Consider the following 55779-nt stretch of genomic DNA (forward strand, 5'->3'; position numbering starts at 1 on the left):
CAGCGCTGATGGAACTGGGCCTGATCCTGTTTGTTATTACCTTTATTGTGCTGGCTATCTCCAAGCTGATGATTATGCGTCTGGCTAAAAACGAGGGGGCACGCTAATGGCGACTCTCGACATGCAAAACACCGCTCAGCTTGCGGAATCTCGTCGCAAAATGCAGTCAAAGCGCCGGATTAAAAACCGCATTGCGCTGACGCTTTCCATGGCCACGATGGCGTTCGGCCTGTTCTGGCTGATCTGGATCCTGATGTCCACCATCACCCGTGGTATTGATGGAATGTCCCTGGCGCTGTTCACCGAGATGACGCCGCCGCCAAACACGGCGGGTGGTGGTCTGGCAAACGCCCTGGCGGGCAGCGGCCTGCTGATCCTGTGGGCGACCGTTTTCGGTACGCCGTTGGGCATCATGGCGGGTATCTATCTGGCGGAGTATGGCCGCAAGTCCTGGATCGCTGAAGTCATCCGCTTTATTAACGACATTCTGCTTTCTGCCCCGTCGATTGTGGTAGGTCTGTTTGTTTACACCATCGTGGTGGCGCAAATGGAACACTTCTCCGGCTGGGCGGGTGTGATTGCGCTGGCGCTGTTGCAGGTGCCTATCGTTATTCGTACCACTGAAAACATGCTGAAACTGGTGCCGGACAGCCTGCGTGAAGCGGCTTACGCGCTGGGCACGCCGAAATGGAAAATGATTTCGGCGATCACCCTGAAAGCGTCCGTCTCGGGGATCATGACCGGTATCCTGCTGGCTATCGCCCGTATCGCTGGTGAAACCGCACCGCTGCTGTTTACCGCCCTCTCCAACCAGTTCTGGAGTACGGACATGATGCAGCCGATCGCCAACCTGCCGGTGACGATCTTTAAATTTGCGATGAGCCCATTCGCGGAATGGCAGCAGCTGGCCTGGGCCGGGGTGCTGATCATCACCCTTTGCGTACTGTTGCTGAACATTCTGGCGCGCGTCATTTTCGCGAAGCAGAAACACGGTTAAATTTTTACGGCGCGGCACATCGCGGCGCCGAATGAGGAAATGAGTCAATGAGTATGGTTGATACTGCCCCGGGTAAGATTCAGGTTCGTGATTTGAACTTCTACTACGGCAAATTCCATGCCCTGAAGAATATCAACCTGGATATCGCGAAGAACCAGGTCACGGCATTTATCGGTCCGTCTGGCTGTGGTAAATCCACGCTGCTGCGCACCTTTAACAAAATGTATTCGCTCTATCCGGAGCAGCGCGCAGAAGGTGAAATTCTGCTGGACGGTGACAACATCCTGACCAATACCCAGGATATCGCCTTGCTGCGTGCGAAAGTGGGGATGGTGTTCCAGAAACCCACGCCGTTCCCGATGTCGATCTATGACAACATCGCCTTTGGTGTGCGTCTGTTTGAGAAGCTCTCCCGTGCGGATATGGACGAGCGTGTGCAGTGGGCATTGACCAAGGCCGCATTATGGAACGAAACCAAAGATAAACTTCACCAGAGCGGGTACTCTCTCTCCGGTGGTCAGCAGCAGCGTCTGTGCATTGCGCGCGGTATCGCCATTCGCCCGGAAGTCTTGCTGCTGGATGAGCCGTGCTCAGCCCTGGACCCGATCTCAACCGGGCGTATCGAAGAGCTGATCACCGAGCTGAAGCAGGATTACACCGTGGTGATCGTCACTCACAACATGCAGCAGGCTGCCCGTTGTTCTGACCACACGGCGTTTATGTACCTGGGCGAGTTGATTGAGTTCAGCGATACGGACGCGCTGTTCACCCGTCCTGCGAAGAAACAAACCGAAGATTATATTACTGGCCGCTACGGTTGATTTGCCTTAGTGCATGTGGAGAAACCATGGACAACCTCAATCTTAATAAACACATTTCCGGCCAGTTTAACGCAGAGCTGGAAAGCATTCGCACCCAGGTGATGACCATGGGCGGCATGGTCGAGCAGCAGCTTTCTGATGCGATTACGGCAATGCACAACCAGGACAGCGAGCTGGCGAAGCGCGTTATCGAAGGCGATCACAACGTCAATATGATGGAAGTCGCCATCGACGAAGCGTGCGTGCGCATCATTGCCAAGCGTCAGCCAACCGCGAGCGACCTGCGTCTGGTAATGGCGATCATCAAAACTATCGCCGAGCTGGAGCGTATTGGTGACGTGGCGGATAAAATCTGCCGCACCGCGCTGGAGAAATTCTCCCAGCAGCACCAGCCGCTGCTGGTGAGCCTGGAGTCTCTCGGTCGCCACACCGTGCAGATGCTGCACGATGTGCTGGACGCTTTCGCGCGCATGGATCTGGACGAAGCGGTCCGTATCTACCGTGAAGATAAGAAAGTTGACCAGGAATACGAAGGCATAGTGCGTCAGCTAATGACCTACATGATGGAAGATTCCCGTACCATTCCAAGCGTGCTGACCGCGCTGTTCTGCGCGCGCTCAATTGAGCGTATTGGCGACCGCTGCCAGAACATTTGCGAATACATCTTCTACTTCGTGAAGGGACAGGATTTCCGTCACGTGGGCGGCGACGAGCTGGACAAGCTGCTGGCGGGTAAAGATCCGAAAGAGTGATGTGTGTGGCGGGTGGCGCTATCGCTTACCCGCCCTACGATCCTTGTAGGCCGGATAAGCGTTAGCGCCATCCGGCTTTGTTTTTTCAGCGAGTAATATCCCACCCGCGCGCCTTCCACAGTTTCGGCAGCTGCGCCAGGTCTGTAAAGGTCGTCACTTTTGGATGATCGATCGGCTTGTTGTGCGGATCGGCGCAGAAGTAAAACACCTCCATCCCCGCATCAATCCCCGACTGCGCGCCCGCAGACGAGTCATCCACCAGGATGCAGTTCTCCACGTTGACGTTCATCGCCTTCGCCGCGTGGAACATCAATGCCGGATCCGGCTTCCAGCGCTGGATATCGTAGCCGCTGAACAGTTTTTCCGGGAAGTGGTGCAACATGTCCAGCTTGCCGAGTGAGTGCTGCATTTTGCTGACCGGGCCGTTAGAGACCACGCAGATCGGCACCGTCATCGCATCCAGCAGCGCGTTAGCGCCGGCGATAACTTCCAGCTCGGCGTCGAAGAGGCGTGCGACCTCGGCGCGGTACACCGGTTCCAGATCCGCTTTCGCCAGATCCACCCCGTGCTCTTCGTTAATGATGTCGATGATCTCGTACAGCTTCACGCCCTTAAAGCGTTTAAACACCTCTTCGAGATCGAGCGTAATGCCAAATTCCTGGAACATGGCGACATACGCGCGGGAACAAATGACCTCACTGTCGACCAGCGTACCGTCACAGTCGAAAAATACCGCTTCAATTCCGGACATGCCTTTCCCTTTTAACAAGTTTAACGTTTACGTACGACAGTTTAACGAGACGCAATCGTTGCCGTATAAGCAAAATCAATGAAAAAAGTATCCCGTAACCGCCACTATTGTCGCATTTTGGTATAGGATAGCGACGAATTTTCCCTCCTTGTTCGGAAATTGATGATGAGTCAACAACACACTACCCAGACATCTGGTCAGGGGCTGCTTGAGCGCGTGTTCAAACTGCGCGAGCACGGCACAACGGCACGCACCGAAGTGATCGCCGGTTTTACTACCTTCCTGACGATGGTCTATATCGTTTTCGTTAACCCGCAAATTCTGGGCGTGGCTGGCATGGACACCAGCGCCGTCTTTGTTACCACCTGTCTGATCGCGGCCCTTGGCAGCATCCTGATGGGCGTTTTCGCTAATCTGCCCGTGGCGCTGGCCCCGGCAATGGGTCTGAATGCGTTCTTTGCGTTCGTGGTGGTTCAGGCGATGGGCCTGCCGTGGCAGGTCGGGATGGGCGCTATTTTCTGGGGCGCGGTCGGCCTGCTGCTGCTGACCATCTTCCGTGTGCGCTACTGGATGATTGCGAACATTCCCGTGAGCCTGCGCGTGGGCATCACCAGCGGTATCGGTCTGTTTATCGGCATGATGGGGCTGAAAAACGCTGGCGTAATCGTGGCGAACCCGGAAACGCTGGTGAGCATTGGTAACCTGACCTCTCACAGCGTGCTGCTGGGCGTGCTGGGCTTCTTTATTATCGCGATCCTGGCGTCGCGTAACATTCACGCTGCGGTGCTGGTCTCTATCATCGTGACCACGCTGCTGGGCTGGATGCTGGGTGACGTGCATTACAGCGGTATTGTCTCTGCGCCACCGAGCGTTTCTACCGTGATTGGTCACGTTGATCTGGCGGGCTCGCTGAACCTGGGTCTGGCCGGAGTGATTTTCTCCTTCATGCTGGTCAATCTGTTTGACTCCTCCGGTACGCTGATTGGCGTGACGGACAAAGCGGGTCTGGCGGACGAGAAAGGCAAATTCCCGCGCATGAAGCAGGCGCTGTATGTGGATAGCATCTCGTCCGTTGCGGGTTCTTTCATCGGCACCTCGTCTGTTACCGCTTACATTGAATCCTCTTCCGGCGTGTCCGTGGGCGGCCGTACTGGCCTGACGGCGGTAGTCGTGGGTCTGCTGTTCCTGCTGGTGATCTTCCTCTCTCCGCTGGCGGGGATGGTGCCACCGTACGCGGCAGCTGGCGCGCTGATCTACGTCGGCGTGCTGATGACCTCGAGCCTGGCGCGCGTGAAGTGGGAAGATCTGACGGAAGCCGTTCCGGCGTTTATTACCGCGGTGATGATGCCGTTCAGCTTCTCGATCACCGAAGGTATCGCGCTGGGCTTTATCTCGTACTGTGTGATGAAGATCGGTACCGGCCGTTTCCGCGAACTCAGCCCGTGCGTGATGATTGTGGCGCTGCTGTTTGTGCTCAAGATTGTGTTTATTGACGCGCACTAAGTTGCGGTTTGTGGTGTCAGGTGGCGCTTCGCTTACCTGACCTACTGACGAGTGTAGGCCCGGTAAGCGCTAGCGCCACCGGGCTTTTTTATCAGCTTTTAACCCGCTTAATATAATCCCCAAACGCAGTCAACTGACCAGAGAGATGATCACGCGTACTCTGATCCACCACTTCACCCGTCTGCGGGTCGACTTTGTTCTGAATCACGCCGCCCATAAATTCCGGCTTGTTCATCACCATCGCATCCAGGAACACCAGGATCTGTCGCAGGTGATACTGGCAGCGCGCACCGCCGATGGCGCCCATTGAGCTGGTCTGGATCAGCACCGGTTTGCCTGACAGCGGCTGCTCCGGTAAACGGGATAACCAGTCAATCGCGTTCTTCAGACCCCCCGGAACCGAGTAGTTATATTCTGGCGTTACAATCACTACACCATCAGCCTGACGGATCTGCTCGGCTATCGCCTCCACGCTGTGCGGGAACCCTTCTTCCTGCTGAACGTCAGCATCATAAAGCGGGATGTCGCCAATAGACGGCAGGGCGCTGATCTCCATTCCCGCAGGCGCCAGCTGTGGCAGCGTGCGCGCTACCATCCCGTTAAACGAACCTTTGCGCAGGCTTCCCAGTAACGTAACAACTTTCAACGTATCAGACATGATTACTCCTGTTTCATCATGATGACCCTGGACGGATCAGCTATGGGTGTATGCTTTTTCTGCCGGTAAACTGGTTAATCGCATCAGGCGCGCGGCGGGCTCGTTGGCGCGCTCAGGTACATCCGGAAGACTACGCCAACCGCGAATACTGTCAAACTCCCAGATTTTCAGCCGTTCGATGGCGGGGCTCACCGCAACGGACCAGATCAGTACGTCCTCAGCGTCGCTGAGCGCCTCTACCAGCGAGGCTTTCGCGGCACGCAGGCGTCCGGAGCCGGGAAGCAGCTGCAACAGGCTGGCGTCGTCTGATGCCGCGCCGCTCAGTTTACGGATGCTCTGGCGAAGGGTGATGAGCTGCGCTCTGGCTTCAACGGGATCGTTCTGGTTACGTATCCACAGCTTTTCATTGCTGGAGAGCGGGTATTCATCGAGCGCGTTAGCACCATGGAAGCTGCGCGTGACGCGTTGCAGCTCCATATCCAGGCCGCAATCACCTTCAGTCGTCAGCGCGACGCCAACAATGTTGCCGGTATACGCAATGGAAAAATGGGGGAGTGCCGGGTCCGCAAAAACCGGGCGACCTTCTGGCTGGGTGAGTATGTCCGGTAATTCGCTGGTGCCGTACAGCATAAAAAGCAGTTCTGCGAGGAGCGCTCTGGAAGCTAAAAACCGCGTCCTGCGGTGTTCAGGTAGTTTGAGCGCCTCACTGTGACAGGCTGAAGAAATTCTGGCCGATACGAGATGCCCTTCCGTTAATGTTCCTCGTGCAAAGTGCGTAGCCATTTTTCGCTCCCTGATAATGGTCGTAGTCGGTTAAACGGTTACATGATTATCGCTTAACTCAGCTTCTGTTTTAATCAGTAAATAGAAATAAGAGAAGCCTGAGGACCGAACTTTACATTATCTTAGGCAAAAACCTGACCTGGCGCGGTATACAGGGCTTTTATAGTTTCGCGCAGCCAGATAATTTTCGGATTATGGCTGTTCCGCTTATGCCAGATTAGCGTGAAGGGTACGGTCAGCTTTTCTGCCTGCGCCTCATCGATGGGAATGGGAAGGCAGACCAGATTACGCTGGTGGAGTTGATTGTAGTGATGGCAGTAGTAGGGCGCAGTGGCAATGTAGTTGTGGTCCGGCTGAGCCGCCATAAACATCGACTGTTCAAAGCCGGGCAGGCTCATGGCGACGTTGCGCTCGCGGCCCATCTCTTTTAGCACTTCATCAAGCGCCCAGGTATCGCTGCGCTCCCAGAAGATGCTGATATGCGGGTAGCGCAGAAACGTCTCAAGGTTCCACGCTTCGTGAAGTGCCGGATGATCTTCTCGCAGATAGACGCACGGACGGTCGCTGAACAGGATTTCGTAGTCAATAAACCACGGCATCAGCTTTAGCAGCTCGCGGGAGCGCGGGTGCGTTTCGCGGCCGGTAAAACCGAGATCGACCTCCCCGCGCGTAATGGCGTCCAGCGAATCATAATCCCACTGGCGCAACTTCACCGTCGCCTGTGGGTAGCGCTCATTCACCTGCTCCAGCAGGGTGTTAAAGCGAATCAGCATCAGCGGCGTTTCGGCGGCGAGCACAAACTTGAGCCCGCCTGGAGAGCTATGGTGGAATTTATCGACGATCTGATTGCCAATCTGCATCCAGTCGGCCAGATCCTGTTCCAGACTCACCGTTAGCGGCGTGGGCAGTAGCCCTAAAGGCGTTTTCACAAACAGCGGATCGTCGAACCAGTCGCGCAGCTTCGCCAGCGATTTACTCACCGCGGACGGCGTCACGTTCATTCGCTTCGCGGCTTTGGTGACGCTGCGCTCCTGCAACAACAACTGCAGGCAAAGTAAAAGATTAAGATCGAGACTGCTGATGGGCTTCTTCATAGTGCGCCGCGGGCTGGATGACCATAAGTAAGGTAATGCAGAGTATGCTACAGCCAATCAGAACCCCGATCAGCATATTCAGCGCGTTAAGGCCGATCACCGCCGCCAGCCAAATCCACAGCGACGAACCGCAGACCTGCGCAATGCCCAGCACCGAGCTTGCCACGCCTGCCCGCAGTGAGAACGGGCCAAGCGCCTGACTCATCGCCACGCCGAAGCCGCCGGAGAATCCGGCGCAGATCAGGGTCATACCCACCAGCATCAGCGCATGTGAGGTGGCGGTCGCCAGAATCACGCCTGCGGCGAGAAACAGCGTCTGTGAAGCGAGCATCAGCGTGCGCTGGCGGAAGATATTGAGCGCAAAGGGCATCGAGAATGAAACCGCCATGCTGACCATCGCATTGAGCGCCATCACCGTCGAATACTCACCGCGATCGAAGCCTATCGTCTCCATCAGTAACACCGGGGAAACGTTTACATAGGTGAGGATCACCGCCACGCTGAGCGTGATGATGGCCAGGCGGCTCAGGATAAAGCGCCCTGACAGGAACATTGTGCTTTCCTGAGCCATTGAACACAGTACCGATGCCAGCGTAAAGATAACCGCCCCCGTAATGGCGACGGGTTGACGGCCGGCTCTGTCCGCGATTTTCCCGGCAAATACCATTGATGACGCCATACCCGCGAGGTAGGCCGAAAACGCGATGTGCAGTTGCGCCTCGCTGGCACCCAGATCGCGGGCAATATGCGGTAGCCCCACCAGATACATATCAATACCGGACGGATACAGCAGAACTAATGCGAAACTACAAAACAGAAAACGAGCCATAAATCCCCCATAGATGCAGGCAAGCAGGATAGGGGGCATGGGGGGATTAAGCGAGTTGCCATTGGGACAATGGTGATTTCCCTGGAGGAAATCACCATGTTCTATCGGGAATTACTTACCAATACAGAAGCTTGAGAAAATTCGTCCAAGCAGATCGTCCGACGTAAACTCCCCGGTGATCTCGCTCAGGTTCTGCTGCGCCAGACGCAGTTCCTCCGCCAGCAGCTCGCCGGCCCAAGCGCCGATCAGCTGGGCTTTGCCCTGCTCAAGGTGGCGAGCCGCCTCTTCCAGCGCCTGCAAGTGACGACGACGCGCCAGGAAGCCGCCCTCCATACTGGTGTCGAAGCCCATGCTCTGTTTGAGATGGTTACGCAGGGCTTCCACGCCTTCCCCGGTACGGGCCGACAGACGAATAAGTGAGTGGCCATTCACATCGCTGATGCCCAGCGTTTCGCCGGTAACGTCGGCCTTATTGCGCACCACGGTGATCGGCAGTTTGGCCGGGAGACGGGCGATAAAGTCTGGCCAGATTTCAGCCGGGTCAACGGCGTCGGTCGTGGTGCCGTCCACCATAAACAGCACGCGGTCGGCCTGCTCGATCTCCTGCCAGGCGCGTTCGATACCGATACGCTCGACTTCATCGCTCGCATCGCGCAGGCCAGCGGTATCGATGATGTGCAGCGGCATGCCGTCGATATGGATATGCTCGCGCAGGACGTCGCGGGTGGTGCCGGCTATGTCGGTCACGATCGCCGCTTCACGGCCGGCCAGAGCGTTCAGCAGGCTTGATTTCCCGGCGTTGGGGCGACCAGCAATCACCACCTTCATGCCCTCACGCAGCAGGCTGCCCTGGCGCGCTTCGGCGCGAACGGCATCCAGATCGTTCATCACCTGGTTGAGCTGGGCTTCGATTTTGCCGTCAGAAAGGAAGTCAATCTCCTCGTCCGGGAAGTCGATAGCCGCTTCAACATAGATTCGCAGGTGAGTAAGTGCTTCCACAAGGTGATTCACGCGTGCGGAAAATGCCCCCTGCAACGAGTTCAGCGCGGAGCGGGCTGCCTGTTCGGAACTGGCGTCGATCAGGTCGGCAATCGCTTCGGCCTGAGCCAGGTCGAGCTTATCGTTCAGGAAGGCACGCTCGGAGAACTCACCCGGCTTCGCAATGCGCAGGCCAGGCAGGGTCAGAATACGTTTCAACAGCAGGTCGAGGATCACCGGGCCGCCGTGACCCTGAAGCTCCAGCACGTCTTCGCCGGTAAAGGAGTTTGGGCCGGGGAACCACAGCGCAATGCCCTGGTCCAGCGAGGTGCCGTCGGCATCTTTAAATGGCAGATAATCAGCGTAGCGCGGCTTTGGCAGTTTACCCAGCACCGCTTCGGCCACCTCACGCGCCTTCAGGCCGGAGATGCGCAGAATGCCTACACCACCGCGTCCCGGTGGGGTTGCCTGGGCGACGATAGTGTCGTTATGGCTCATGGTTGCTCTCGTTCAATACAAATAAAAAAGGCGGTCAATCGACCGCCCTTATTTTAGCGTTAAGTTACCGAATCAGGACTTTTTCTTTTCGCGGCTATGCAGGCCACGTTTTTCCAGACCACGGTAAATCAGCTGCTGCTGGATGATGGTCACCAGGTTGCTGACGATATAGTACAGCACCAGACCTGACGGGAACCACAGGAAGAACACGGTGAAGATGACCGGCATAAAGGTCATGATCTTCTGCTGCATCGGGTCAGTCACGGTGGTCGGAGACATCTTCTGGATGAAGAACATCGTCACGCCCATCAGGATCGGCAGGATGTAGTACGGGTCCTGTGCGGACAGGTCATGGATCCACAGGGCGAACGGCGCGTGGCGCAGCTCAACGGAACCCATCAGCATGTAGTACAGCGCAAGGAAGATTGGCATCTGAATCAGCAGCGGGAAGCAACCACCCAGTGGGTTCACTTTCTCTGCTTTATACAGGGCCATCATCTCCTGGCTCTGACGCTGTTTGTCATCGCCCAGACGCTCACGCATAGCCTGAATCTTCGGCTGTAGCATACGCATCTTCGCCATGGAGGTGTACTGCGCTTTAGTCAGCGGGTACATGATGCCACGAACGATAAAGGTGATAACGATGATGGAGAAGCCCCAGTTACCCAGGAAGCTGTGGATGAACTTCAGCAGCTTAAACAGCGGCTGAGAGATGAACCACAACCAACCGTAATCAACGGTCAGATCCAGGTGCGGCGCAACGGCAGCCATTTTGTCCTGGATTTCCGGGCCGACCCACAGGGTGCTTGCCAGCTTACCGGTTTGACCCGGCTGCACCAGAACCGGCTGAGATTTGTAGCCGATGGCTGCAATACCGTTGCCGAGGTTCGCGGTGTAGAAGTTGTTCGTACCGTCGTTATTCGGTACCCACGCCGTCGCGAAATACTGTTGCAGCATTGCGACCCAACCGCCTTTAGAGCTGACGTTCAGGTTTTCGTTATCGGCAATGGTGTCGAATTTGTATTTCTCGTACTTGGTATCTGGCGTGGAGTAAGCCGCGCCACGGAAGGTATGCAGCGCAAAGTTGCTGCTTCCGGTGTCACGGTGAGACGGCAGATTGATGGACTGCTTCAGCTGACCAAAGGTAGAGATTTCCAGCGGTTTCGCACCGGTGTTCTGTACGCTGTAGCCCACGTTCACCGCATATTCACCGCGTTTCAGGGTGAAGGTTTTGGTGAAGGTGTTGCCTGCCGCGTCGGTGTAGGTCATCGGAATAACCAGTTCGTTCTGGCCATCAGCCAGCACAAAGGTGTCATTCTCGACGTTATACAGTGGACGCGCACCGTTCGCCGGGTTATCCGGGCCATCACGACCGGTCAGGCCGCTCTGTGCCTGGTAGATAAACTCAGGCGTGGTTTCCAGTAACTGGAACGGTTCGGTAGACTTCAGCTCTTTCGGGTAGGTCAACAGCAGCGCCTGCTCAACATCACCACCACGGGTGTTGATAGTCAGCTCAAGCACATCGGTCTTAACCGTAATCTGTTTCCCCTGGCCACTGGCCGGTACGCCCTGGTCGGCGGCGCTACCCGCTGCGGTGGTCGTGGTCTGCGTGGTCTGCTGCTGGGGTTGAGGATTTTTATCCTGCTCCCATGCCTGCCAGATCATGAAAGACACGAACAACAAAGCGATGATAAGAAGATTGCGTTGCGAATCCATCGTTAGTGTTCTCTGGTATCAAAAGGTCCTGGAGGGACGGGGTCGTCTCCACCTGGGTGTAAAGGGTGGCATTTTAATACGCGTTTCACCGTCAACCAACTGCCTTTTATCACTCCAAACCTGCGCAATGCCTCAATTCCGTAGCTTGAGCATGTTGGCGTGAAACGGCAATGTGGCCCGAGTAGCGGACTAATCAGGCGTTGATAGACCCGAATGAGGGCTATCAGGACCCGCGAGCCAGGCGACAGTGGCGGCGCCATAATTTTTCCAACGCTTCCGAGAGAGCACGGTTATCGAGGTCGGCAACCCCTTTTTTAGCCACCACCACGAAATCCATTGAAGGCAGTTCGTGCTGACGTAAACGGAAGCTTTCACGCGTCAGACGTTTAATCCGGTTGCGTTCATGCGCACGCTTAACGTTTTTCTTGGCGACTGTGAGACCGATGCGGGGATGCCCCAGCGAATTTTGGCGGCCGAGGATGGTGATTTGCGGCGTGCCAGCCCGTAGTGGCTGCTGGAAGACGAAAGTGAAATGAGTGGGAGTTAACAAACGTAACTCCCTGGGAAATGCGAGCTTAACCACTCAGGGGTTAGCTTTATTACTTGGAAACGGTCAGACGAGCGCGGCCTTTAGCACGACGACGTGCCAGAACCTGACGACCATTTTTAGTAGCCATACGAGCACGGAAGCCGTGAGAACGGTTGCGCTTCAGTACAGACGGTTGAAAAGTGCGTTTCATGGCGATTTCTACCTAAACTTGAATAAATTCACTGACTTTTGCGTATACCCGAACGAGATTCGAACGACTAACGCCTCAGCGTGGGTGATTAAAGAGGCCGGATTGTAATAATTGTACACTCCGGAGTCAATTCTCTTTCCTTAAATCCCTGCGTATTTCCGCACGATTTCGCGTGGAAAATGAGCAACGAACGACGCAGGAAGATGAGCATCACGCGCCGGGTCGAGGATTATACGGGCTCGCCAACAAAGCGCAAGGATCCTCCTGGATCTTCGTTAGATCATTTAAGCCCAAAATTGTCTGTGCTCATTAAATTTTCCAATATGCGGCCTAAATCGCGAGGCACTCGCGTCAGGATCGTTTACACTTACCCGATTCCGGATCTTCCTGTGGATAAATCGGGAAGAATCTGTGAGAAACAGAAGATCTCTGGCTCAGTTTAGGCTATGATCCGCGGTCCTGATCGGGATCCAGCGATCCTGGCCGGGCATAAACACAACATCGTTCAGGCTCTATCAACGATAGCGTGTATAACCGCAGATAGCGGTTCGCACATCACCCTGATGGGGTCATGTCGATGTGCGCCAACAATCATGAATATTCAATAGTTTTCTTTTATTGTTCGAGTGGAGTCCGCCGTGTCACTTTCGCTTTGGCAGCAGTGTCTTGCCCGATTGCAGGATGAGTTACCAGCCACAGAATTCAGTATGTGGATCCGCCCATTGCAGGCGGAACTGAGCGATAACACGCTGGCTTTGTACGCGCCAAACCGTTTCGTGCTCGATTGGGTAAGGGATAAATACCTTAATAACATCAATGGACTGCTGAACGATTTCTGCGGGTCAGATGCCCCACAGCTGCGTTTTGAAGTGGGCACAAAGCCGGTCACCCAAACCGTTCGTGAAGTTGTCAATGTGGCAGCCCCTGCACAGGCGGCGCCCGCTCCAGCGCCTCGCGTTGCACCGGCTCGTCAGGGCTGGGATAACGTTCCAGCCCCCGCTGAGCCTACCTACCGCTCTAATGTTAACGTGAAACACACGTTCGATAACTTCGTTGAAGGTAAGTCGAACCAGCTGGCGCGCGCGGCGGCCCGCCAGGTTGCCGATAATCCCGGTGGTGCATACAACCCGCTGTTCCTTTATGGCGGCACGGGTCTCGGTAAAACGCACCTGCTGCATGCGGTGGGCAACGGCATTATGGCGCGTAAGCCCAATGCCAAAGTAGTGTATATGCACTCCGAACGCTTCGTTCAGGACATGGTAAAAGCCCTGCAAAACAATGCGATCGAAGAGTTTAAACGCTACTACCGTTCCGTTGATGCGCTGCTGATCGATGACATCCAGTTCTTTGCCAATAAAGAACGATCGCAGGAAGAGTTTTTCCACACCTTTAACGCCCTGCTGGAAGGCAATCAGCAGATCATTTTGACCTCGGATCGTTATCCAAAAGAGATCAACGGCGTTGAAGATCGTCTCAAATCCCGCTTCGGCTGGGGCCTGACCGTGGCGATCGAGCCGCCGGAGCTGGAAACCCGCGTCGCGATCCTGATGAAAAAAGCCGACGAGAACGACATTCGCCTGCCGGGTGAAGTGGCGTTCTTTATTGCCAAGCGCCTGCGTTCCAACGTTCGTGAGCTGGAAGGGGCACTGAACCGCGTTATCGCCAACGCCAATTTTACCGGTCGTGCGATCACCATCGATTTTGTGCGTGAAGCGCTGCGCGATTTGTTGGCATTGCAGGAAAAACTGGTCACCATCGACAATATTCAGAAGACGGTGGCTGAGTACTACAAGATCAAAGTGGCAGATTTACTGTCTAAACGTCGTTCCCGCTCGGTGGCGCGTCCGCGTCAGATGGCGATGGCGCTGGCAAAAGAGCTCACCAACCACAGCCTGCCGGAAATCGGTGATGCGTTTGGTGGACGTGACCATACGACCGTGCTGCACGCCTGTCGCAAGATTGAGCAGTTACGCGAAGAAAGCCACGACATAAAAGAAGATTTTTCCAATTTAATCAGAACATTATCATCGTGACGCTATGAAATTTACCGTTGAACGTGAACATTTATTAAAACCGCTGCAACAGGTGAGTGGCCCATTAGGCGGCCGCCCTACGCTGCCTATTCTTGGAAACCTGCTGCTTCAGGTCGCTGACGGTACGCTGTCGCTGACCGGCACAGATCTGGAAATGGAAATGATCGCGCGCGTTACGCTGACTCAGCCGCACGACGCGGGCGCGACCACGGTTCCGGCACGTAAATTCTTTGATATTTGCCGTGGGCTGCCGGAAGGCGCTGAAATCGCCGTACAGCTGGAGGGCGACCGCATGCTGGTGCGCTCTGGCCGCAGCCGTTTCTCCCTCTCCACGCTGCCCGCTGCGGACTTCCCGAACCTGGATGACTGGCAGAGCGAAGTTGAATTTACCCTGCCGCAGGCGACGATGAAGCGTCTGATTGAAGCCACGCAGTTCTCCATGGCGCATCAGGACGTTCGTTACTACTTAAACGGCATGCTGTTCGAAACCGAAGGTGAAGAGCTGCGTACCGTGGCTACAGACGGTCACCGTCTGGCGGTCTGTTCCATGCCGATTGGCGATTCACTGCCAAACCATTCGGTGATCGTACCGCGTAAAGGCGTAATTGAACTGATGCGTATGCTCGACGGCGGCGACACCCCGCTGCGCGTGCAGATCGGTAGCAACAATATTCGTGCCCACGTGGGCGATTTTGTCTTCACATCGAAGCTGGTAGACGGACGTTTCCCGGATTATCGCCGCGTATTGCCGAAGAACCCGGACAAAACGCTGGAGGCAGGTTGCGACATCCTCAAGCAGGCGTTCGCGCGCGCCGCTATTCTCTCCAACGAGAAATTCCGCGGCGTACGTCTGTACGTGAGTGAAAACCAGATCAAAATCACCGCCAACAACCCGGAGCAGGAAGAGGCAGAAGAGATTCTGGACGTCACCTACGCCGGGGCTGAGATGGAAATCGGCTTCAACGTCAGCTATGTGCTGGATGTGCTGAATGCACTGAAATGCGAGAACGTTCGCATCCTGCTGACTGACTCCGTTTCGAGCGTACAGATTGAAGATGCCGCATCACAGTCGGCTGCTTATGTTGTCATGCCAATGAGACTGTAATGTCGCTCACCCGTCTGTTGATCCGCGACTTTCGCAACATCGAGAGCGCGGATCTCGCTTTATCCCCTGGCTTTAATTTCCTGGTTGGCGCGAACGGCAGCGGCAAAACCAGCGTGCTGGAAGCCATCTATACGCTCGGTCATGGCCGGGCGTTTCGCAGTTTGCAGATTGGTCGCGTGATTCGCCACGAGCAGGATGCGTTTGTGCTGCATGGGCGCTTACAGGGTGCCGAGCGGGAAACTGCCATCGGCCTGACCAAAGACAAGCAGGGCGACAGCAAGGTGCGCATCGACGGCACCGACGGCCACAAGGTGGCGGAGCTGGCACTGCTGATGCCGATGCAGCTGATTACGCCGGAGGGGTTTACTTTACTCAACGGCGGCCCCAAATACAGAAGAGCGTTCCTCGACTGGGGATGCTTTCACAATGAAGCCGGTTTCTTTAACGCCTGGAGCAATCTGAAGCGTCTGCTTAAACAGCGTAACGCCGCATTGCGCCAGGTCACGCGCTACGCCCAGCTGCGTCCGTGGGACATGGAATTAATTCCTCTTGCGGAACAAATCAGCCGCTGGCGTGCCGAATACAGCGCAGGTATCGCCGAAGACATGGCCGATACCTGCAAACAGTTTTTACCCGAGTTCTCTCTCACCTTCTCTTTCCAGCGTGGCTGGGAAAAAGAGACGGATTATGCCGAGGTGTTAGAGAGAAGCTTCGAGCGCGATCGCATGTTGACCTACACCGCGCACGGCCCGCACAAGGCGGATTTCCGCATTCGTGCCGACGGTGCGCCGGTGGAAGACACGCTGTCGCGCGGGCAGCTGAAGCTCCTGATGTGCGCGCTACGCCTGGCGCAGGGGGAGTTCCTCACCCGCGAAAGTGGGCGACGCTGCCTGTACCTGATAGATGATTTTGCCTCGGAACTTGACGACGCGCGGCGCGGGCTACTTGCCAGCCGCTTAAAAGCCACGCAGTCGCAGGTTTTCGTCAGCGCCATTAGCGCTGAACACGTTATGGACATGTCGGACGAAAATTCGAAGATGTTTACCGTGGAAAAGGGTAAAATAACGGATTAACCCAAGTTGAAATGAGCGAGAAACGTTGATGTCGAATTCTTATGACTCCTCCAGTATCAAAGTCCTGAAAGGACTGGATGCGGTGCGTAAGCGCCCGGGTATGTATATCGGCGACACGGATGACGGCACCGGTCTGCACCACATGGTATTCGAGGTGGTAGATAACGCTATCGACGAAGCGCTCGCGGGTCACTGTAAAGACATCGTGGTCACGATCCATGCGGACAACTCCGTGTCCGTTACCGATGACGGTCGTGGCATCCCAACCGGTATTCACCCGGAAGAGGGCGTATCTGCTGCGGAAGTGATCATGACCGTTCTGCACGCAGGCGGTAAGTTCGATGATAACTCCTATAAAGTTTCCGGCGGTCTGCACGGCGTAGGCGTATCCGTGGTAAACGCCCTGTCGCAGAAGCTGGAGCTGGTTATCCAGCGCGAAGGCAAAATTCACCGCCAGATTTACACCCATGGTGTGCCGCAGGCACCGCTGGCCGTTACCGGTGATACCGACAAAACCGGTACCATGGTGCGTTTCTGGCCGAGCCTTGAAACCTTCACCAACGTCACCGAATTCGAGTACGAGATCCTGGCGAAACGCCTGCGTGAACTGTCGTTCCTGAACTCCGGCGTGTCGATTCGACTGCGCGACAAACGCGACAACAAAGAAGACCACTTCCACTACGAAGGCGGTATCAAGGCGTTCGTTGAGTATCTGAACAAGAACAAAACGCCAATTCACCCGAATATCTTCTACTTCTCTACTGAAAAAGACGGTATCGGCGTGGAAGTGGCACTGCAGTGGAACGATGGTTTCCAGGAAAACATCTACTGCTTTACCAACAACATTCCACAGCGCGACGGCGGTACGCACCTTGCGGGCTTCCGCGCGGCGATGACCCGTACCCTGAACGCCTACATGGACAAAGAAGGCTACAGCAAAAAAGCGAAAGTCAGCGCCACCGGCGACGATGCCCGTGAAGGCCTGATTGCCGTGGTCTCCGTGAAGGTGCCGGATCCGAAATTCTCCTCACAGACCAAAGACAAGCTGGTCTCTTCTGAGGTGAAATCGGCGGTTGAACAGCAGATGAACGAACTGCTGAGCGAATACCTGCTGGAAAACCCGTCCGACGCGAAAATCGTGGTGGGTAAAATTATCGATGCGGCGCGTGCCCGTGAAGCGGCGCGTAAAGCCCGTGAAATGACCCGCCGTAAAGGCGCGCTGGACCTGGCAGGCCTGCCGGGCAAACTGGCTGACTGCCAGGAACGCGATCCGGCGCTTTCTGAACTGTACCTTGTGGAAGGGGACTCCGCGGGCGGTTCTGCAAAGCAGGGCCGTAACCGCAAGAACCAGGCGATTCTGCCGCTGAAGGGTAAAATCCTCAACGTTGAGAAAGCGCGCTTCGACAAGATGCTCTCTTCTCAGGAAGTGGCGACGCTCATCACCGCGCTCGGCTGCGGCATCGGTCGCGACGAGTACAACCCGGACAAACTGCGCTATCACAGCATCATCATCATGACCGATGCGGACGTCGACGGCTCGCACATTCGTACGCTGCTGTTGACCTTCTTCTATCGTCAGATGCCGGAAATCGTTGAGCGCGGCCACGTCTACATTGCCCAGCCGCCGCTGTATAAAGTGAAGAAAGGCAAGCAGGAACAGTACATTAAAGATGACGAGGCGATGGATCAGTACCAAATCGCGATCGCCCTTGATGGTGCGACCCTGCACGCAAACTCCAGCGCGCCAGCGCTGGCCGGTGAACCGCTGGAGCGTCTGGTCTCCGAGTTCAACGCCACGCAGAAAATGATTGGCCGTATGGAGCGTCGCTATCCGAAAGCGCTGCTGAAAGAGCTGATTTATCAGCCGACCCTGACCGAAGCCGATCTGAGCAACGAGCAGACCGTCACCCGCTGGGTGAACACCCTGGTGAGCGAGCTGAACGAGAAAGAGCAGCACGGCAGCCAGTGGAAGTTTGACGTTCAGCAGAACGCTGAGCAGCAGTTCGAGCCGATTGTTCGCGTGCGTACCCACGGCGTCGATACCGACTACCCGCTGGAGCACGAGTTTGTTACCGGTCCGGAATACCGCCGTATCTGCACCCTCGGCGAGAAGCTGCGTGGTCTGATCGAAGACGATGCGTTCATCGAACGTGGCGAGCGTCGTCAGCCGGTAGCCAGCTTCGAACAGGCGCTGGAGTGGCTGGTGAAAGAGTCCCGTCGTGGCCTCTCTATTCAGCGTTATAAAGGCCTGGGCGAAATGAACCCGGATCAGCTGTGGGAAACCACCATGGATCCGGAAAGCCGTCGCATGCTGCGCGTCACCGTTAAAGATGCAATCGCAGCGGATCAGCTGTTCACTACCCTGATGGGTGACGCGGTTGAACCACGTCGCGCCTTCATCGAAGAGAACGCCCTGAAAGCGGCGAATATCGATATTTAATCGTCGTTATACCGCACGATAACAGGCCGCGCTTTTAGCGCGGCTTTTTTATGGGCGCAGGCATATCCAGCGACATCACGGACGGTAAACGGCTCGCCAGCGTATCTATCGCTATTCTAACCCTCAGCGGCAGATGCGGCGTCTGCTGCCAGACTGCATGAACGTCGAAGCGCACGTCCGGTGCCTGCTTTAAAAGCGGGATGAGTTTTCCCTGATGTATTTCTCTGCGGGCCATCCAGCAGGGCAACCACGCAAGGCCGTGTCCGGCCAGCGCAGCGTCGCAGATTGCCTGTAAATCATCCATATTGAGCGATGAGCGGGGAGTAAAGGTGTGCGATCTCCCTTCGCTATCCATTAGCTGCCAGGGCAGCACTCTGCCTGATCGCAGATAGTTAATGGCAGTGTGGTGGGGTAAATCAGCAACGTTTTCTGGCTGGCCGTTCTTCATCAGGTAATCCGGGGCGGCACACAGCACCATGCGATGCTCGCCCAGCCTTCTGGCGACCAGCAGGCTGCTGTCCTGCAGCGTGCCGTTACGTACCGCCATATCAAAGCCTTCCTCTACCAGATCCACCACGCGGTCGCTGAATGACATTTCAAGCTCAAGCCCAGGATGTTCCTGCGTCAGTTCTATCAGCAGTGGCGCGACGCACTGGCGACCAAACAGAACCGGCATGGCGACGCGCAGGCGGCCGCTGACCTGCTGCTTCCCTGTTTCAAGCAGCGACTCCGCGCCCCGAATCTCCTCCAGCGCGCGAAGGCAGCGTTCATAAAACAGAGCGCCGTTGTCGGTCAGCCTCTGGCTGCGGGTGGTACGCTGGAAAAGACGTACGCCCAGCCGCTCTTCAAGACGAGCAATGCTTTTTCCTACCGCCGAGCGCGACAAATGCAGACGGACGGCGGCCTGCGCAAAACTTCCCGCCTCAACGGCGGCCACAAATACAGGTATATCCTTCAGCGTATCGGTCATGGATTGTATCCACTGCGTCATCAATTATGGGAAAACTTATCGCCACTGGCGACCAGGCGTCAACGGTAGACTGTCAGTCCTAAAGCTTATTTGATGGCAGGAGAGAAAAAATGACAGAAACAATGCAGCGCTGGTCAATGAACGCCCTTGGGCGCGAGAGCCTTCAGCTTGTTCAGGTGCCTGTGCCACAGCCCGGCCCGGGTGAGATCCGCGTGCGGGTGAGTGCCGTTGCGCTCAACTACCGGGATAAAATGGTGATTGAAGGTACGATGCCGATTCCGCTTTCCTTCCCGTTTACCCCAGCATCTGACATGGCAGGCGTGGTGGACAGCATTGGCGAAGGCGTTACGCGTTTCAAACCCGGCGCACGCGTCATCTCAACCTTCTTCCCGGAATGGATCGACGGCAAGCCGCAGGCAGACGCGCGCGATTTGCCCTATAAAATGTCCGGTGGATACTTCCAGGGCATGCTGGCCGAATATGTGATTGTGAGTGAAAACGCGCTGGTGGCGTCCCCGGAAAGCCTGGATGACGCTGAGGCCAGCACGCTTCCTTGCGCGGGGCTTACCGCATGGTTCGCGCTGGTGGAGCGCGGTCATTTACGCGCCGGGCAATCGGTGCTGGTACAAGGCACGGGCGGTGTGGCGCTATTCGCTTTGCAGATAGCAAAAGCGCACGGCGCAGAAGTTATTGTTACGTCGGGGAGTGATGAAAAACTGGCTCTGGCCAAAAAGCTGGGAGCCAGCCAGGGCATCAACCGACTGAAAGGCGACTGGGCTGAAAATACGCTGGCACTGACGCAGGATCGCGGCATCGACCATATTATCGAAACCGTGGGTGGGGAGAATCTGAGACATTCCCTTCGCGCGGTAGCCGTTCACGGGCGTATCTCCGTTATTGGCGTGCTGGCCGGAACGGACATTTCCCTGCCTGCTGGCGAGCTGCTGCTGAAATCCCCCGTCATTCAGGGAATTGGGGTTGGACACCGCCGGGCGCTGGAAGATTTTGTCCGTGCTGTTGATGTCACGGAGTTAAAACCGGTGATTGAACATCGCTATCGTTTTGACGAACTGGAACAGGCGCTTGAGCATCTGGATCGCGGTGCGTTTGGCAAAATCGTTCTCACCCGCGAGTGAGTTCTTGTTCCCGGGATAAATATAAAAGGGGCTTTTTGTTACGCAAGGTAGCTCTATTTTTGTGTGCTTAATCGCGTTAGCATGAAATAGCACTCATTTATCCCGGGGACCTCATGGCTATCAAACTCATTGCAATCGATATGGACGGCACGCTGCTGCTGCCAGACCACACTATCTCTCCTGCCGTTAAAAATGCGATCGCCGCCGCACGCGAAAAAGGCGTGAACGTGGTGCTCACCACCGGACGCCCGTATGCCGGGGTGCACAGCTACCTGAAAGAGCTGCACATGAATCAGCCTGGCGATTACTGCATCACCTATAACGGCGCTCTGGTGCAAAAGGCAGCAGATGGCAGCACGGTGGCGCAAACTGCACTGAGCTATGATGACTACCGTTTCCTGGAAAAACTCTCCCGCGAAGTGGGCTCTCACTTCCACGCGCTCGATCGCAATACGCTTTACACCGCCAACCGCGATATCAGCTACTACACGGTGCACGAGTCCTACGTTGCAACCATTCCACTGGTGTTCTGCGAAGCGGAAAACATGGACCCGGCAACCCAGTTCCTGAAAGTGATGATGATTGATGAACCTGCGGTTCTCGACAAAGCCATCTCACGCATTCCGGCTGAGGTAAAAGAGAAATACACCGTGCTGAAAAGTGCGCCGTACTTCCTCGAAATCCTTGATAAACGCGTCAATAAAGGCACGGGCGTCAAATCGCTTGCCGATGCGCTGGGCATCAAGCCTGAGGAGATCATGGCGCTGGGCGACCAGGAAAACGATATTGCGATGATCGAATATGCAGGCATGGGCGTGGCGATGGATAACGCGATCCCGTCGGTGAAAGAAGTGGCGAACTTCGTCACCAAATCTAACCTGGAAGACGGCGTGGCTTATGCGATTGAGAAATTTGTCCTGTCCTAACAGCTGTCTGTAATCATCAGCCTCGGTTATCAACCGGGGCTTTTTTTGGCGCTGAATTTATTGAATTGTTCTTTTTGTGATCTTTATTGTAGTACAACATTAACTGATTGTACTACATTGTCACCAAGGCAATGGCGAAAGGACTCACGTTTGTACTGCAAAAGTGAGGCGAAATTCAGCGGTCGCGGTAAAGTAGTGATGGACTTACAGAGCACAAGGACTCTCCATGACACTCAATAAAACCGATCGCATTGTCATCACGCTGGGCACTCAGATTGTGGGTGGCAAATACGTTCCCGGTTCGCCGCTGCCAGCAGAGGCTGAACTGTGCGAGGAGTTTGAAACCTCGCGCAATATCATCCGGGAAGTGTTCCGCTCGCTGATGGCGAAGCGGCTGATTGAAATGAAGCGCTATCGCGGCGCGTTTGTTGCGCCGCGTAACCAGTGGAACTACCTCGATACCGATGTTCTGCAATGGGTACTGGAAAACGACTACGACCCACGGCTTATCGGCGCGATGAGCGAAGTCCGAAATCTGGTGGAACCGGCCATCGCCCGCTGGGCGGCAGAGCGCGCAACGTCAGGTGACCTGGCACAGATTGAGTCGGCGTTAAACGACATGATCGCCAATAACCAGAATCGGGAGGCGTTCAACGAGGCGGACATTCGCTACCACGAGGCGGTATTGCAGTCGGTGCATAACCCGGTGTTACAACAGCTTAGCGTGGCGATCAGCTCGCTACAGCGAGCAGTTTTTGAACGTACCTGGATGGGCGATGAGGCCAACATGCCGAAAACGCTTCAGGAACATAAAGCGCTGTTCGATGCGATACGGCATCAGGACGGCGATGCGGCAGAGCAGGCGGCGCTGACCATGATCGCCAGCTCGACTCGAAGGTTGAAGGAAATCACATGACATCACGCTACATCGCAATTGACTGGGGATCGACCAATCTGCGCGCCTGGCTCTACCAGGGTGAGCAGTGTCTGGAAAGCAGGCAATCAGAAGCAGGTGTGACGCGCCTGAACGGTAAATCCCCCGAAGCGGTGTTAGCAGAGGTGACACAAAACTGGCGCGACGGTACTACGCCAGTGGTGATGGCTGGAATGGTCGGCAGTAACGTGGGCTGGAAGGTTGCGCCTTACCTGTCGGTTCCGGTGCATTTCACCGCCGTTGGCGAGCAGTTAACGTCCGTTGGCGACAATGTCTGGGTTATTCCCGGTTTATGCGTCTCTCGCGACGATAACCATAACGTGATGCGCGGCGAAGAGACGCAGCTGCTCGGGGCGCGCACCCTTTCTCCTTCTTCTGTCTACGTCATGCCCGGGACGCACTGCAAATGGGTCCAGGCGGATGCTGAGCAAATTCATGATTTCCGCACGGTGATGACCGGCGAACTGCACCACTTGCTGCTTAAGCATTCGCTGGTGGGGGCCGGTTTGCCGGAGCAAACCCCTTCGCCGGAAGCGTTTGCCGCCGGGCTTGAGCGCGGGATCGCATCCCCTGCCGTTTTGCCGCAACTTTTTGAGGTTCGCGCCTCGCACGTGCTGGGAAATCTTCCGCGCGAGCAGGTCAGCGAATTTCTGTCCGGCCTGCTGATTGGCGCAGAAGTCGCCGCCCTGAGCGACGGGTTCGCCGGGCAGCAGGCCATCACGCTCGTCGCGGGTTCATCGCTGACGTCTCGTTACCGCCAGGCGTTCCACGCTATCGGACGGGATGTTGCTGCGGTGGAAGGCGACACGGCATTTCAGGCAGGCATAAGGAGCATCGCTCATGCAGTGGCAAACTGAACTTCCCCTGATCGCGATTTTGCGCGGTATCACGCCCGGTGAGGCCTTAGCGCACGTTGGCGCGGTGATCGACGCCGGGTTCGACGCGGTGGAAATCCCGCTCAACTCCCCGGAATGGGAAAAAAGCATTCCGGCAGTTGTTAATGCGTTCGGTGATAAGGCGCTGATTGGTGCTGGTACCGTATTACAGCCGGAGCAGCTGGATGAACTGGCGAAGATGGGCTGCAAGCTTATCGTCACACCGAATATCAACCCCGAGGTGATCCGCCGGGCGGTGGATTACGGCATGACCGTATGCCCGGGTTGCGCCACGGCCACAGAAGCCTTTGCCGCCCTCGATGCGGGCGCACAGTCTCTCAAAATTTTCCCGTCGTCGGCCTTTGGCCCGGATTACATCAAAGCGCTGAAAGCGGTCTTACCCGCCAGCGTGCCGGTCTTTGCCGTGGGCGGCGTCACGCCGGAAAACCTGGTGCAGTGGATAAAAGCGGGTTGTGCGGGCGCGGGGCTGGGCAGCGATCTCTATCGTGCCGGACAGCCCGTTGAGCGTACCGCACAGCAGGCGGCAGCATTTGTGAAAGCGTATCGAGAGGCAGTGCAATGAAAATAACCAAACTTACCACGTACCGTTTACCCCCGCGTTGGATGTTCCTGAAAATCGAAACCGACGAAGGCGTGGTTGGCTGGGGCGAGCCGGTGATTGAAGGCCGTGCGCGCACCGTTGAAGCCGCGGTTCACGAGCTGGGTGAATACCTGATTGGCCAGGATCCGGCGCGCATCAACGACCTGTGGCAGGTCATGTACCGGGCGGGATTTTACCGTGGCGGTCCGATCCTGATGAGCGCCATCGCCGGTATCGATCAGGCGCTGTGGGATATCAAAGGCAAAGTGCTGAATGCCCCGGTCTGGCAATTAATGGGCGGCCTGGTGCGAGACAAAATCAAAGCCTACAGCTGGGTGGGCGGTGACCGCCCTGCGGAAGTGATCGACGGTATCCGGCAGCTGCGCAACATCGGTTTTGACACCTTCAAACTCAACGGCTGCGAAGAGATGGGCGTTATCGACAACTCGCGCGCGGTAGACCGGGCGGTGAACACCGTGGCGCAAATCCGCGAGGCTTTCGGCAACGAGATTGAGTTTGGCCTGGATTTCCACGGCCGCGTCAGCGCGCCAATGGCCAAAGTGCTGATTAAAGAGCTGGAGCCGTATCGCCCGCTGTTTATTGAAGAGCCTGTTCTGGCCGAGCAGGCGGAATACTATCCAAAACTGGCTGAACAGACGCACATTCCCATCGCGGCGGGGGAGCGTATGTTCTCGCGCTTCGAGTTTAAGCGCGTGCTGGAAGCGGGCGGCATTGCGATCCTGCAACCGGACCTCTCCCACGCGGGTGGCATCACCGAATGCTACAAAATTGCCGGCATGGCAGAAGCCTACGATGTGGCGCTGGCGCCGCACTGTCCGCTTGGGCCGATTGCGCTGGCAGCCTGTCTGCATGTGGACTTCGTCTCCCGTAATGCAGTGTTCCAGGAACAAAGCATGGGCATTCACTATAACAAGGGCGCGGAGCTGCTCGACTTTGTGAAAAACAAGGAAGATTTCAGCATGGAAGGCGGTTTCTTTAAACCTTTAACGAAGCCGGGCCTTGGCGTGGAGATCGACGAAGCCAAAGTCATTGAGCTGAGTAAAAGTGCGCCGGACTGGCGTAACCCACTGTGGCGTCATGAAGACGGTTCCGTAGCCGAGTGGTAAATCGCCGGATGGCGCTACGCTTATCCGGCCTACTCTCTCGTAGGCCCGGTAAGCGAAGCGCCACCGGGCAAAAAAAACGTACATAGAAAAAATATAACCCTCTGTAAATTACAGGGCATGGTGAGCGGCTTCGCTATGCCCAAAATCTGGAGACAGATTGCGATGGATATTCCAGTTACTGCTACAAAAACCGGGCGTCGCCGCTACCTGACGCTGATCATGATCTTTATTACCGTGGTCATTTGCTATGTAGACCGCGCCAACCTCGCCGTGGCCTCGGCCCATATTCAGGAAGAGTTTGGCATCACCAAAGCGGAAATGGGCTACGTCTTCTCGGCGTTTGCCTGGCTGTATACGCTCTGCCAGATCCCCGGCGGCTGGTTCCTTGACCGCGTGGGGTCACGTCTGACCTACTTTATCGCTATTTTGGGCTGGTCCGTGGCGACCCTGTTCCAGGGCTTCGCCACCGGGCTGATGTCGCTGATAGGCCTGCGCGCCATCACCGGGGTGTTTGAAGCGCCCGCGTTCCCGACCAACAACCGCATGGTGACCAGCTGGTTCCCTGAACACGAACGTGCTTCCGCTGTTGGTTTTTACACCTCCGGGCAGTTTGTTGGTCTGGCGTTTCTGACGCCGCTGTTAATCTGGATCCAGGAGCTGCTGAGCTGGCACTGGGTGTTCATCGTCACCGGCGGGATCGGTATTATCTGGTCGTTAATCTGGTTTAAGGTCTATCAGCCGCCGCGTCTGACCAAAAGCATCACCAAAGCCGAACTGGACTACATCCGCGACGGCGGCGGTCTGGTGGACGGCGATGCGCCAGTGAAAAAAGAGGCGCGCCAGCCGCTGACCAGAGCGGACTGGAAGCTGGTCTTCCACCGTAAGCTGGTGGGCGTATATCTGGGCCAGTTCGCGGTGACCTCCACGCTGTGGTTCTTCCTCACCTGGTTCCCGAACTATCTGACCCAGGAAAAAGGGATAACCGCGCTGAAGGCGGGCTTTATGACCACCGTTCCCTTCCTTGCGGCGTTTTTCGGCGTGCTGCTCTCGGGCTGGCTGGCGGATAAGCTGGTGAAAAAAGGCTTCTCACTGGGGGTTGCGCGTAAAACGCCGATTATCTGCGGACTGCTGATCTCTACCTGCATCATGGGAGCGAACTACACCAACGATCCAGTGTGGATCATGACCCTGATGGCGGTAGCGTTCTTCGGGAACGGTTTTGCCTCCATCACCTGGTCGCTGGTGTCGTCCCTGGCACCGATGCGGCTGATTGGCCTGACCGGTGGCGTGTTTAACTTCGTTGGCGGCCTGGGCGGGATCACCGTGCCGCTGGTCATCGGTTACCTGGCGCAGGACTACGGCTTTGGTCCGGCTCTGGTGTATATCTCTGCCGTGGCGCTGATCGGCGCGCTCTCCTACATCCTGCTGGTAGGTGACGTGAAACGAGTAGGCTAATCCCTTCGGATGTTTTACCCTGATGCGATAACCGCGCATCAGGGTATTTTCATGAAACAAATCACCTTCGCTTCCCGCAACCACCAGCTCACCAACATCAACATCTGGACGCCAGACAGCCAGTGGCTTGTCTATGATGTCCGCCCGTCCGGCGCGTCGTTTACCGGTAAAACCATTGAGCGGGTCAACGTCGGTACGGGCGAGGTTGAGGTGATCTACCGTGCGACTGACGGCGCGCATGTCGGCGTGGTGACCGTTCATCCTGCCGGGGAGAAATATGTTTTTATCCACGGCCCGAAAAAACCGGATGCAGACTGGCAGTATGATTTTCACCATCGTCAGGGAGTGATTGCGCACAACGGCCAGGTGAGCAATCTTGATGCGATGGATATCACCGCGCCTTACACGGCGGGGGCGCTGCGTGGCGGCAGCCACGTTCACGTTTTTAGCCCGAACGGGCAGTTCGTCAGCTTTACCTACAACGACCATGTACTGCACGCGCGCGATCCGCTGCTGGATTTGCGTAACGTCGGGGTGGCGGCGCCTTTTGGTCCGGTAAACCCACAGGGGAACCATCCGCGGGAATATGCCGGAACCTTCTGGAGCGTACTGGTAAGCCGGACAACGCCGAACCCGCAACCGGGCAGCGATGAGATTAACCGCGCCTATGAAGAGGGCTGGGTGGGCAACGACAGGCTGGCGTTTATCGGCGATACGGTGTCTGCGAAAGGCGAGAAAGTGCCCGAACTGTTTATTGTGGACCTTCCCAAGGACGAGCAGGGCTGGAAACGGGCGGGCGATGCGCCGTTGCAGGGGACGCCGGATACAATGCCCGCGCCGCCTGCGGGCGTCATGCAACGCCGCCTTACCTTCACCCATCAGAAGGCGCATCCGGGGCTGGTGAATGTGCCGCGCCACTGGGTGCGTAGCAATCCACAGGGGACGCAGATTGCGTTTTTAATGCGGGACGATAACGGCATTGTGCAGCTGTGGCTTATCTCCCCTGAAGGCGGTGAGCCGCGTCAGTTGACCCACGCTGAGAGCGATATTCAGTCGGCCTTTAACTGGCATCCTTCCGGCAACGGGCTGGGATTTGTGCTTGCAGGCCGCATTGCCTGCTGCGATGCGCAGACCGGAAAGGTGACGTTTTTGACGTCCGATCATGGCAACCCGCCGTCTGCTGACGCTGTGGTGTTTTCCCCGGACGGACGTTTTGTTGCGTGGATGGAAGAGAAGGACGGTTTCCGCCAGCTGTGGCTAACGGAAACCGCACAGAATTAGCGCGGGGTCATCTCTGCGGGCGGGATGACGGAGTTAGTCGCCAGCGTCTCCTGCTCGCTTTTCTCAACGCGCGAACGCACTGAGCTGTCGGTGCGGAACATATCCCACGGCAGCAGAAGCGTATCGGCAACCGCCGTAAACGGCATATCAAGAATCGCCAGAGATTTGGTACCCCAGTTTGTCTCATCATCAGAGATCATGGCGGCACTGGCGCGCGTCCCCGGATATGTTCCTTCTTTACCGCCGGTGTGCGACATCACGCTCGAACACCCGCAAAGTAAAACAACCCCGCTGAACGTCGCCAGCTTAATCAGAACATTTCTCATCATCACTCAGTCATCATTAGTAGCACGGCATTGACCTGCAACTCAGGGTTATAGCGAGGCGCGTCCAAAATGGATAGCTCAAAACTCCCGCACTGTGGTCGCCATCGCAATTTAACCCTTTGTGCTGTGCCCCTGAGTCTATGCGACAACCAGCAAAGTGCAAAAAAATCTCACATCAACAGGCTTGAAAAGGCCGTATCCAGACCCATTTTAAGAATGTAACCCGATAACGAACACGCCTGATGGGTGTTCGGGGAAGCAGAAGCCTGTCCATGGTGGAAGGCTACATTTTCTCGCTGATTCCAGGAGTTTTTATCTATGCGTAATTTCGATCTCTCTCCGCTATACCGTTCTGCCATTGGTTTTGATCGTCTGTTCAACCACTTAGAAAACAACCAGAGCCAGAGCAACGGCTATCCTCCTTACAACGTTGAATTGGTTGACGAAAACCACTATCGCATTGCGATTGCTGTCGCCGGTTTCGCAGAGAGCGAACTGGAGATCACCGCGCAGGACAATCTGCTGGTGGTGAAAGGCTCCCATGCGGGCGAGCAGAAAGAACGAACCTACCTCTACCAGGGCATCGCAGAGCGCAACTTTGAACGCAAGTTCCAGCTGGCTGAGAACATCCACGTCAAGGGCGCGAACCTGGTGAACGGCCTGTTGTTTATCGAACTGGAACGTGTGATTCCGGAAGAGAAAAAACCGCGTCGTATCGAAATCAATTAATTAAGCGGGTCGCGGCTGCGGCCCACCTGAAATTGCTTGCCGTAAAGGGAGCATATGCGAATCCGCAAGGGTTTGCAGGTACAACTGCGCACAAAAATAAACTGTGCCGAACTCGCTTCTCAGAAGGAGATTTAGTATGCGTAACTATGATTTTTCCCCCCTGCTGCGTCAGTGGATCGGTTTTGACAAACTGGCTAACGCGCTGCAAAGCGCAACCGAACAGCAGACGTTTCCGCCGTACAACATCGAAAAAAGCGATGATAACCACTACCGCATCACGCTTGCGCTGGCCGGGTTTCGTCAGGAAGATCTCGACATCCAGCTTGAGGGTACGCGCCTGACCGTTAAAGGGTCACCGGAAAAACCAGACACCGAGACCAAATGGTTGCATCAGGGGCTTGTCACTCAGCCGTTTAGCCTGAGCTTTACCCTGGCAGACCATATGGAAGTTTCTGGCGCGACGTTCACTAACGGGCTGCTGAATATTGACCTCACCCGTAACGTGCCGGAAGCTATCGCGCCGCAGCGCATCGCCATTAGCGAACGCCCGGCGTTGAATAGCTAATTCACTTTTTTGCCGGGTGGCGCCTCTATGCTGCGATGCGTCATCGGTTAGTTCTGCAATATGGCCGAGGTAATATCCATTTTTTGTTGGCAAAAATCGTTTCGGGAATATGCTTTCAGAAACAGATAATCGAGGCGATGAAATGGACACGTTGCTTTTACCCGGCCAGAATCCGCGTGCCTGGGCGGAAACCATGATCAACCTGGAGGCCAGGAAACTGGTTAGTACGGCCAACACGGTAGCGGCTATGCATCTTCAGGATGGATTTATCCGTATCCAGTTTGTGGATGAGATCAGGGCATTCATCAGGGCCCAGTTTGAGGCCGCACGCAGGGCAAAAACGGATGATGATTGTATGGCCTGCCTGCAGGCATTGCGCGCCGAGAACACTAGTCTGCTTGAACAGTCCCGCTCCCTCAAAACCGGCTATGCAAAACTCTATGCCGAGGTGAAGGTTGTCCGGGACGAGAACAAAATTGTGGGCTACATCATCTCGGCTGTTGATGTGGTGGTGGCCGGAGCGGCTATCTTTGGTGGGATCGTCATGATCTCCTCCATGACGCCGGTGGGGGTGGTTGCCGGGGTGGTGATTGTCGTAAATGGCTTCAATACGATTTCACGGGAAGCCGCGCACAACCTCCTCAGTGATAAGCAGACGGAGGGGATTTTCGCAGACGGCTCGATGGAGATCGCTGAATTTTTGGGCTTTAGCCGGCAGCAGGGTCTGGGGGCCTATAAGGCTGTCACACTCTTTAGTGAAGTCTATGGCGCGTATGGCCTGAGGCTGAAACCCGAAGCACAACGGCTGTGGTACTGGACCAGGCCCGATTTCTTCAGGAAAGTATCCGACACGCCACGTCCCGCGATGGCGCTTAAAATTGCAGGATGGGGTGTTAAAGCCAAAGTGGCGCTTGATTTACTAACTATTGAGCCTTCCGGGAAATAGTCTTCTGCAGGCGGAATGCTTTCCAGCCCAGCGCAGGAGGAAAGGTCACCCAGGCAATGATCAGAACAACAAAGGAACTCATGCCCCCGGAAAGAATGTGTGTCCTGCTGCCGGCGATGAGGGTGACAAGCATAACCAGAACCAGCGCGACCGTGATCCATACCGACACCCGGAAGCGCCTTGAGAGCGCATCGATAAGATGCTGCATAGTGCCTCCGCCTGCTACAAGCCGGCCCTGTAAATTGTCCACTTCGCTCTTACTGAAACCTGCTTCAAGCAGGTCTTTCTCACTGATAGCCATAACGTCCCCCCTAATCAGGCGAAAGTATACGGTATCAAGCCAATAATCCCCAGGTGGCCAGCAATAATGTTTCTGCGGGCAGGTTCAGGATATGTGATAACCCGTTTAAACAACTCTGTGACAGCACGACGCCAGCGACCGCCAGTTGCTTCACTTCAGGTGACCGTTTTGCGTTTACCTTCGGCTTTTTTGTGCGCCATCACCCATACAACCGCCGCCAGCTCTGAGAGAATCCCTGGTATAACTAAGGTTATGCACAGGATGTGGAACATGAGTGATATCGCGTTAACCGTCAGCGTGTTGGCCCTTGTCGCGGTAGTGGGGCTATGGCTGGGGAATATCAAAATCCGCGGCGTCGGGTTTGGGATTGGCGGAGTGCTTTTCGGCGGGATTTTTGTCGGCCATTTTGCCGACCAGCTTGGGTGGGTGCTCAGCGCCGATATGCTGCATTTCATCCAGGAGTTCGGCCTGATCCTCTTTGTGTATACCATCGGTATTCAGGTGGGGCCGGGCTTCTTCGCTTCCCTGCGCGTCTCCGGTTTACGCCTTAATCTCTTTGCCTTCGGCATCGTCGTGATGGGTGGGCTGGTCACCGCCATTCTGCACAAACTCTTCGCTATTCCGCTGCCCGTCGTGCTGGGCATCTTCTCCGGCGCCGTAACCAATACGCCCGCGCTCGGGGCGGGCCAGCAAATTCTGCGCGATCTGGGTATCCCTGCTGATGTCGTCGATCAGATGGGGATGAGCTACGCCATGGCCTATCCGTTTGGCATTTGCGGTATTTTGCTCTCCATGTGGCTGGTGCGCGTGCTGTTCCGCATTAACGTCGAGCAGGAGGCGAAAGAGCATGAAAGCACGCTGACCAACGGCCATGCGCTCATTAAAACCATCAACATTCGCGTCGAAAACCCTAACCTGAATAATATGGCGATACAGGATGTTCCCATTCTGAACAGTGCGACCATTATCTGTTCACGCCTGAAACGTGACGACACGCTGATGGTGCCTTCACCTGACACCCTCATTCAGCACGGCGATCTCCTGCATCTGGTAGGGCAACCGGCGGATTTAAACAATGCCCGGCTGGTGATTGGTCAGGAGGTGGATACCTCGCTCTCAACCCGTGGAACGGACATGCGCGTGGAGCGCGTGGTAGTGACCAATGAGAAGGTCCTGGGCAAGAAAATACGCGATTTGCAGGTTAAAGAGCGTTATGACGTGGTGATCTCCCGGCTAAACCGCGCTGGTGTCGAGCTGGTGGCCAGCCAGGATGCCAGCCTGCAATTCGGTGATATTCTCAACCTCGTCGGGCGTCCTTCATCCATTGATGCCGTAGCGAACATGGTGGGCAACGCCCAGCAAAAACTCCAGCAGGTGCAGATGCTGCCGGTCTTTATCGGCGTCGGGCTTGGCGTCATGCTTGGCTCCATCCCCCTGTACGTGCCCGGCTTCCCGGTAGCACTGAAGCTGGGGCTGGCAGGCGGGCCGCTCATTATGGCGCTGATCCTCGGGCGTATCGGCTCCATCGGTAAGCTCTACTGGTTTATGCCGCCGAGCGCTAACCTGGCGCTGCGGGAGTTGGGCATCGTGCTGTTTCTGGCGGTGGTGGGGCTGAAATCCGGTGGCGATTTTGTCGATACTCTGGTGAACGGCGAAGGGATGAGCTGGGTAGGCTACGGCGTATTCATTACCGCCATCCCGCTGATAACGGTCGGATTACTGGCGCGTATGTTCGCTAAAATGAACTATCTCACGCTGTGCGGCATGCTGGCCGGTTCCATGACCGATCCGCCCGCGCTGGCGTTCGCCAATAACCTGCACGCCACCAGCGGCGCGGCGGCGTTGTCCTACGCCACGGTCTATCCGCTGGTGATGTTTTTGCGCATTATCACCCCGCAACTACTGGCGGTGCTGTTCTGGGGGATGGGCTAATAAGTCTTCCGGGTGGATACGCCGCAGATGGTAGTCCACCTGGTAATCGCTGGTGTTCCGGAACATCACGGAATAGTTGAGGAACTCGCCGCTGTCGCTGTAGGAAAGAGAGGTGATGCGCAGCAGCGGCGTCTGTTCCGGCAGATTCATATAACCGGCCAGCTGTTTATCTGCCAGCACTGGCGTCAGGCTCTCGTAGTTGCCGCTAATGGTGATCCCGCACTCCTTCTCGATGTAATCAAACTTAGACCCTTCGAGATGCGCCAGGGAAAGATTGCGGAACAGCTTCACCGGCATAAAGCTGTCCTCCAGCATCAGCGGTTTTCCGTCCACGTAACGTACCCGCCTTGAAAAATAGATCCGCTCATCAACCTGAATCCGCAGCTGGCTGGCGATGGCGGGCGGCGCGGGCATCACTTCAAACTGCAACACCTTGCTCTGCACTTCTTTCCCCTGCTGGCGCAGTACCTCCACCAGCCCGGTCAGGTTAGTCGTTTCATGATGAACGTCTTTGCGCGCCACGAACGTCCCGCTGCCGTGTCGACGTTCAACCAGCCCCCAGCTTACCAGCAGATCCAATGCCTTGCGGATGGTCATCCGGGCTACGCCAAACTCCTTTGCCAGCGCTTTTTCGCCGGGTAACGGGCTGCCAATGTTGTAGTCCGACGAATTGAGCCGTAGCCGCAATCTGTCGGCAATAGATTTGTAGATCACCTGTAGACCTCTGCTCGCCCGTTATGGCGTGGATTACGTCTTAACTTGTCCATATTTGCTATCAAAAGTAGACCTGATTGGTCAAATTAAAACCATGAATGCGATCACGAATCGCAGCGGCACGCCATGTTCCCGCATCAGTAACTTCTTATGCTCACCTCAGGCCAGTAAAAAATCATAAAGGCCTCTACCCCTACAGGTTGTTTCATGAGGATTTAAAAATGCTCAGTCAAATACAACGTTTTGGCGGCGCCATGTTCACCCCGGTTTTACTGTTTCCCTTTGCCGGGATCGTGGTCGGGATCGCCATCATGCTTCGCAACCCGCTGTTTGTCGGCGAAGCTTTAACGGCCCCCGATCATCTGTTCGCGCAGATTGTTCACATCATCGAAGAGGGCGGCTGGGCGGTGTTCCGCAATATGCCGCTGATTTTTGCTGTCGGCTTACCGATTGGCCTGGCAAAGCAGGCGCAGGGCCGCGCCTGTCTGGCGGTGCTGATTAGCTTTCTGACCTGGAACTACTTTATCAACGCGATGGGGATGACCTGGGGTCACTTCTTTGGCGTCGACTTCTCTGCTGAACCCACTGCTGGCAGCGGGCTGGCGATGATTGCCGGAATCAAAACGCTTGATACCAGCATCATCGGGGCGATTATCATTTCCGGGCTCGTCACCGCCATCCACAACCGATTTTTCGACAAGCCGTTGCCAGTCTTCCTGGGGATTTTCCAGGGCACCTCGTTTGTCGTTATCCTCGCGTTCTTCGTGATGATCCCCTGCGCCTGGCTGACGCTGCTGGGCTGGCCGAAAGTGCAGATGGGCATTGAGTCCCTGCAGGCGTTCCTGCGCTCTGCCGGTGCGCTCGGCGTATGGGTCTATACCTTCCTGGAACGCATTCTGATCCCAACCGGATTGCACCACTTCGTCTACGGTCCGTTTATTTTCGGCCCGGCGGCGGTAGAGGGCGGCATTCAGGTCTACTGGGCGCAGCACCTGCAGGAATTCAGCCAGAGCACTGTGCCGCTGAAAACACTGTTCCCTGAAGGCGGCTTCGCCCTGCACGGCAATTCGAAAGTGTTTGGCTCGGTCGGGATTGCGCTGGCGATCTGGTACACCGCGTCGCCGGAGAACCGCGTCAAGGTTGCGGGGCTGCTGGTTCCGGCCACGCTTACCGCCGTGCTGGTGGGTATTACCGAACCGCTGGAGTTCACCTTCCTGTTTATCTCGCCGTTGCTGTTTGCCATCCACGCCGTGCTGGCCGCAACGATGGCGACGGTGATGTATACCTTCGGGGTGGTGGGGAACATGGGGGGCGGTCTGCTGGACCAGTTCCTGCCGCAAAACTGGATCCCGATGTTCCATAACCACGCCTCGACGGTATTCACCCAGATTGGCATCGGCCTCTGCTTCACCGCTCTCTATTTCGTGGTCTTCAGGACGCTTATCGAACGTCTGAATCTAAAAACGCCGGGCCGGGAAGAGAGCGAAATCAAGCTCTACAGCAAGGCCGACTATAAGGCGGCGCGTGGGCAAACCACCGCCCCGGCAGCAGCCAGCCAGCAGGTCGGACAGGCCGCTGGGTTCTTACAGGCGCTCGGCGGCGCAGCAAATATCGAAAGTATCAATAACTGCGCCACCCGCCTGCGTATCGCCCTGGTGGATATGACGAAAACCCAAAGCGACGACGTCTTCAAAGCCCTGGGCGCACACGGTGTGGTGCGGCGCGGCAACGGCATTCAGGTGATTGTCGGTCTGCACGTTCCTCAGGTGCGCGACCAGCTGGAATCGCTGATGAAAACCCCTTTAACAAACGAACAAACCACTCTGACAGAGGCTATATCATGAAAAAATTCTCAGTTGTTATTGCAGGCGGCGGCAGTACATTCACGCCTGGTATCGTCCTGATGCTGTTAGCCAACCGTGACCGTTTCCCGCTGCGTGCGCTGAAGTTCTATGACAATGATGGAGCACGTCAGGAGGTTATCGCCGAGGCGTGCAAAATCATCCTCAGGGAGCAGGCGCCTGAGATTGAATTTAGTTACACCACCGATCCGAAAGCAGCCTTTACCGATGTGGATTTCGTGATGGCGCATATTCGCGTGGGCAAATACCCGATGCGTGAAAAAGATGAAAAAATCCCGCTGCGCCACGGCGTGCTGGGCCAGGAAACGTGCGGGCCGGGTGGCATCTCCTACGGCATGCGCTCCATCGGCGGCGTGCTTGAGCTGGTAGATTATATGGAGCAGTACTCCCCGAACGCTTGGATGCTGAACTACTCCAACCCGGCGGCGATTGTCGCGGAAGCCACGCGCCGCCTGCGTCCGAACGCGAAAATCCTCAACATCTGCGACATGCCGATCGGCATTGAAGGCCGTATGGCGCAAATCGTCGGCCTGAAAGACCGCAAAGAGATGCGCGTGCGCTACTACGGTCTGAACCACTTCGGCTGGTGGACGTCGATTGAAGATCTGAACGGATACGATCTGATGCCGAAATTGCGCGAATACGTGGCGAAAAACGGTTATGTTCCACCTTCGGAAGATGCGCATACTGAAGCGAGCTGGAACGATACCTTCGCCAAGGCCAAAGACGTACAGGCGCTGGATCCGGACACCATGCCGAACACCTACCTGAAGTATTACCTGTTCCCGGACTATGTGGTCGCCCATTCCAACCCGGAGCGTACCCGCGCCAATGAAGTGATGGATCACCGTGAGAAGCATGTATTCAGTTCATGCCGGGCGATTATCGAAGCCGGTCATTCTTCTGCCGGTGAACTGGAAATCGACGAACATGCGTCGTACATCGTCGATCTGGCGACCGCGATTGCCTTTAACACCCAGGAACGCATGTTGCTGATTGTGCCTAACAATGGGGCTATCCATAATTTTGACGCCGACGCGATGGTAGAAATTCCGTGTCTGGTCGGCCACAACGGACCGGAGCCGCTGACCGTGGGTGATATTCCGCACTTTCAGAAAGGGCTCATGAGCCAGCAGGTGGCGGTGGAAAAACTGGTGGTGGACGCCTGGGAGCAGCGCTCGTATCAGAAACTCTGGCAGGCGATTACCCTGTCGAAAACCGTACCGAGCGCATCGGTGGCGAAGGCGATTCTGGACGATCTGATTGAAGCTAATAAGGATTACTGGCCAGAGCTGCACTAATCTTTCTGACCGGCATCGCCAGATGCCGGTCTCCTTGTCCTGGCTGAATTACGCTATGCTGAAGCCTGCATGATGCACGACAAGGAACCTTCATGAACATTTCCCGCCTCGGTGAAGCGCCGGACTACCGCTTCTCACTGGCTAACGAACGCACGTTCTTAGCGTGGATCCGCACCGCCCTGGGCTTTCTGGCCGCAGGCGTCGGCCTTGATCAGCTCGCCCCCGATTTTGCCACTCCGTTGATTCGCGAAGTGCTGGCCCTGCTGCTGTGCCTGATTGCCGGCGTGCTGGCGATTTATGGCTATCTGCGCTGGCTGAGAAATGAAAAAGCGATGCGTCTGAAGCAGGATCTCCCCTACACGCGCGGTTTGCTCATCATCAGTACGATTTTGCTGATGGTTGCGGGCGTAGTGATGTTACTGGTGCTGTATGCCGGATAGCCGCAAAGCGCGGCGGGAAGCGGACCCCGGGCTTCAGCCGGAGCGAACCTCGCTGGCCTGGCTGCGCACGCTGCTTGGGTATGGTGCGTTGATCGCGCTTGCCATTAAGCACAACTGGCACCGCACGGGGGCGCCATTCTGGATCTCCATTGTTGTGCTGGCGCTGGTAGCCATCATTTTATGGCGCTACACCCGCAGCCGTAACCTGATGGACGTGGCGCAGAGCGACTTTGTACAGCCGAAGGCGGTGCGGGATAAGTTCCTTATCGCCCTGGCCGTGCTGTCGCTGTCACTGCTGTTTGCGGTCACCCACATTCAACAAATTTTGCACCTGTAGGCCGGGTAAGGCGCAGCCGCCACCCGGCATATTTACTTCCCTTTCGCTAAATATTTCGCCATCTCGTCTTCCGGCACCATGCCGCCGCCGGTCGCCCAGACCAGGTGTGTAGTGTTAGCATTCGCCGTTATGCGTACCGGCCCGGCCATCCCCGCCAGCGCCGACGGCTCCAGACAAATGCCTTCTTCCTGCGCCAGCCAGCCGAGCAGGTCGTACATGCTTTGATCGGCGAGGGTATAGAACCCGTCAAGCAGACGCTCCATCGCGCGGCCCACGAAGCCAGACGCGCGACCTACCGCCAGACCGTCCGCCGCCGTCACGTTATCAATACCCAGATCCTGCACGGCGATTTCATCGTGCAGCCCGGTGTAAACGCCCAGCAGCATGCACGGGGAGTGCGTGGGCTCGGCGAAGAAACAGTGGACGTTATCGCCAAAGGCCAGCTTCAGGCCAAACGCCACGCCGCCGGGGCCGCCGCCGACGCCGCACGGCAGATAGACATTCAACGGATGTTCAGCATCCACCGCGCGCCCCTGCGCGGCAAACTGCGCTTTCAGGCGCTCACCTGCAACCGCATAGCCCAGGAACAGCGTGCGTGAGTTCTCATCGTCAATAAAGAAACAGTTTGGATCGCTTTCCGCCGCTTTGCGCCCTTGCTCCACCGCCACGCCATAATCCTGCTCATATTCCACGACGATCGCGCCGTGGCTGCGCAGTTTGGCTTTCTTCCACTCGCGGGCGTCTGCGGACATATGCACCGTGACCTTAAAGCCGATGCGCGCGCTCATAATGCCGATGGACACCCCCAGGTTGCCGGTTGAACCCACCGCGATGCTGTACTGGCTGAAGAAGGCTTTAAAGCGTGGCTCCAGCATGATGCTGTAGTCATCTTCAACGCTCAGCAACCCGGCTTCCAGCGCCAGTTTTTCCGCATGGGCCAGCACCTCATAGATACCGCCGCGCGCTTTAATGGAGCCGGAAATCGGCAGATGGCTGTCTTTTTTCAGCAGCAGCGTGCCTGGAATGGCCTTGCCAGACTCTTTCTCCAGCCGCTTTTGCATCGCCGGGATCGCGACCAGTTCGGATTCGATAATCCCGCCCGTTGCCGCCGTTTCCGGGAAGGCTTTCGCCAGATACGGCGCGAAGCGTTTCAGGCGCGCATGCGCGTCGTCCACGTCGGCTTTGGTCAGCCCGACATATGGCAACCCTTCCGCCAGCGTCGTGGTGTTCGGATTAAGCCAGGTGATCTCTTTCAGGGCAATCAAATCCGCCAGCAGCGGAAACCGGTCAATGAGGCCGGTCAGGTCAGTCGTTTTCATAATCTGTCTCAGAATTTAGTTCGTTTTGACTCTACACCAATTGTGAAAAAGCATGCTAAATACAGAGTAAAGCATTTGATTATTTGCAAGGGGCGTCGTGTTAAAGCCGTTAATTGTCACCGTGTTAGCGCTCGCTTCCGGCTGGGCCTGTGCCGCTGAGCCACCCCTGACGGCTGCCCGTTACGCGCAGATGTTGGGCGTCGGAATGGATGTCGACTGGGCCCGCACCGAGCGCGGTATACGCGAATTCGACCCGTTGGTGGTCCGTGATTTCCAGGCGAAAGGCATACATCATGTCCGTATTCGGGTGGCGGGCGAACCGACGGAAGCGCGGCTGATTCACCTGCGTAAGCTGGTGGAGGCTTGCGAGCAATACGGCGTCATCCCCATCATCGCCTATCAGGCCGATGAATATAAAAACGATCCGAAAGCGGATACCGAAAAAGCGGTGATCAACTGGTGGATTGCCGTGGCGCACTATTTTGGTCAGCGCTCGCCGTTGCTGGGGTTTGACCTGATCTACGAACCGGCGGACAAGCTCAACCACAACGTTGCTTCGCTCAACCGGGTGTATGAGAAAGCGATCAAAGACATTCACGCCATTGATGCCAGCCGCATGATTTTTATCGCCCCTCGTCTGCGCGCCGCGCCGGAGGATTTATCCAGCCTGAAGCTGCCCGCACACAGCCAGAATTACCTGCTGGCGGAATGGCATATTTTCCCCTGGGGTCCGCTGAAAACGAACGGCAAATACCCGTGGACGTCCGGAACCGTGGCTGAGAAAGCGGCTATCCGTAACCGAATCAATGCCGCGCTGCACTGGCAGCAAAAAACCGGGCACGTTAGCTGGGTCGGGGGCTGGGGCGTGGGGGAGTCAAACCACCTCACGCCAACCGCTTCGCAAATGGCCTTCGCCAACTTTATGGCCTGCGAGCTGCAAAAGGCGAAAATCCCGTATGCGCTTAACGCGGACTTCCAGTTTTACGACGGGGAAGAGGGTGCCTGGCGGCCTGCGCCAGAGCCGTTATTACAGGCGATGATTGCGCCCGTGTGTGAAAAGCCCGGCGAGAAGCCGGGCCATCATGCGGTTAAACCGGCTGTTCGTGATGCGGGACGCGCGACGCCAGCGGCAGCCAGCACAGCAAAATCAGCAGCCCCATCAGGGTCATCAGCAGGCCCAAACTCGCCTGCCCGGTCTGCGGCATCATAGCCGAAAGCCAGGCCAGCGCGCCGGAACCGATATTCTGTAAACCGCCGACCAGCGCGCCTGCCGTGCCCGCGAGGAACGGGAACGGCTCCATTGCGCCGCTGGTGGCGAGCGGGAACAGCATGCCTGCGCCGAAGAAGAACAGTGCCGCCGGGATGAGCAACGTCCAGACCGACATCACGTCAAACAGCCCCGGGATCCACATCATCAGCCCGGCCAGCAGACAGCTGATCACCGACTGCCACATCAGCGTAGAGAAGCGTTTGTTCGGACGTCCGGCGAACCATGCGCCGAAGAACGCCGCCGGGATCGGCAGAATAAACAAAATGCTCACCACCATGCTGCTCAGGCCAAGACCTGCGCCCAGCAGCACGCCGGAACAGGCTTCAAACACCGCAATGCCCGCCAGGCCGCCGATTAGCATCAACAGATAACAGGTAAACGACCCATTACCGAACAGCGTTTTGTAGCTGGCGATGAGCTTCGTGCGCGGCGCGTCCTGCGGACGTGTTTCCGGCATCCAGCGCGCCATGCTGAAGGTGACAATAATGCACAGCACCAGCAGGAAGGCGTAACAGGCGCGCCAGGACCAGACGGTGTCCAGCAGACCCCCAATCAGCGGGGCGAGCAGCGGGCTGACCAGAATGCCCATATTTAACAGACTGTTGGCGTGGCGAAGCTGGGTGCCCTGGTACATATCACGCGGCAGGGTACGCGCCATGACCCCGCCGACGCCGGTGCCCACGCCCTGGAGGGCGCTGGCGGCAATCAGGATGGTCAGGCTGTGCGTAGTAATGGCAATCACCGTCGCCACCATGAAAATGCTCATGCCCACCAGAATGACCGGACGACGCCCGACGCGATCGGACAGGGGACCATAAACCAGCTGTGAAACGCCATAGGTCAGCAGGTAGGCTGCCATCACGCTCTGTACTGCACCTTCGCGGACGCTCAGATCTTTTGCCATATCGGCAATCGCCGGAATGTAGATGGTTTGCGCCATCTGCCCGACGGCCACCAGTAACACCAGCATCAACAATAAGTTCACGTTCCGTTGCTTTTTCATGTCGCTGAATACTTTTGCCAAAAGAGATAAATAAAGAATAAGTGACTACGCATTCCCATAAATGCGCGAGGAATCTACCACAGAGAGATGACAATTTAAGCATTACTGTGATGAATGACAGAAGGCGTGAAGGCAGGATTTGTAAACAAGATCGGCAACTAATGTTGCCAGCGAATTACGCCAGGCGCAGCAGGACCGCACCGGCTGCAATACCCAGCGCCGCCGCGATGCGCAGGCCCACAACCTTCTCTTTTAAAAGCACAAATGCGATGAATGCGCCGAAGAGAATAGAGGTGTCACGTAGTGCGGCGACCACCGCCAGCGGCGCCTGAGTCATCGCCCAGAGTGCCAGACCGTAAGATCCCATCGTCCCGACGCCGCCGAGCAGTGTAACGCACAGGAGACGAACAAATATGGCCAGCTTGCGGCAGTCGGCTGGGGCGAGAAGGGGAGTAAAATCAGCGCAATAAGCGCGGCTGAACCGCTGACCCCGATCGCCGAGTAGAGCTTGTCCGTTCCGGCTTTAACGATGGCGTTCCAGCTGGCATGCAGCAGTGCGGCGAACAGTAAAATGCAGAAAACGGTGATGGACATGGCGGATCGGTTGGTGAAATGTCATCCAACTGTAACATTCCCCCGTCGAGGCTGCCAGCCGCTTACACTGCGCAAAAAAGGCGGTGCGTCACCCGGGGCTCGTCTGACACCAGCCTGAAGCCCGCCCGATGATAAAATCCGTACGCGGTTTCCGGCGCATGGGTATTAAGAAAATCAAACCAGATGCTGGCATCCGCCATCACCACGGTCAAAAGTTGTTTTCCAATCCCCAGCCCACGGCACTTTTCGCTGACGTAGAGATGACGAATACGTCCGGCGCGCGGCTGCTGGCTGAATGGATCGCGATTTAGACCGCACACGCCCACCAGCCTGCCGTTAAGAAACGCACCCAGCAGCTTTTCACCCGGCGCGTTAAAGCGATTCTCACCGCGCTGCCAGTTCTCTTCCAGCCTGCGCAGCATATTGAAATTTAACGCGATACTCTCGGCCTTCAGGGCGATATAGCCCGGTTCATCAGGCGTAACAGGCTCAATTAACAGACGCGACATAGCATTCCCTCGTTATTAAAGAGGGGCGGTTGCCCGCCCCTCTCAGGTGCGACTTGAACCTGAATCACTTAACGTATTTCAGGACAGCATCAAGCAGTTGCAATACAGCAACAATGAGTTTGAGGACAAGTATGACCATATCCACGACGCTCATACGCGTCTCCTTTTGGTTAAAAGGAGCACGATGCTGGCGTACCTTTCCGCCGCCTGTGGCCAGCACCTGGATTGACGTAACACAGTGTGCTCACTTCAGGGGTTAAGGCACTGACGGCACCACCCGTTTCAGCCAGGACTTCGTTGCGCCGGTAAACTGCGGCCCCCTCGCTCACTGCGAACACCCTCAGTATAGATAAATACTGTATGCATGAACAGTATTTTATGGACAAATTTTGGAAGGCGATCCATACTCAAAAACGTCAAAATCCGTGCCGGAATTGCGCGTTCGTCTTCGATCGCGTATACTTTTCGCGTTGACGTAACACAGTGTGTTCTGCGGCAACCAACCGCACAACCCTGATAAAAACCTCGCTTAGGCGGGGTTTTTTGTTTTCTGACGAAGTGAAAATAGTATCCTCCGTTGACTTATTGGCAATAGGTGTTATCGTTGCCATAATGGCAACGGACGCGGCAGGCAAGCAGGATGCATTTAATCTCAATGAAGGCAATTTTGGATGCGGTAAGCCAGTTCCCGCAATACAGAGAAGAGCTTCTCTTTTTAGGACGAGTTATTGAAAAGAGCCACTGCCCGACGCCCGCTGCACTGAGAAAACTTTTCCCAACGCTGGATAACTTCAAGTATCTTGATAAGCATTATGTTATTGATATTGCAAATAACAATCTCAGAGTAGTGGCTCTCATATTCTTTGAAAGCCAAAAGTTTTATGTGCGCCATGTTTTTACTCATAAGGAATATGACCGTTTTACGGAGAAACATCGCACTAAGGGGAAGAAATGATGATCGTCGCTGATGCAATGAAAGCTACGCACGCCCTTGTTGCGGCCGTTCCTTTACTGGGTGAACAGCCGAGCGAGAAAGATTATAAGGATGCGCTTGAGCTGGTTGAGTATCTCCTTATGAACGAGCCCAATAGCCCCTTGCTGGATATTGTTTGCGCCAGAATTAGCCATTACGAAGCTAATCGGCCAGAGATAGTCGCATTACGCAAGGAGATGGAGTCCGTTCCCGTCGGAATTGCAGTTTTGAGAACCTTGATGGATCAATACAATCTGACGATATCGGATTTTAAGGATGAAATTGGTAGTAAATCGATGGTTTCACGAGTTCTGAATGGTCAGAGACAGCTTACTCTGAACCATATTAAAAAGCTGGCGGCCAGATTTGGGGTATCACCTGCGCTATTTATTGAGTGAGTAAAAACCCTTTATTGAGTGTCATCGCCCAACAAACAAAACGTGATCCCTGACGCATTTTTGCGCAGTTGAAAATATTTCCATTGTCACATCCGAAAACCTGTGTTTGTATAAATTCTATCAATGATTCCAAACACAGGTCCCCAATGACTTCATCCATCTTCACGTCGACCCTACTAAAAACTGCGCAACCTGCCGCAGTGGTCGTCGTGCGTGTGGTGGTGGTCGTCGGCAATGCGCCGTAGGGACTGGATCAACACACGAATCCAAAACCCCGCCGGCGCAAACCGGGCGGGGTTTTTCGTTTAAGAGCCTCCCCGGAAAGTCGGCCCAGAAGAAAAGGACTGGAGCATGGCAAGTTCGGGCACAACATCCACAAAAACGCGTTTTACAGGCGCGCAGCTGATTGTTCATTTACTGGAACGACAGGGCATCACCACCGTTGCGGGCATCCCGGGTGGGACCGTGCTGCCGCTGTATGATGCGTTAAGCCAAAGCACACAGATCCGCCACGTGCTGGCGCGCCACGAGCAGGGCGCAGGCTTTATCGCTCAGGGCATGGCGCGTACCCAGGGTAAACCAGCGGTCTGTATGGCCTGTAGCGGGCCGGGCGCCACTAACCTGGTGACCGCCATCGCCGATGCGCGCCTCGACTCCATTCCGCTGATCTGCATTACCGGCCAGGTGCCGTCCTCGATGATCGGTACCGATGCGTTCCAGGAAGTGGATACCTACGGTATCTCTATCCCCATCACCAAACATAACTATTTAGTTCGCGATATCAGCGAGCTGCCTCAGGTGATCAGCGATGCGTTTCGCATTGCCCAGTCTGGCCGCCCGGGTCCGGTGTGGATAGACATTCCTAAGGATGTCCAGACCGCAGAAATTGAGATCGACGTGCTGCCGGAGCCGGGCGAGCGTGCCCCGGCGCCGGAATTCAGCGCTGAGAGCGTGCGCGATGCCGCCGCCATGATTAACGCGGCGAAACGCCCGGTGCTCTATCTGGGCGGCGGGGCGATCAACGCCGCGGATGAAATCCGTCAGTTCGCTGAAAAAGCCAGCCTGCCTACCACCATGACCCTGATGGCGCTCGGCATGCTGCCAAAAGCGCACCCATTGTCTTTAGGGATGCTGGGCATGCACGGCGCGCGCAGCACCAACTACATCCTGCAAGAGGCGGATTTGCTGATTGTTATGGGGGCGCGTTTTGATGACCGGGCGATCGGCAAAACCGAGGAGTTCTGCCCGAACGCCAAAATCATTCACGTGGATATCGACCGCGCCGAGCTGGGTAAAATCAAGCAGCCGCACGTGGCGATTCAGGGCGATGTGGCCGAGGTGCTGGCACAGCTGATCCCACAGACGGAGGCAAACGACCGCGCCGACTGGCGCCAGCTGGTGGCCGATCTGCAACGCGAGTTCCCGGGCGCTATCCCAACCGAGGGCGACCCGCTGAGCCACTATGGCCTTATCAACGCCGTTGCCGCCTGCGTGGATGACAGCGCGATTATCACCACCGACGTCGGCCAGCATCAGATGTGGACCGCCCAGGCGTATCCGCTTAACCGCCCGCGCCAGTGGCTGACCTCCGGCGGCCTTGGCACCATGGGCTTCGGCCTGCCAGCAGCGGTTGGCGCGGCGCTCGCCAACCCGGACCGTAAGGTGATCTGCTTCTCCGGTGACGGCAGCCTGATGATGAACATTCAGGAGATGGCCACCGCAGCCGAAAACCAGTTAGACGTCAAAATCATTCTGATGAACAACGAGGCGCTGGGCCTGGTACACCAGCAGCAGAGCCTGTTCTATAAGCAGGGCGTGTTTGCGGCGACCTATCCGGGGATGATCAACTTCATGCAGATTGCCGCTGGTTTTGGCCTGCACACCTGCGATCTGAACGCCGAAGAAGATGCCCACGCGGCGTTGCAGGATGCGATTTCTCGCCCTGGCCCGGCGCTGATCCACGTGCGTATCGACGCGCAACAAAAAGTGTATCCGATGGTGCCGCCGGGTGCGGCCAATACTGAGATGGTGGGGGAATAAGCCATGCAGAAACAATGTGATAATGTCATTCTGGAACTCACCGTCCGCAACCACCCTGGCGTCATGACCCACGTCTGCGGGCTGTTTGCCCGACGGGCGTTTAACGTGGAAGGCATTCTGTGCCTGCCGATTCAGGGCAGCGAGCACAGCCGCATCTGGCTACTGGTGAACGACGACCAGCGTCTGGAGCAGATGATGGCGCAGATCGACAAGCTGGAAGATGTCACCAAAGTGGCACGCAACCAGTCCGATCCCACCATGTTTAACAAAATTGCGGTGTTTTTCGAGTAAATCACTTAAGGTAAAAGGCTTTTGCCGGATGGCGCTGCGCTTATCCAGCCTGCAAGGACGTTACACGTAGGCCGGATAAGGCGTTTACGCCGCCATCCGGCGTGTTCACGCATCAGGATCAAACCATGACCACCATCGCCCTTATCGACGACCACCTTATCGTCCGCTCCGGCTTTGCCCAGCTTTTAAACCTCGAACCGGATTTTCAGGTCGTGGCCGAGTTTGGCTCCGGTCGCGAGGCGCTGGCGGGCCTGCCGGGACGCGGGGTGCAGGTCTGTATCTGCGACATCTCAATGCCGGATCTCTCCGGGCTGGAGCTGTTAAGCCAGCTGCCGAAAGGGATGGCGACCATTATGCTCTCGGTCCACGACAGCCCGGCGCTGGTCGAGCAGGCGCTCAACGCGGGCGCGCGCGGCTTCCTCTCTAAACGCTGTAGCCCCGACGAGCTGATTGCCGCCGTGCGCACCGTATCCACCGGCGGCTGCTACCTGACGCCGGATATCGCCATCAAGCTGGCGGCGGGACGGCAGGATCCGCTCACCAGACGCGAGCGTCAGGTGGCAGAGAAACTTGCCCAGGGCATGTCGGTAAAAGAGATTGCCGCGGAGCTGGATCTGTCCCCGAAAACCGTGCATGTTCATCGCGCCAACCTGATGGAAAAACTCAACGTCAGTAACGATGTCGAGCTGGCGCGCCGTATGTTTGACAGCTGGCAATGAGTCCCGTTTTTTCACGGCTGATCGCCGTCGTCGCCAGCTTTTTTATCTTCTCCGCCGCATGGTTCTGCCTGTGGAGCATCAGCCTGCATCTGGTGGAACGCCCGGAGCTGGCGGTGCTGCTGTTCCCCTTTGGCCTGCGTCTGGGACTGATGCTTCAGTGCCCGCGCGGATACTGGCCCGTTTTGCTCGGTGCAGAGTGGCTGATGCTGATCTGGCTGGCGCAGGAAGTGGCGCTGGCGCATCTGCCTTTATTGATGACCGGAAGCCTGCTTACGCTTCTCCCGGTCGCCCTGATTTCCCGCTACCGTCACCAGCGCGACTGGCGCACGCTGCTGCGTCAGGGGGCGGCGCTGATTGCCGCCGCGCTGCTGCAGTCGCTTCCGTGGGTCGGCGAGAAGGAGATGCTCAACGCCCTTCTGCTGACCCTCACCGGCGGCCTGACGCTGGCACCGACCTGCCTCGTTTTCTGGCACTACCTCACCAGCACCGTCTGGCAGCCGCTCGGCCCGGCGCTGGTCTCCCAGCCGGTGAACTGGCGCGCCCGGCACCTGATCTGGTATCTGCTGCTGTTTGTGGTGAGCCTGTGGTTGCAGCTTGGTCTGCCCGCTGAATTATCACGCTTCACGCCGTTTTGTCTGGCGCTGCCGATCATCGCCCTCGCCTGGCACTACGGCTGGCAGGGGGCGCTGATCGCGACCCTGATGAACGCCATCGCGCTGATCGCCAGCCAGACCTGGCACGATCATCCGGTAGATCTGCTGCTCTCGCTGCTGGCCCAGAGCCTGACCGGGCTGCTGCTGGGGGCGGGCATCCAGCGCCTGCGCGAGCTGAACCAGTCTCTGCAAGCCGAGCTGGCGCGCAATCGCCGTCTGGCGGAGCGTCTGCTGGAGACGGAAGAGAGCGTGCGCCAGGAGGTTGCCCGCGAGCTGCACGATGACATCGGCCAGACCATCACTGCCATCCGCACCCAGGCGGGCATTGTCCAGCGCCTGGCGGCAGAAAACACGGGTGTGAAGCAGGGCGGGGCGCATATCGAACAGCTTTCGCTGGGTGTCTATGACTCCGTTCGCCGCCTGTTAGGGCGGCTGCGCCCGCGCCAGCTTGACGATCTGTCCCTGGAGCAGGCGGTGCGTTCCCTGATGCGCGAGATGGAGCTGGAAAGCCGCGGGATAGTCAGCCATCTCGACTGGCGCATCAATGAAGCTATCCTGAGCGAAGGTCAGCGCGTGACGCTGTTCCGCGTCTGTCAGGAGGGGCTGAACAACATCGTCAAACACGCCAGTGCCCGCGCGGTCACGATCCAGGGCTGGCAGCAGGACGAGCGCTTGATGCTGGTGATTGAAGACGACGGCTGCGGCCTGCCGCCGGGATCCGGCCAACAGGGCTTTGGCCTGGCGGGCATGCGCGAGCGCGTGAAGGCGCTCGGCGGCACGCTGACAATCTCCTGCACCCACGGGACGCGCGTCAGCGTCAGTTTGCCGTTAAGGACGCACCATGTTTAAAACCCCCGCCAGCGCCGCCCCGCTAGGCAACAAAGCGGAAATCGACGCCCGCTACCGCTACTGGCGACGTCATATCCTGGTCACTATCTGGCTCGGCTACGCGCTGTTCTACTTCACCCGCAAAAGCTTCAACGCCGCCGCGCCGGAGATCCTCGCCAGCGGCGTGATGGCGCGCACCGACATCGGCCTGTTGGCGACGCTGTTTTACATCACCTACGGTCTGTCGAAGTTCTTCTCCGGCATCGTCAGCGACCGCTCCAATGCGCGCTATTTCATGGGCGTTGGGCTGATCGCCACCGGCGTGGTGAACATCCTGTTTGGCTTCTCCACCTCGCTCTGGGCCTTCGCCCTGCTGTGGGCGCTGAACGCCTTCTTCCAGGGCTGGGGCGCGCCGGTCTGCGCCCGCCTGCTCACCGCCTGGTACTCACGCAACGAGCGCGGCGGCTGGTGGGCGATATGGAATACCGCGCATAACGTCGGCGGGGCGCTGATCCCGATGGTGGTGGGGGCTGCCGCGCTGCACTACGGCTGGCGTGCGGGGATGATGATTGCCGGTGGCCTGGCAATTATCGCCGGGCTGTTCCTCTGCTGGCGCCTGCGCGACAGGCCGCAAACCGTCGGCCTTCCACCGGTGGGCGACTGGCGGCACGACGAGATGGAGATCGCCCAGCAGCAGGAGGGGGCCGGGCTGTCCCGCCAGCAGATCCTCACCAAATACGTACTGAAAAACCCCTACATCTGGCTGCTGTCGCTCTGCTACGTGCTGGTCTACGTGGTGCGCGCGGCCATCAACGACTGGGGCAACCTGTACATGTCCGAGACGCTCGGTGTGGATCTGGTGACCGCCAACTCGGCGGTGACCATGTTTGAACTGGGCGGGTTTATCGGCGCGCTGGTGGCGGGCTGGGGCTCGGACAAGCTCTTCAACGGCAATCGCGGGCCGATGAACCTGATTTTCGCCGCCGGAATTTTGCTCTCCGTCGGCTCGCTGTGGCTGATGCCGTTCGCCAGCTACGTGATGCAGGCGGCGTGCTTCTTCACCATCGGTTTTTTCGTCTTTGGCCCGCAGATGCTGATCGGCATGGCGGCGGCAGAGTGCTCCCACAAAGAGGCGGCAGGCGCGGCGACGGGCTTTGTCGGGCTGTTTGCCTACCTCGGCGCATCGCTCTCCGGCTGGCCGCTGGCGCGGGTGATCGACATCTGGCACTGGAGCGGGTTCTTCGCGGTGATCGCCATCGCGGCGGGCATCTCCGCCCTGCTGTTGCTGCCGTTTTTGCACGCGCAGGCACCGCGCGAAGCGTGACGCGCCTCACCTTTTGCTGTCGAGTCGCGCAAAACTAAGAAATTTTCCCGGTTTCACCTGGACGCTGTCTCAGGCATCTCTCCTGGCTGGTTTTTACAATGCTGCAAAAATCAGCTCAGGAGTAACTCAGTCATGCTGGCCTTCTTAAATCAGGTGCGCAAGCCGACCCTGGATCTGCCGCTCGATGTGCGGCGCAAAATGTGGTTCAAACCGTTCATGCAGTCCTATCTGGTGGTCTTCATCGGCTACCTGACTATGTACCTGATCCGCAAAAACTTTAACATCGCGCAGAACGACATGATCTCCACCTACGGGCTGAGCATGACGCAGTTGGGGATGATTGGCCTGGGCTTCTCCATCACCTATGGCGTGGGGAAAACCGTTGTTTCCTACTATGCGGACGGCAAAAACACCAAGCAGTTCCTGCCGTTTATGCTGATCCTCTCTGCCATCTGTATGCTCGGCTTCAGCGCCAGCATGGGCGCGGGCTCCGTCAGCCTGTTCCTGATGATCGCCTTTTACGCCCTGAGCGGTTTCTTCCAGAGCACCGGCGGGTCGTGCAGCTACTCCACCATCACCAAATGGACGCCGCGCCGCAAGCGGGGGTCGTACCTCGGCATGTGGAACATCTCCCACAACCTCGGCGGAGCGGGTGCGGCAGGCGTGGCGCTGTTCGGCGCGAACTACCTGTTCGACGGTCACGTCATCGGCATGTTTATCTTCCCGTCGATTATTGCCCTGATTGTTGGCTTTATCGGCCTGCGCTACGGCAGCGATTCCCCGGAATCGTACGGCCTCGGCAAAGCCGAAGAGCTGTTCGGGGAAGAGATCAGCGAAGAGGACAAAGAGACCGAAGAAAACGAGATGTCCAAATGGCAGATCTTTGTTGAGTACGTGCTGAAAAACAAAGTGATTTGGCTGCTCTGTTTCTCGAACATCTTCCTGTACGTGGTGCGCATTGGTATCGACCAGTGGTCCACAGTGTATGCCTTCCAGGAGCTGAAGCTTTCTAAAGAAGTGGCGATTCAGGGCTTCACCCTGTTTGAAGTGGGCGCGCTGGTCGGCACGCTGCTGTGGGGATGGCTCTCCGACCTCGCCAATGGCCGCCGCGCGCTGGTGGCCTGCGTCGCGCTGGCGCTGATTATCGCCACCCTTGGCGTCTACCAGCACGCCAGCAACCAGTACATTTACCTGGCGTCCCTGTTCGCGCTCGGCTTCCTGGTATTTGGTCCGCAATTACTGATCGGTGTGGCGGCAGTGGGCTTCGTCCCGAAAAAAGCGATCGGCGCCGCCGATGGGATTAAGGGCACCTTCGCCTACCTGATCGGCGACAGCTTCGCCAAGCTGGGTCTGGGGATGATCGCCGACGGCACGCCGATTTTCGGCCTTACCGGCTGGGCGGGCACCTTCGCCGCGCTGGATGCCGCCGCGATTGGCTGTATCGTCCTGATGGCGATGGTTGCGGTGCTGGAAGAGCGTAAGATCCGCCGTGAGAATCGTGCGCAGAAATTAAAAGTAGCCTGAGTGTGCAGGTAACTTCTTTGCCCGGTGTGTGATGCCGGGCTTTTTTATTTTGCACGGCCTACCTTTACTCCGCTTTACACACTCGCTCCTCTCTATGCTCTACAGTGTTTTTGCTGCCGCCTTTCGTGCAGCCTTAGCCCTTTTGCTAACGGAGAGCTTGCATGTTAACCCGACGATTATCCTGCCTTGCGCTGCTGATGGCGCTGGCGTCCCCCGCAATGGCCGCGGATGCCCCCACCTACGGCGAGAAGCTGGAAGGTTTTGACTACGGCTGGCCGGTAAAACACTTTACCTTTACCTCGCAGAACCAGCCTCTGGATATGGCTTACCTGGACGTGAAACCGGAAAAACCCAACGGCCGCACCGTGGTGCTGATGCACGGCAAAAACTTCTGTGCTGGCACCTGGGACGGCACTATCCGCGCGCTGTCGGCCGGTGGTTACCGCGTGATCGCCCCTGACCAGATTGGTTTTTGTAAATCCACCAAGCCGGAGCATTACCAGTACACCTTCCAGCAGCTGGCGGATAACACCCACGCGCTGCTGAAAACGCTGGGCGTCGAGCGCGTGACGGTTATAGGACATTCGACCGGCGGCATGCTGGCAACCCGCTATGCGTTGATGTGGCCGCAGCAGGTAGAGCAGCTGGTGATGGTGAACCCGATTGGTCTGGAAGACTGGAAAGCGCGCGGCGTGCCGCATATTACGGTCGACCAGTGGTACCAGCGCGAGCTGAAAGTCAGCGCCGACGGTATTCGTCAGTACGAGAAAAACACCTACTACGCCGGGGAGTGGAAACCGGAGTACGAGCGCTGGGTCACTATGCTCGCCGGGCTGAACAACGGGCCGGGCAAAGCTCGCGTGGCGTGGAACTCGGCGCTGCTCTACGACATGATTTATACCCAGCCGGTTGTCTATGAATTTAGCGAGCTGAAGATGCCGGTATTATTGATGATCGGCACGAAGGACAATACCGCCATCGGGAAAGATCTCGCCCCACCGGAGATCCGCAAGACGCTCGGCAATTACGCGGTGCTGGGCAAAGAGACGGCGGAGCGCATTCCGCACGCGACGCTGGTCGAGTTTAACGACATGGGCCACGCGCCGCAGATGCAGGATCCTGAACGTTTCCACGACGCGCTGCTGAAAGGGCTTCAGGCGCGCTGACGGGTCTCCAGCAACAGCCCGCGCAGCCACGCCTGCGCGGGATTGCTTTCATCGCAATTATCCAGCTTTTTTCGGTTCACTATTCTGGCCGTTCCCGCTGTTGACGCGCTGCGTTTCCCGCTATGATGGGCGGCTAGTCTAAGGAGAACGCATGGTCTGGATAATGCTGGCAACGCTTGCCGTGGTATTTGTGGTTGGATTTCGTGTCCTGACCTCAGACTCCCGCCGCGCCATCAAACTTTTAAGCGAGCGGCTGGGCATCACCCCGATGCCAGTCGAGTCGATGATCGATCAGTTCGGTAAAACGCCGGGCAATGAGTTTATCCGCTACCTTGAGCGCCCCGACGAGGCACATCTGCAAAATGCGGCGCAGGTGCTGCTCATCTGGCAGGTCTGCATTGTCGACGGCAGTGAAGAGAATCTGCATACCTGGCACCGTATGCTGCGTAAAGCCCGCCTTGCCGCACCCATTACCGATGCGCAAATTCGACTGGCACTTGGCTTTATGCGCGAAATGGAGCCCGATCCGCAGGAGCTGAACGCCTTCCAGCTGCGCTATAACCAGCTATTTCTGCCGGAAGAAGGTGTGTTTTATCTGCACTGATCCCCTCTAAAACCACAAAAGTTGTCAAATCGTTAAATCCGTCACACTTTTGATGATAAACTGCGCGACTTTTCCGCACGTTTTTATCTCAGGTGATGCCATGACAGAACATATCCAGCCCACGACTCCGCCGCAGGCCAAAGAGGTGTCTCGCCCCAACTGGTCGGCGGTTTTCTCCGTGGCGTTCTGCGTCGCCTGCCTGATCACCGTTGAGTTTCTGCCGGTCAGCCTGCTGACGCCGATGGCGCAGGATCTGGGCATTTCCGAAGGCGTGGCGGGGCAGTCCGTTACCGTCACCGCCTTTGTGGCGATGTTCGCCAGCCTGTTTATCACCCAGGCGATTGGCACCATTGACCGTCGTAAAGTGGTCATCCTGTTCAGCGTGCTGCTGACGCTCTCCTGCCTGCTGGTCTCTTTCGCTGAAAGCTTCACCCTGCTGCTGCTGGGTCGCGCCTGCCTGGGGCTGGGGTTAGGCGGCTTCTGGGCGATGTCGGCCTCGCTGACCATGCGCCTGGTGCCCGCGCGCACCGTGCCAAAAGCGCTGTCCGTTATCTTCGGCGCGGTCTCTATTGCGCTGGTGATTGCCGCGCCGCTGGGCAGCTTCCTTGGTGGGATTATCGGCTGGCGTAACGTCTTTAACGCGGCGGCAGTGATGGGCGTGCTGTGCATTATCTGGGTGTGGAAAGCGCTACCGTCTCTGCCGGGTGAAGCGGCGCACCACAAACAGAACATGTTCGCGCTGCTCAAGCGTCCGGGCGTGCTGGCGGGGATGACCGCCATCTTCATGGCCTTTGCCGGGCAGTTTGCCTTCTTTACCTATATTCGCCCGGTGTATATGACCATGGCGGGCTTTGACGTGGATGGCCTGACGCTGGTGCTGCTGAGCTTCGGTATCGCCAGCTTCGTCGGCACCTCACTGTCGTCTCAGTTCCTGAAGCGCTCCCTGAAGGTGGCGCTGGCGGGTGCGCCGCTGGTGCTGGCGATCAGTGCCGCGGTGCTGGTGCTGTGGGGCAGCGACAAGTGGGTCGCATCGGCGATTGCGATTGTCTGGGGCTTTGCCTTTGCGCTGGTGCCGGTGGGCTGGTCGACGTGGATCACCCGCTCGCTTGCCGATCAGGCGGAAAAAGCCGGGTCGATTCAGGTGGCGGTGATCCAGCTGGCGAACACCTGCGGCGCGGCGGTGGGCGGCGTAGCGCTCGACCATCTGGGGCTGACGTCACCGCTGGTGATCTCCGGTACGCTGATGCTGCTGACCGCGCTGCTGGTGGCGGGGAAGGTTAAGGCGAAGTAGTCAATTCTCCCCTCACCCTAACCCTCTCCCCGCAGGGGAGAGGGGACTGCTCGGTGCTGTCTTTTCACTCTCGCCCCTTTGGGGAGAGGGCCGGGGAGAGGGGACATTCGCTTAAGCCGATGCCTTAACCCTTCTGCGTGAATCCATCGAAATCAGCACCACCGACGACACAATCAGCAGCGTTCCCAGCCAGTCCGGCAGGGTGAATGCCACCCCCAGCAAAACCACCGACAGCAGCGCGCTGCTCAGGGGTTCGGCGCAGCTCAAAATGCTTGCCTTCGGCCCGCCGATCATCTGCGCGCCCTTCAGATACAGGCTGAACGTCAGCGCGGTGCCAATCACCACCAGGTAGAAAAACGCCAGCAGCAGGCCGCCGTCAATGGCGAAGGTGGTGCCGCGTCCGGCGTAGAACGGCGTCAGCATTAGTCCCGCAATCAACATACTCCAGCCGACAATCGGCAGCGTGCCGTAGCGGGCGATAAGCGTTGATGGATAGGTGGTGTAAAACGCCGCAGCAAACGCCGAGGCGATACCGAAGAACAGTGCGGCAGGCGAGATGGAGAGCGACGTCGGGTCGCCGTGGGTCACCAGCAGGAAGGTACCCACAAGCGATGTCAAAATCGCCGACAGGACAAACATGCCGGGACGCTTCTTCCGCGCCAGGGCGAACCACGCCACGATGATGGTTGGCGACAGGAACTGAAGCACGGTGGCCGTAGCGGCGTTGGATTTTTCAATCGTCAGCAGGAAGGTGAGCTGCACGGTGAGCGCGCCAACCAGTGAGAAAAACAGCAGGCTGAGGGCGTCCTTGCGGTTTTTGATGACCGAGAAAATCTTGTCGCCGTGAACGAAGGAGAGCGTCAGCAGGATCACGCCGGTAAACAGCAGGCGAACCATGGTCAGGTAAGGTGAAGAAATGTGGCTTTTCTCCATGATGTACTGCGCGCAAACCCCGGAACTGCCCCATAAAACGGCGGCGATCAGGACGTTGAGCATCCCTTTGCGTGTGGAACCCATGTTCTCCCCTGTTATGTTGTCGTTAATTGGCCAACAGCATAGCATGGTTGTGTGCGGCCTGATGCCCTCACCCCGGCCCTCTCCCACGGGGAGAGGGGGAAAATCGTAGGCCGGGTAAGCGTAGCGCCACCCGGCATGTTGTTGACCTTAGAACCACGCCTCCCACATCGCGCCGACGTTGAAGTCGTCCAGCGTCTCATCTTTGGTGTTGTTCACGCGCGCGGTGCGTTCGTTGTCCACTTTGCCGCCGGTCACGTAGAAGCGCAGCATCGGACGGAACTCCGGCCCCATGGCGATAGACATGTTCTGCGACAGGGTCAGCTTCCAGCCCTTGTTGTCGCCGCCGTTGTCGTAATCTACGTGCTGCCAGCCCGCTTCCAGCCAGGTGGAGTGAACGTCGTTCCACCAGTGCATCGGGCGCACGATGGCGTTGTAGTTCTTACGGTTGTCGGTGTCATCACGGCTGTTGTCATAGTCGTGGAAGGCGAGGATGTACTCCACCTGCGTGGCCTGGGTGAATTTATACAGCCCTTCGAAGCTGGCGTAGACCGTGGTCAGATCTTCGGTTTTGTTGAACACGCTGTTGTCCGAATTATCGGAGTAGCGGGCGATCACCTTGTTCACGCCGCTATCGTTGGTGTGGCTCAGCACCACGCCGCCCTGCCAGGCGTTCAGACGCTCGTCGCTCTCAACGGCTTTGGAGTCAAAACCGTAGTTGGCGTACAGC

57 protein-coding genes, 2 pseudogenes and 1 other annotated feature (2 of these 60 running past the window's edge) are annotated in these 55779 nt (G+C 57.0%); of the genes and pseudogenes, 38 read left to right on the plus strand and 21 right to left on the minus strand.

Features of this window, described 5'->3' with window-relative positions:
• The 4 genes in view from pstC to phoU are tightly spaced (at most 47 nt apart) and all read left to right on the plus strand, a layout consistent with a single transcriptional unit that may run on beyond the window.
• A protein-coding gene (gene pstC / locus HWQ15_RS08105) for a phosphate ABC transporter permease PstC (RefSeq protein ID WP_022649877.1) crosses the window boundary here: on the plus strand, window positions 1-107 show its final stretch. The gene continues 853 nt to the left of window position 1, outside the view; only the last 107 of its 960 coding nucleotides appear in the window; the start codon falls outside the window, past its left edge; it ends in the stop codon at window positions 105-107.
• Window positions 107-997, plus strand: a complete 891-nt coding sequence (gene pstA, locus HWQ15_RS08110) for a phosphate ABC transporter permease PstA (protein ID WP_022649878.1) — start codon at window positions 107-109, stop codon at window positions 995-997. Before pstC ends, pstA begins: the two co-directional genes overlap by 1 nt.
• A gap of 47 nt (window positions 998-1044) precedes the next feature.
• The gene (gene pstB, locus HWQ15_RS08115; RefSeq protein ID WP_003861154.1) at window positions 1045-1818 is read left to right on the plus strand and encodes a phosphate ABC transporter ATP-binding protein PstB; all 774 of its coding nucleotides are present in this window, start codon (window positions 1045-1047) and stop codon (window positions 1816-1818) included.
• 26 nt (window positions 1819-1844) lie between these two features.
• Window positions 1845-2570, plus strand: coding sequence for a phosphate signaling complex protein PhoU (gene phoU, locus HWQ15_RS08120; RefSeq protein WP_003861153.1), 726 nt, complete (start codon window positions 1845-1847; stop codon window positions 2568-2570).
• An 85-nt stretch (window positions 2571-2655) separates the two neighbouring features.
• Here phoU and yieH read toward each other — a convergent pair whose 3' ends face one another.
• On the minus strand, window positions 2656-3321 hold the full coding sequence (gene yieH / locus HWQ15_RS08125) for a 6-phosphogluconate phosphatase (RefSeq protein ID WP_063148997.1): 666 nt from the start codon (window positions 3319-3321) through the stop codon (window positions 2656-2658).
• A gap of 165 nt (window positions 3322-3486) precedes the next feature.
• On the opposite strand from yieH, the gene adeP reads away from it, so the two are divergent.
• Entirely contained in the window at window positions 3487-4824 is a 1338-nt protein-coding gene (adeP, locus tag HWQ15_RS08130) for an adenine permease AdeP (protein ID WP_139152660.1), read from the plus strand.
• Window positions 4825-4915: 91 nt separating this feature from the next.
• Here adeP and HWQ15_RS08135 read toward each other — a convergent pair whose 3' ends face one another.
• The 9 genes from HWQ15_RS08135 to rpmH form a co-directional block, all read right to left on the minus strand.
• Window positions 4916-5482 carry an NADPH-dependent FMN reductase gene (locus HWQ15_RS08135; protein ID WP_038414971.1) on the minus strand — a complete coding sequence of 189 codons (567 nt, stop codon included), beginning with the start codon at window positions 5480-5482 and terminating at the stop codon, window positions 4916-4918.
• 36 nt (window positions 5483-5518) lie between these two features.
• Window positions 5519-6265 (minus strand): 4'-phosphopantetheinyl transferase superfamily protein, encoded by a 747-nt coding sequence (locus tag HWQ15_RS08140; RefSeq protein WP_023298947.1) that lies wholly within the window; start codon window positions 6263-6265, stop codon window positions 5519-5521.
• Between the two features lie 122 nt (window positions 6266-6387).
• Complete coding sequence (yidZ, locus tag HWQ15_RS08145) at window positions 6388-7359, minus strand: HTH-type transcriptional regulator YidZ (RefSeq protein WP_022649883.1); 972 nt, start codon at window positions 7357-7359, stop codon at window positions 6388-6390.
• The gene (locus HWQ15_RS08150; RefSeq protein WP_063216195.1) at window positions 7328-8188 is read right to left on the minus strand and encodes an MFS transporter; all 861 of its coding nucleotides are present in this window, start codon (window positions 8186-8188) and stop codon (window positions 7328-7330) included. The genes yidZ and HWQ15_RS08150 overlap by 32 nt, the downstream gene beginning before the upstream one ends.
• A gap of 111 nt (window positions 8189-8299) precedes the next feature.
• On the minus strand, window positions 8300-9664 hold the full coding sequence (gene mnmE / locus HWQ15_RS08155; RefSeq protein WP_022649885.1) for a tRNA uridine-5-carboxymethylaminomethyl(34) synthesis GTPase MnmE: 1365 nt from the start codon (window positions 9662-9664) through the stop codon (window positions 8300-8302).
• Window positions 9665-9736: 72 nt separating this feature from the next.
• Window positions 9737-11380: a membrane protein insertase YidC gene (gene yidC, locus HWQ15_RS08160; RefSeq protein WP_023298949.1), complete on the minus strand. Its 1644-nt coding sequence runs from the start codon at window positions 11378-11380 to the stop codon at window positions 9737-9739.
• Window positions 11381-11382: 2 nt separating this feature from the next.
• The gene (yidD, locus tag HWQ15_RS08165; protein ID WP_001307474.1) at window positions 11383-11640 is read right to left on the minus strand and encodes a membrane protein insertion efficiency factor YidD; all 258 of its coding nucleotides are present in this window, start codon (window positions 11638-11640) and stop codon (window positions 11383-11385) included.
• A complete protein-coding gene (gene rnpA / locus HWQ15_RS08170) occupies window positions 11604-11963 on the minus strand; it encodes a ribonuclease P protein component (RefSeq protein ID WP_006808764.1) in 360 nt (119 codons plus the stop codon). Before rnpA ends, yidD begins: the two co-directional genes overlap by 37 nt.
• A gap of 16 nt (window positions 11964-11979) precedes the next feature.
• Window positions 11980-12120 (minus strand): 50S ribosomal protein L34, encoded by a 141-nt coding sequence (gene rpmH, locus HWQ15_RS08175; protein ID WP_000831330.1) that lies wholly within the window; start codon window positions 12118-12120, stop codon window positions 11980-11982.
• Between the two features lie 638 nt (window positions 12121-12758).
• Between rpmH and dnaA the strand changes: the two genes are divergently transcribed.
• Genes dnaA through gyrB form a run of 4 tightly spaced genes read left to right on the plus strand, consistent with a single transcriptional unit; the run spans window position 12759 to window position 18771 of the window.
• Window positions 12759-14153: a chromosomal replication initiator protein DnaA gene (gene dnaA / locus HWQ15_RS08180; protein ID WP_003861124.1), complete on the plus strand. Its 1395-nt coding sequence runs from the start codon at window positions 12759-12761 to the stop codon at window positions 14151-14153.
• Between the two features lie 4 nt (window positions 14154-14157).
• Window positions 14158-15258, plus strand: a complete 1101-nt coding sequence (gene dnaN, locus HWQ15_RS08185; RefSeq protein WP_003861122.1) for a DNA polymerase III subunit beta — start codon at window positions 14158-14160, stop codon at window positions 15256-15258.
• Window positions 15258-16331 carry a DNA replication/repair protein RecF gene (gene recF / locus HWQ15_RS08190; protein ID WP_022646527.1) on the plus strand — a complete coding sequence of 358 codons (1074 nt, stop codon included), beginning with the start codon at window positions 15258-15260 and terminating at the stop codon, window positions 16329-16331. The genes dnaN and recF overlap by 1 nt, the downstream gene beginning before the upstream one ends.
• Before the next feature lie 28 nt (window positions 16332-16359).
• Complete coding sequence (gyrB, locus tag HWQ15_RS08195; protein WP_023305131.1) at window positions 16360-18771, plus strand: DNA topoisomerase (ATP-hydrolyzing) subunit B; 2412 nt, start codon at window positions 16360-16362, stop codon at window positions 18769-18771.
• Window positions 18772-18805: 34 nt separating this feature from the next.
• Here the strand turns inward: gyrB and HWQ15_RS08200 are convergent, their stop codons facing one another.
• Window positions 18806-19741 carry a LysR family transcriptional regulator gene (locus tag HWQ15_RS08200; protein WP_063148996.1) on the minus strand — a complete coding sequence of 312 codons (936 nt, stop codon included), beginning with the start codon at window positions 19739-19741 and terminating at the stop codon, window positions 18806-18808.
• A 110-nt stretch (window positions 19742-19851) separates the two neighbouring features.
• Between HWQ15_RS08200 and HWQ15_RS08205 the strand changes: the two genes are divergently transcribed.
• The 8 genes from HWQ15_RS08205 to HWQ15_RS08240 all read left to right on the plus strand — a co-directional run bounded on the left by HWQ15_RS08205 (window position 19852) and on the right by HWQ15_RS08240 (window position 28076).
• A complete protein-coding gene (locus tag HWQ15_RS08205) occupies window positions 19852-20877 on the plus strand; it encodes an NAD(P)-dependent alcohol dehydrogenase (protein ID WP_063148995.1) in 1026 nt (341 codons plus the stop codon).
• A gap of 113 nt (window positions 20878-20990) precedes the next feature.
• Complete coding sequence (gene yidA, locus HWQ15_RS08210; RefSeq protein ID WP_023305134.1) at window positions 20991-21803, plus strand: sugar-phosphatase; 813 nt, start codon at window positions 20991-20993, stop codon at window positions 21801-21803.
• Window positions 21804-22029: 226 nt separating this feature from the next.
• A complete protein-coding gene (gene dgoR / locus HWQ15_RS08215; RefSeq protein ID WP_003861109.1) occupies window positions 22030-22719 on the plus strand; it encodes a D-galactonate utilization transcriptional regulator DgoR in 690 nt (229 codons plus the stop codon).
• On the plus strand, window positions 22716-23594 hold the full coding sequence (locus HWQ15_RS08220) for a 2-dehydro-3-deoxygalactonokinase (protein ID WP_063148994.1): 879 nt from the start codon (window positions 22716-22718) through the stop codon (window positions 23592-23594). The genes dgoR and HWQ15_RS08220 overlap by 4 nt, the downstream gene beginning before the upstream one ends.
• Complete coding sequence (locus HWQ15_RS08225) at window positions 23578-24195, plus strand: 2-dehydro-3-deoxy-6-phosphogalactonate aldolase (RefSeq protein WP_063945726.1); 618 nt, start codon at window positions 23578-23580, stop codon at window positions 24193-24195. Before HWQ15_RS08220 ends, HWQ15_RS08225 begins: the two co-directional genes overlap by 17 nt.
• A complete protein-coding gene (gene dgoD, locus HWQ15_RS08230; RefSeq protein ID WP_003861103.1) occupies window positions 24192-25340 on the plus strand; it encodes a galactonate dehydratase in 1149 nt (382 codons plus the stop codon). The genes HWQ15_RS08225 and dgoD overlap by 4 nt, the downstream gene beginning before the upstream one ends.
• Window positions 25341-25457: 117 nt before the next feature.
• On the plus strand, window positions 25458-26795 hold the full coding sequence (locus HWQ15_RS08235) for an MFS transporter (protein ID WP_161177384.1): 1338 nt from the start codon (window positions 25458-25460) through the stop codon (window positions 26793-26795).
• Window positions 26796-26846: 51 nt separating this feature from the next.
• Window positions 26847-28076 carry a DUF3748 domain-containing protein gene (locus HWQ15_RS08240; protein ID WP_074143589.1) on the plus strand — a complete coding sequence of 410 codons (1230 nt, stop codon included), beginning with the start codon at window positions 26847-26849 and terminating at the stop codon, window positions 28074-28076.
• Here HWQ15_RS08240 and HWQ15_RS08245 read toward each other — a convergent pair.
• Window positions 28073-28405 carry a YceK/YidQ family lipoprotein gene (locus tag HWQ15_RS08245; RefSeq protein WP_032622035.1) on the minus strand — a complete coding sequence of 111 codons (333 nt, stop codon included), beginning with the start codon at window positions 28403-28405 and terminating at the stop codon, window positions 28073-28075. The two genes, HWQ15_RS08240 and HWQ15_RS08245, sit on opposite strands and share 4 nt — an antisense overlap.
• 247 nt (window positions 28406-28652) lie before the next feature.
• Window positions 28653-28727: a sequence feature (ROSE (Repression Of Heat Shock gene Expression) occurs in the 5'-region of heat shock genes and acts as an RNA thermometer to modulate expression.), on the plus strand.
• On the opposite strand from HWQ15_RS08245, the gene ibpA reads away from it, so the two are divergent.
• From ibpA to HWQ15_RS08260, 3 genes are all read left to right on the plus strand, one after another.
• Entirely contained in the window at window positions 28721-29131 is a 411-nt protein-coding gene (ibpA, locus tag HWQ15_RS08250; RefSeq protein WP_003861094.1) for a small heat shock chaperone IbpA, read from the plus strand. Its footprint overlaps the feature before it by 7 nt.
• 136 nt (window positions 29132-29267) lie before the next feature.
• Window positions 29268-29696, plus strand: a complete 429-nt coding sequence (gene ibpB, locus HWQ15_RS08255) for a small heat shock chaperone IbpB (protein WP_006808781.1) — start codon at window positions 29268-29270, stop codon at window positions 29694-29696.
• A gap of 142 nt (window positions 29697-29838) precedes the next feature.
• The gene (locus tag HWQ15_RS08260) at window positions 29839-30642 is read left to right on the plus strand and encodes a DUF4225 domain-containing protein (protein ID WP_063137900.1); all 804 of its coding nucleotides are present in this window, start codon (window positions 29839-29841) and stop codon (window positions 30640-30642) included.
• Here HWQ15_RS08260 and HWQ15_RS08265 read toward each other — a convergent pair.
• On the minus strand, window positions 30620-30943 hold the full coding sequence (locus tag HWQ15_RS08265; RefSeq protein WP_063137899.1) for a hypothetical protein: 324 nt from the start codon (window positions 30941-30943) through the stop codon (window positions 30620-30622). The two genes, HWQ15_RS08260 and HWQ15_RS08265, sit on opposite strands and share 23 nt — an antisense overlap.
• 270 nt (window positions 30944-31213) lie before the next feature.
• Between HWQ15_RS08265 and HWQ15_RS08270 the strand changes: the two genes are divergently transcribed.
• Window positions 31214-32875 carry a putative transporter gene (locus HWQ15_RS08270; RefSeq protein WP_023305138.1) on the plus strand — a complete coding sequence of 554 codons (1662 nt, stop codon included), beginning with the start codon at window positions 31214-31216 and terminating at the stop codon, window positions 32873-32875.
• On the opposite strand, the gene HWQ15_RS08275 is transcribed toward HWQ15_RS08270, so the two are convergent.
• Window positions 32843-33589 carry a GntR family transcriptional regulator gene (locus tag HWQ15_RS08275; protein ID WP_022646541.1) on the minus strand — a complete coding sequence of 249 codons (747 nt, stop codon included), beginning with the start codon at window positions 33587-33589 and terminating at the stop codon, window positions 32843-32845. The genes HWQ15_RS08270 and HWQ15_RS08275 overlap by 33 nt on opposite strands.
• 221 nt (window positions 33590-33810) lie before the next feature.
• Here HWQ15_RS08275 and HWQ15_RS08280 point away from each other — a divergent pair, with 221 nt between their 5' ends.
• The 4 genes from HWQ15_RS08280 (at window position 33811) to HWQ15_RS08295 (ending at window position 37529) form a co-directional block, all read left to right on the plus strand.
• A complete protein-coding gene (locus tag HWQ15_RS08280; protein ID WP_022646542.1) occupies window positions 33811-35433 on the plus strand; it encodes an alpha-glucoside-specific PTS transporter subunit IIBC in 1623 nt (540 codons plus the stop codon).
• Complete coding sequence (locus HWQ15_RS08285; RefSeq protein ID WP_063148990.1) at window positions 35430-36752, plus strand: 6-phospho-alpha-glucosidase; 1323 nt, start codon at window positions 35430-35432, stop codon at window positions 36750-36752. Before HWQ15_RS08280 ends, HWQ15_RS08285 begins: the two co-directional genes overlap by 4 nt.
• 92 nt (window positions 36753-36844) lie before the next feature.
• Entirely contained in the window at window positions 36845-37192 is a 348-nt protein-coding gene (locus HWQ15_RS08290; RefSeq protein WP_003861080.1) for a YidH family protein, read from the plus strand.
• A complete protein-coding gene (locus HWQ15_RS08295) occupies window positions 37182-37529 on the plus strand; it encodes a DUF202 domain-containing protein (RefSeq protein ID WP_022646545.1) in 348 nt (115 codons plus the stop codon). Before HWQ15_RS08290 ends, HWQ15_RS08295 begins: the two co-directional genes overlap by 11 nt.
• 32 nt (window positions 37530-37561) lie before the next feature.
• Here the strand turns inward: HWQ15_RS08295 and dsdA are convergent, their stop codons facing one another.
• Entirely contained in the window at window positions 37562-38848 is a 1287-nt protein-coding gene (gene dsdA, locus HWQ15_RS08300) for a D-serine ammonia-lyase (protein WP_063148989.1), read from the minus strand.
• A gap of 97 nt (window positions 38849-38945) precedes the next feature.
• On the opposite strand from dsdA, the pseudogene HWQ15_RS08305 reads away from it, so the two are divergent.
• Window positions 38946-40031 (plus strand): annotated as a pseudogene (locus HWQ15_RS08305) (cellulase family glycosylhydrolase); the annotation flags it as partial.
• Here HWQ15_RS08305 and emrD read toward each other — a convergent pair.
• From emrD to tisB, 4 genes and pseudogenes are all read right to left on the minus strand, one after another.
• The gene (emrD, locus tag HWQ15_RS08310) at window positions 39937-41121 is read right to left on the minus strand and encodes a multidrug efflux MFS transporter EmrD (RefSeq protein WP_023298963.1); all 1185 of its coding nucleotides are present in this window, start codon (window positions 41119-41121) and stop codon (window positions 39937-39939) included. The pseudogene HWQ15_RS08305 and the gene emrD overlap by 95 nt on opposite strands.
• Window positions 41122-41296: 175 nt before the next feature.
• Window positions 41297-41715, minus strand: a pseudogene (locus HWQ15_RS08315) (EamA family transporter).
• 62 nt (window positions 41716-41777) lie between these two features.
• Window positions 41778-42224, minus strand: a complete 447-nt coding sequence (locus HWQ15_RS08320) for a GNAT family N-acetyltransferase (RefSeq protein ID WP_023298965.1) — start codon at window positions 42222-42224, stop codon at window positions 41778-41780.
• 64 nt (window positions 42225-42288) lie between these two features.
• On the minus strand, window positions 42289-42378 hold the full coding sequence (gene tisB / locus HWQ15_RS08325; RefSeq protein ID WP_022646551.1) for a type I toxin-antitoxin system toxin TisB: 90 nt from the start codon (window positions 42376-42378) through the stop codon (window positions 42289-42291).
• A 486-nt stretch (window positions 42379-42864) separates the two neighbouring features.
• Between tisB and HWQ15_RS08330 the strand changes: the two genes are divergently transcribed.
• From HWQ15_RS08330 to nepI, 12 genes are all read left to right on the plus strand, one after another.
• The gene (locus tag HWQ15_RS08330) at window positions 42865-43179 is read left to right on the plus strand and encodes a type II toxin-antitoxin system HigB family toxin (RefSeq protein WP_022646552.1); all 315 of its coding nucleotides are present in this window, start codon (window positions 42865-42867) and stop codon (window positions 43177-43179) included.
• Entirely contained in the window at window positions 43176-43595 is a 420-nt protein-coding gene (locus tag HWQ15_RS08335) for a type II toxin-antitoxin system HigA family antitoxin (RefSeq protein WP_022646553.1), read from the plus strand. Before HWQ15_RS08330 ends, HWQ15_RS08335 begins: the two co-directional genes overlap by 4 nt.
• 146 nt (window positions 43596-43741) lie before the next feature.
• Window positions 43742-43840, plus strand: coding sequence for an ilvB operon leader peptide IvbL (gene ivbL, locus HWQ15_RS08340; protein ID WP_057979964.1), 99 nt, complete (start codon window positions 43742-43744; stop codon window positions 43838-43840).
• 106 nt (window positions 43841-43946) lie between these two features.
• On the plus strand, window positions 43947-45635 hold the full coding sequence (ilvB, locus tag HWQ15_RS08345; RefSeq protein ID WP_063148988.1) for an acetolactate synthase large subunit: 1689 nt from the start codon (window positions 43947-43949) through the stop codon (window positions 45633-45635).
• A gap of 3 nt (window positions 45636-45638) precedes the next feature.
• Complete coding sequence (gene ilvN, locus HWQ15_RS08350; RefSeq protein ID WP_015570113.1) at window positions 45639-45926, plus strand: acetolactate synthase small subunit; 288 nt, start codon at window positions 45639-45641, stop codon at window positions 45924-45926.
• Between the two features lie 125 nt (window positions 45927-46051).
• Window positions 46052-46645, plus strand: coding sequence for a transcriptional regulator UhpA (gene uhpA / locus HWQ15_RS08355; RefSeq protein WP_022646555.1), 594 nt, complete (start codon window positions 46052-46054; stop codon window positions 46643-46645).
• The gene (uhpB, locus tag HWQ15_RS08360; RefSeq protein ID WP_063148987.1) at window positions 46642-48147 is read left to right on the plus strand and encodes a signal transduction histidine-protein kinase/phosphatase UhpB; all 1506 of its coding nucleotides are present in this window, start codon (window positions 46642-46644) and stop codon (window positions 48145-48147) included. Before uhpA ends, uhpB begins: the two co-directional genes overlap by 4 nt.
• The gene (locus HWQ15_RS08365; protein ID WP_038414992.1) at window positions 48140-49450 is read left to right on the plus strand and encodes an MFS transporter; all 1311 of its coding nucleotides are present in this window, start codon (window positions 48140-48142) and stop codon (window positions 49448-49450) included. The genes uhpB and HWQ15_RS08365 overlap by 8 nt, the downstream gene beginning before the upstream one ends.
• 132 nt (window positions 49451-49582) lie before the next feature.
• Window positions 49583-50974, plus strand: a complete 1392-nt coding sequence (gene uhpT, locus HWQ15_RS08370) for a hexose-6-phosphate:phosphate antiporter (RefSeq protein ID WP_023298970.1) — start codon at window positions 49583-49585, stop codon at window positions 50972-50974.
• Window positions 50975-51135: 161 nt separating this feature from the next.
• A complete protein-coding gene (locus HWQ15_RS08375) occupies window positions 51136-52140 on the plus strand; it encodes an alpha/beta fold hydrolase (RefSeq protein WP_058677100.1) in 1005 nt (334 codons plus the stop codon).
• A 151-nt stretch (window positions 52141-52291) separates the two neighbouring features.
• On the plus strand, window positions 52292-52744 hold the full coding sequence (locus HWQ15_RS08380; protein ID WP_063148986.1) for a DUF1198 domain-containing protein: 453 nt from the start codon (window positions 52292-52294) through the stop codon (window positions 52742-52744).
• A gap of 100 nt (window positions 52745-52844) precedes the next feature.
• Window positions 52845-54035 (plus strand): purine ribonucleoside efflux pump NepI, encoded by a 1191-nt coding sequence (gene nepI / locus HWQ15_RS08385; protein ID WP_023298972.1) that lies wholly within the window; start codon window positions 52845-52847, stop codon window positions 54033-54035.
• Window positions 54036-54146: 111 nt separating this feature from the next.
• Here nepI and HWQ15_RS08390 read toward each other — a convergent pair whose 3' ends face one another.
• Together HWQ15_RS08390 and HWQ15_RS08395 are read right to left on the minus strand one after the other, a co-directional pair.
• Complete coding sequence (locus tag HWQ15_RS08390) at window positions 54147-55052, minus strand: EamA family transporter (RefSeq protein WP_023298973.1); 906 nt, start codon at window positions 55050-55052, stop codon at window positions 54147-54149.
• Between the two features lie 147 nt (window positions 55053-55199).
• A protein-coding gene (locus HWQ15_RS08395; RefSeq protein ID WP_022646562.1) for a carbohydrate porin crosses the window boundary here: on the minus strand, window positions 55200-55779 show its 3' portion. Its footprint extends 800 nt past the window's final position; 580 of the gene's 1380 nt are visible here — the last part of the coding sequence; the start codon falls outside the window, past its right edge — the gene reads right to left on this strand; it ends in the stop codon at window positions 55200-55202.

Origin of the sequence: Enterobacter sp. DSM 30060, assembly GCF_013375955.1 — a bacterium.
GTDB lineage: Bacteria > Pseudomonadota > Gammaproteobacteria > Enterobacterales > Enterobacteriaceae > Enterobacter > Enterobacter intestinihominis.

Bases quoted from the DNA above. Each gene is read 5' to 3' on its own strand.
- pstA (WP_022649878.1), top strand. From the start codon at position 107: ATGGCGACTCTCGACATGCAAAACACCGCTCAGCTTGCGGAATCTCGT.
- pstB (WP_003861154.1), top strand. From the start codon at position 1,045: ATGAGTATGGTTGATACTGCCCCGGGTAAGATTCAGGTTCGTGATTTG.
- phoU (WP_003861153.1), top strand. From the start codon at position 1,845: ATGGACAACCTCAATCTTAATAAACACATTTCCGGCCAGTTTAACGCA.
- yieH (WP_063148997.1), bottom strand. From the start codon at position 3,321: ATGTCCGGAATTGAAGCGGTATTTTTCGACTGTGACGGTACGCTGGTC.
- adeP (WP_139152660.1), top strand. From the start codon at position 3,487: ATGAGTCAACAACACACTACCCAGACATCTGGTCAGGGGCTGCTTGAG.
- HWQ15_RS08135 (WP_038414971.1), bottom strand. From the start codon at position 5,482: ATGTCTGATACGTTGAAAGTTGTTACGTTACTGGGAAGCCTGCGCAAA.
- HWQ15_RS08140 (WP_023298947.1), bottom strand. From the start codon at position 6,265: ATGGCTACGCACTTTGCACGAGGAACATTAACGGAAGGGCATCTCGTA.
- yidZ (WP_022649883.1), bottom strand. From the start codon at position 7,359: ATGAAGAAGCCCATCAGCAGTCTCGATCTTAATCTTTTACTTTGCCTG.
- HWQ15_RS08150 (WP_063216195.1), bottom strand. From the start codon at position 8,188: ATGGCTCGTTTTCTGTTTTGTAGTTTCGCATTAGTTCTGCTGTATCCG.
- mnmE (WP_022649885.1), bottom strand. From the start codon at position 9,664: ATGAGCCATAACGACACTATCGTCGCCCAGGCAACCCCACCGGGACGC.
- yidC (WP_023298949.1), bottom strand. From the start codon at position 11,380: ATGGATTCGCAACGCAATCTTCTTATCATCGCTTTGTTGTTCGTGTCT.
- yidD (WP_001307474.1), bottom strand. From the start codon at position 11,640: ATGGCGCCGCCACTGTCGCCTGGCTCGCGGGTCCTGATAGCCCTCATT.
- rpmH (WP_000831330.1), bottom strand. From the start codon at position 12,120: ATGAAACGCACTTTTCAACCGTCTGTACTGAAGCGCAACCGTTCTCAC.
- dnaN (WP_003861122.1), top strand. From the start codon at position 14,158: ATGAAATTTACCGTTGAACGTGAACATTTATTAAAACCGCTGCAACAG.
- recF (WP_022646527.1), top strand. From the start codon at position 15,258: ATGTCGCTCACCCGTCTGTTGATCCGCGACTTTCGCAACATCGAGAGC.
- gyrB (WP_023305131.1), top strand. From the start codon at position 16,360: ATGTCGAATTCTTATGACTCCTCCAGTATCAAAGTCCTGAAAGGACTG.
- HWQ15_RS08200 (WP_063148996.1), bottom strand. From the start codon at position 19,741: ATGACCGATACGCTGAAGGATATACCTGTATTTGTGGCCGCCGTTGAG.
- HWQ15_RS08205 (WP_063148995.1), top strand. From the start codon at position 19,852: ATGACAGAAACAATGCAGCGCTGGTCAATGAACGCCCTTGGGCGCGAG.
- yidA (WP_023305134.1), top strand. From the start codon at position 20,991: ATGGCTATCAAACTCATTGCAATCGATATGGACGGCACGCTGCTGCTG.
- dgoR (WP_003861109.1), top strand. From the start codon at position 22,030: ATGACACTCAATAAAACCGATCGCATTGTCATCACGCTGGGCACTCAG.
- HWQ15_RS08220 (WP_063148994.1), top strand. From the start codon at position 22,716: ATGACATCACGCTACATCGCAATTGACTGGGGATCGACCAATCTGCGC.
- HWQ15_RS08225 (WP_063945726.1), top strand. From the start codon at position 23,578: ATGCAGTGGCAAACTGAACTTCCCCTGATCGCGATTTTGCGCGGTATC.
- dgoD (WP_003861103.1), top strand. From the start codon at position 24,192: ATGAAAATAACCAAACTTACCACGTACCGTTTACCCCCGCGTTGGATG.
- HWQ15_RS08235 (WP_161177384.1), top strand. From the start codon at position 25,458: ATGGTGAGCGGCTTCGCTATGCCCAAAATCTGGAGACAGATTGCGATG.
- HWQ15_RS08240 (WP_074143589.1), top strand. From the start codon at position 26,847: ATGAAACAAATCACCTTCGCTTCCCGCAACCACCAGCTCACCAACATC.
- HWQ15_RS08245 (WP_032622035.1), bottom strand. From the start codon at position 28,405: ATGATGAGAAATGTTCTGATTAAGCTGGCGACGTTCAGCGGGGTTGTT.
- ibpA (WP_003861094.1), top strand. From the start codon at position 28,721: ATGCGTAATTTCGATCTCTCTCCGCTATACCGTTCTGCCATTGGTTTT.
- ibpB (WP_006808781.1), top strand. From the start codon at position 29,268: ATGCGTAACTATGATTTTTCCCCCCTGCTGCGTCAGTGGATCGGTTTT.
- HWQ15_RS08260 (WP_063137900.1), top strand. From the start codon at position 29,839: ATGGACACGTTGCTTTTACCCGGCCAGAATCCGCGTGCCTGGGCGGAA.
- HWQ15_RS08265 (WP_063137899.1), bottom strand. From the start codon at position 30,943: ATGGCTATCAGTGAGAAAGACCTGCTTGAAGCAGGTTTCAGTAAGAGC.
- HWQ15_RS08270 (WP_023305138.1), top strand. From the start codon at position 31,214: ATGAGTGATATCGCGTTAACCGTCAGCGTGTTGGCCCTTGTCGCGGTA.
- HWQ15_RS08280 (WP_022646542.1), top strand. From the start codon at position 33,811: ATGCTCAGTCAAATACAACGTTTTGGCGGCGCCATGTTCACCCCGGTT.
- HWQ15_RS08285 (WP_063148990.1), top strand. From the start codon at position 35,430: ATGAAAAAATTCTCAGTTGTTATTGCAGGCGGCGGCAGTACATTCACG.
- HWQ15_RS08290 (WP_003861080.1), top strand. From the start codon at position 36,845: ATGAACATTTCCCGCCTCGGTGAAGCGCCGGACTACCGCTTCTCACTG.
- HWQ15_RS08295 (WP_022646545.1), top strand. From the start codon at position 37,182: ATGCCGGATAGCCGCAAAGCGCGGCGGGAAGCGGACCCCGGGCTTCAG.
- dsdA (WP_063148989.1), bottom strand. From the start codon at position 38,848: ATGAAAACGACTGACCTGACCGGCCTCATTGACCGGTTTCCGCTGCTG.
- emrD (WP_023298963.1), bottom strand. From the start codon at position 41,121: ATGAAAAAGCAACGGAACGTGAACTTATTGTTGATGCTGGTGTTACTG.
- HWQ15_RS08320 (WP_023298965.1), bottom strand. From the start codon at position 42,224: ATGTCGCGTCTGTTAATTGAGCCTGTTACGCCTGATGAACCGGGCTAT.
- tisB (WP_022646551.1), bottom strand. From the start codon at position 42,378: ATGAGCGTCGTGGATATGGTCATACTTGTCCTCAAACTCATTGTTGCT.
- HWQ15_RS08330 (WP_022646552.1), top strand. From the start codon at position 42,865: ATGCATTTAATCTCAATGAAGGCAATTTTGGATGCGGTAAGCCAGTTC.
- HWQ15_RS08335 (WP_022646553.1), top strand. From the start codon at position 43,176: ATGATGATCGTCGCTGATGCAATGAAAGCTACGCACGCCCTTGTTGCG.
- ivbL (WP_057979964.1), top strand. From the start codon at position 43,742: ATGACTTCATCCATCTTCACGTCGACCCTACTAAAAACTGCGCAACCT.
- ilvB (WP_063148988.1), top strand. From the start codon at position 43,947: ATGGCAAGTTCGGGCACAACATCCACAAAAACGCGTTTTACAGGCGCG.
- ilvN (WP_015570113.1), top strand. From the start codon at position 45,639: ATGCAGAAACAATGTGATAATGTCATTCTGGAACTCACCGTCCGCAAC.
- uhpA (WP_022646555.1), top strand. From the start codon at position 46,052: ATGACCACCATCGCCCTTATCGACGACCACCTTATCGTCCGCTCCGGC.
- uhpB (WP_063148987.1), top strand. From the start codon at position 46,642: ATGAGTCCCGTTTTTTCACGGCTGATCGCCGTCGTCGCCAGCTTTTTT.
- HWQ15_RS08365 (WP_038414992.1), top strand. From the start codon at position 48,140: ATGTTTAAAACCCCCGCCAGCGCCGCCCCGCTAGGCAACAAAGCGGAA.
- uhpT (WP_023298970.1), top strand. From the start codon at position 49,583: ATGCTGGCCTTCTTAAATCAGGTGCGCAAGCCGACCCTGGATCTGCCG.
- HWQ15_RS08375 (WP_058677100.1), top strand. From the start codon at position 51,136: ATGTTAACCCGACGATTATCCTGCCTTGCGCTGCTGATGGCGCTGGCG.
- HWQ15_RS08380 (WP_063148986.1), top strand. From the start codon at position 52,292: ATGGTCTGGATAATGCTGGCAACGCTTGCCGTGGTATTTGTGGTTGGA.
- nepI (WP_023298972.1), top strand. From the start codon at position 52,845: ATGACAGAACATATCCAGCCCACGACTCCGCCGCAGGCCAAAGAGGTG.
- HWQ15_RS08390 (WP_023298973.1), bottom strand. From the start codon at position 55,052: ATGGGTTCCACACGCAAAGGGATGCTCAACGTCCTGATCGCCGCCGTT.